The sequence below is a fragment of the Streptomyces sp. NPDC020983 genome (genome assembly GCF_044333485.1).
Classification (GTDB): Bacteria; Actinomycetota; Actinomycetes; order Streptomycetales; family Streptomycetaceae; genus Actinacidiphila.
In genome coordinates this window covers 106013-156385 of the sequence record NZ_JBIRRA010000015.1, presented here as the reverse complement: position 1 = coordinate 156385, position 50373 = coordinate 106013, and the positions used below count along the sequence as shown (strand labels likewise).

At 69.5% G+C, this 50373-nt stretch carries 79 protein-coding genes (1 of these 79 running past the window's edge); 54 read left to right on the top strand and 25 right to left on the bottom strand.

Features of this window, described 5'->3' with window-relative positions; all coding sequences use genetic code 11:
• Window positions 1–187: 187 nt before the first annotated feature.
• Window positions 188–499 (bottom strand): hypothetical protein, encoded by a 312-nt coding sequence (locus ACH4SE_RS29605; protein ID WP_398546578.1) that lies wholly within the window; start codon window positions 497–499, stop codon window positions 188–190.
• A 126-nt stretch (window positions 500–625) separates the two neighbouring features.
• On the opposite strand from ACH4SE_RS29605, the gene ACH4SE_RS29600 reads away from it, so the two are divergent.
• The 35 genes from ACH4SE_RS29600 (at window position 626) to ACH4SE_RS29430 (ending at window position 23198) form a co-directional block, all read left to right on the top strand.
• Window positions 626–1552 (top strand): hypothetical protein, encoded by a 927-nt coding sequence (locus ACH4SE_RS29600; protein WP_398546577.1) that lies wholly within the window; start codon window positions 626–628, stop codon window positions 1550–1552.
• Window positions 1549–2142, top strand: a complete 594-nt coding sequence (locus ACH4SE_RS29595) for an ATP-binding protein (protein WP_398546576.1) — start codon at window positions 1549–1551, stop codon at window positions 2140–2142. Before ACH4SE_RS29600 ends, ACH4SE_RS29595 begins: the two co-directional genes overlap by 4 nt.
• Window positions 2139–3491, top strand: coding sequence for a replicative DNA helicase (gene dnaB / locus ACH4SE_RS29590; RefSeq protein ID WP_398546575.1), 1353 nt, complete (start codon window positions 2139–2141; stop codon window positions 3489–3491). Before ACH4SE_RS29595 ends, dnaB begins: the two co-directional genes overlap by 4 nt.
• Window positions 3491–3757 (top strand): hypothetical protein, encoded by a 267-nt coding sequence (locus ACH4SE_RS29585; RefSeq protein WP_398546574.1) that lies wholly within the window; start codon window positions 3491–3493, stop codon window positions 3755–3757. The genes dnaB and ACH4SE_RS29585 overlap by 1 nt, the downstream gene beginning before the upstream one ends.
• Complete coding sequence (locus ACH4SE_RS29580) at window positions 3754–3933, top strand: hypothetical protein (RefSeq protein WP_398546573.1); 180 nt, start codon at window positions 3754–3756, stop codon at window positions 3931–3933. The genes ACH4SE_RS29585 and ACH4SE_RS29580 overlap by 4 nt, the downstream gene beginning before the upstream one ends.
• A gap of 13 nt (window positions 3934–3946) precedes the next feature.
• On the top strand, window positions 3947–4471 hold the full coding sequence (locus ACH4SE_RS29575) for a hypothetical protein (protein ID WP_398546572.1): 525 nt from the start codon (window positions 3947–3949) through the stop codon (window positions 4469–4471).
• A 77-nt stretch (window positions 4472–4548) separates the two neighbouring features.
• The gene (locus tag ACH4SE_RS29570) at window positions 4549–5541 is read left to right on the top strand and encodes a DNA cytosine methyltransferase (RefSeq protein WP_398546571.1); all 993 of its coding nucleotides are present in this window, start codon (window positions 4549–4551) and stop codon (window positions 5539–5541) included.
• An 82-nt stretch (window positions 5542–5623) separates the two neighbouring features.
• Entirely contained in the window at window positions 5624–5848 is a 225-nt protein-coding gene (locus ACH4SE_RS29565) for a hypothetical protein (RefSeq protein ID WP_398546570.1), read from the top strand.
• Window positions 5849–6004: 156 nt separating this feature from the next.
• On the top strand, window positions 6005–6172 hold the full coding sequence (locus tag ACH4SE_RS29560; protein ID WP_398546569.1) for a hypothetical protein: 168 nt from the start codon (window positions 6005–6007) through the stop codon (window positions 6170–6172).
• Entirely contained in the window at window positions 6172–6543 is a 372-nt protein-coding gene (locus tag ACH4SE_RS29555) for a DUF4326 domain-containing protein (RefSeq protein WP_398546568.1), read from the top strand. Before ACH4SE_RS29560 ends, ACH4SE_RS29555 begins: the two co-directional genes overlap by 1 nt.
• A gap of 53 nt (window positions 6544–6596) precedes the next feature.
• A complete protein-coding gene (locus ACH4SE_RS29550; RefSeq protein ID WP_398546567.1) occupies window positions 6597–6962 on the top strand; it encodes an HIT family protein in 366 nt (121 codons plus the stop codon).
• 1 nt (window position 6963) lies between these two features.
• Window positions 6964–7374 (top strand): hypothetical protein, encoded by a 411-nt coding sequence (locus ACH4SE_RS29545; protein ID WP_398546566.1) that lies wholly within the window; start codon window positions 6964–6966, stop codon window positions 7372–7374.
• 798 nt (window positions 7375–8172) lie between these two features.
• Window positions 8173–9228: a hypothetical protein gene (locus tag ACH4SE_RS29540; RefSeq protein WP_398546565.1), complete on the top strand. Its 1056-nt coding sequence runs from the start codon at window positions 8173–8175 to the stop codon at window positions 9226–9228.
• Between the two features lie 107 nt (window positions 9229–9335).
• Window positions 9336–9797: an endonuclease domain-containing protein gene (locus tag ACH4SE_RS29535; protein ID WP_398546564.1), complete on the top strand. Its 462-nt coding sequence runs from the start codon at window positions 9336–9338 to the stop codon at window positions 9795–9797.
• On the top strand, window positions 9794–10018 hold the full coding sequence (locus tag ACH4SE_RS29530; protein WP_398546563.1) for a DUF6011 domain-containing protein: 225 nt from the start codon (window positions 9794–9796) through the stop codon (window positions 10016–10018). The genes ACH4SE_RS29535 and ACH4SE_RS29530 overlap by 4 nt, the downstream gene beginning before the upstream one ends.
• Before the next feature lie 220 nt (window positions 10019–10238).
• Window positions 10239–10370, top strand: coding sequence for a hypothetical protein (locus tag ACH4SE_RS29525; protein ID WP_398546562.1), 132 nt, complete (start codon window positions 10239–10241; stop codon window positions 10368–10370).
• A 348-nt stretch (window positions 10371–10718) separates the two neighbouring features.
• Window positions 10719–11021 (top strand): hypothetical protein, encoded by a 303-nt coding sequence (locus ACH4SE_RS29520; protein ID WP_398546561.1) that lies wholly within the window; start codon window positions 10719–10721, stop codon window positions 11019–11021.
• Window positions 11022–11168: 147 nt separating this feature from the next.
• The gene (locus tag ACH4SE_RS29515) at window positions 11169–11822 is read left to right on the top strand and encodes a hypothetical protein (protein ID WP_398546560.1); all 654 of its coding nucleotides are present in this window, start codon (window positions 11169–11171) and stop codon (window positions 11820–11822) included.
• A 244-nt stretch (window positions 11823–12066) separates the two neighbouring features.
• Window positions 12067–12462, top strand: coding sequence for a DUF6221 family protein (locus tag ACH4SE_RS29510; RefSeq protein WP_398546559.1), 396 nt, complete (start codon window positions 12067–12069; stop codon window positions 12460–12462).
• Window positions 12459–12806, top strand: a complete 348-nt coding sequence (locus tag ACH4SE_RS29505) for a hypothetical protein (RefSeq protein WP_398546558.1) — start codon at window positions 12459–12461, stop codon at window positions 12804–12806. Before ACH4SE_RS29510 ends, ACH4SE_RS29505 begins: the two co-directional genes overlap by 4 nt.
• Before the next feature lie 155 nt (window positions 12807–12961).
• Window positions 12962–13090 carry a hypothetical protein gene (locus tag ACH4SE_RS29500; RefSeq protein ID WP_398546557.1) on the top strand — a complete coding sequence of 43 codons (129 nt, stop codon included), beginning with the start codon at window positions 12962–12964 and terminating at the stop codon, window positions 13088–13090.
• A 367-nt stretch (window positions 13091–13457) separates the two neighbouring features.
• Entirely contained in the window at window positions 13458–13607 is a 150-nt protein-coding gene (locus ACH4SE_RS29495) for a hypothetical protein (RefSeq protein WP_398546556.1), read from the top strand.
• 75 nt (window positions 13608–13682) lie between these two features.
• Window positions 13683–14249, top strand: a complete 567-nt coding sequence (locus ACH4SE_RS29490) for a hypothetical protein (RefSeq protein WP_398546555.1) — start codon at window positions 13683–13685, stop codon at window positions 14247–14249.
• Window positions 14246–14440, top strand: coding sequence for a hypothetical protein (locus tag ACH4SE_RS29485; RefSeq protein ID WP_398546554.1), 195 nt, complete (start codon window positions 14246–14248; stop codon window positions 14438–14440). Before ACH4SE_RS29490 ends, ACH4SE_RS29485 begins: the two co-directional genes overlap by 4 nt.
• Window positions 14441–14456: 16 nt before the next feature.
• Window positions 14457–14747, top strand: a complete 291-nt coding sequence (locus tag ACH4SE_RS29480; RefSeq protein WP_398546553.1) for an HNH endonuclease — start codon at window positions 14457–14459, stop codon at window positions 14745–14747.
• A 29-nt stretch (window positions 14748–14776) separates the two neighbouring features.
• Window positions 14777–15712, top strand: coding sequence for an HNH endonuclease (locus ACH4SE_RS29475; protein WP_398546552.1), 936 nt, complete (start codon window positions 14777–14779; stop codon window positions 15710–15712).
• Window positions 15713–16002: 290 nt separating this feature from the next.
• The gene (locus ACH4SE_RS29470; protein ID WP_398546551.1) at window positions 16003–16347 is read left to right on the top strand and encodes a hypothetical protein; all 345 of its coding nucleotides are present in this window, start codon (window positions 16003–16005) and stop codon (window positions 16345–16347) included.
• Window positions 16292–17818 (top strand): hypothetical protein, encoded by a 1527-nt coding sequence (locus ACH4SE_RS29465; protein WP_398546550.1) that lies wholly within the window; start codon window positions 16292–16294, stop codon window positions 17816–17818. The genes ACH4SE_RS29470 and ACH4SE_RS29465 overlap by 56 nt, the downstream gene beginning before the upstream one ends.
• A 56-nt stretch (window positions 17819–17874) precedes the next feature.
• Window positions 17875–19218, top strand: a complete 1344-nt coding sequence (locus ACH4SE_RS29460) for a phage portal protein (RefSeq protein ID WP_398546549.1) — start codon at window positions 17875–17877, stop codon at window positions 19216–19218.
• Window positions 19219–19286: 68 nt separating this feature from the next.
• Window positions 19287–19964 (top strand): HK97 family phage prohead protease, encoded by a 678-nt coding sequence (locus ACH4SE_RS29455; protein WP_398546548.1) that lies wholly within the window; start codon window positions 19287–19289, stop codon window positions 19962–19964.
• Window positions 19965–20255: 291 nt separating this feature from the next.
• Window positions 20256–21536, top strand: coding sequence for a phage major capsid protein (locus ACH4SE_RS29450; RefSeq protein WP_398546547.1), 1281 nt, complete (start codon window positions 20256–20258; stop codon window positions 21534–21536).
• 61 nt (window positions 21537–21597) lie between these two features.
• Window positions 21598–21816 carry a hypothetical protein gene (locus ACH4SE_RS29445; protein WP_398546546.1) on the top strand — a complete coding sequence of 73 codons (219 nt, stop codon included), beginning with the start codon at window positions 21598–21600 and terminating at the stop codon, window positions 21814–21816.
• 24 nt (window positions 21817–21840) lie between these two features.
• Window positions 21841–22197, top strand: coding sequence for a hypothetical protein (locus tag ACH4SE_RS29440; protein WP_398546545.1), 357 nt, complete (start codon window positions 21841–21843; stop codon window positions 22195–22197).
• A 9-nt stretch (window positions 22198–22206) separates the two neighbouring features.
• The gene (locus ACH4SE_RS29435; RefSeq protein WP_398546544.1) at window positions 22207–22737 is read left to right on the top strand and encodes a hypothetical protein; all 531 of its coding nucleotides are present in this window, start codon (window positions 22207–22209) and stop codon (window positions 22735–22737) included.
• A gap of 41 nt (window positions 22738–22778) precedes the next feature.
• On the top strand, window positions 22779–23198 hold the full coding sequence (locus ACH4SE_RS29430) for a hypothetical protein (RefSeq protein ID WP_398546543.1): 420 nt from the start codon (window positions 22779–22781) through the stop codon (window positions 23196–23198).
• Here the strand turns inward: ACH4SE_RS29430 and ACH4SE_RS29425 are convergent.
• The gene (locus ACH4SE_RS29425) at window positions 23185–23535 is read right to left on the bottom strand and encodes a hypothetical protein (RefSeq protein WP_398546542.1); all 351 of its coding nucleotides are present in this window, start codon (window positions 23533–23535) and stop codon (window positions 23185–23187) included. The genes ACH4SE_RS29430 and ACH4SE_RS29425 overlap by 14 nt on opposite strands.
• Before the next feature lie 24 nt (window positions 23536–23559).
• On the opposite strand from ACH4SE_RS29425, the gene ACH4SE_RS29420 reads away from it, so the two are divergent.
• The 17 genes from ACH4SE_RS29420 to ACH4SE_RS29340 all read left to right on the top strand — a co-directional run bounded on the left by ACH4SE_RS29420 (window position 23560) and on the right by ACH4SE_RS29340 (window position 37505).
• Complete coding sequence (locus ACH4SE_RS29420; protein ID WP_398546541.1) at window positions 23560–23970, top strand: hypothetical protein; 411 nt, start codon at window positions 23560–23562, stop codon at window positions 23968–23970.
• Window positions 23967–24218, top strand: a complete 252-nt coding sequence (locus tag ACH4SE_RS29415; protein WP_398546540.1) for a hypothetical protein — start codon at window positions 23967–23969, stop codon at window positions 24216–24218. Before ACH4SE_RS29420 ends, ACH4SE_RS29415 begins: the two co-directional genes overlap by 4 nt.
• A 1-nt stretch (window position 24219) precedes the next feature.
• The gene (locus ACH4SE_RS29410; protein ID WP_398546539.1) at window positions 24220–24702 is read left to right on the top strand and encodes a hypothetical protein; all 483 of its coding nucleotides are present in this window, start codon (window positions 24220–24222) and stop codon (window positions 24700–24702) included.
• Between the two features lie 69 nt (window positions 24703–24771).
• Window positions 24772–25188, top strand: coding sequence for a hypothetical protein (locus ACH4SE_RS29405; protein ID WP_398546538.1), 417 nt, complete (start codon window positions 24772–24774; stop codon window positions 25186–25188).
• A 13-nt stretch (window positions 25189–25201) separates the two neighbouring features.
• Complete coding sequence (locus tag ACH4SE_RS29400; protein WP_398546537.1) at window positions 25202–25612, top strand: hypothetical protein; 411 nt, start codon at window positions 25202–25204, stop codon at window positions 25610–25612.
• A gap of 316 nt (window positions 25613–25928) precedes the next feature.
• Entirely contained in the window at window positions 25929–29591 is a 3663-nt protein-coding gene (locus ACH4SE_RS29395; RefSeq protein ID WP_398546536.1) for a phage tail tape measure protein, read from the top strand.
• Complete coding sequence (locus ACH4SE_RS29390) at window positions 29588–31066, top strand: hypothetical protein (protein WP_398546535.1); 1479 nt, start codon at window positions 29588–29590, stop codon at window positions 31064–31066. The genes ACH4SE_RS29395 and ACH4SE_RS29390 overlap by 4 nt, the downstream gene beginning before the upstream one ends.
• A gap of 18 nt (window positions 31067–31084) precedes the next feature.
• A complete protein-coding gene (locus tag ACH4SE_RS29385; RefSeq protein ID WP_398546534.1) occupies window positions 31085–32170 on the top strand; it encodes a DUF5047 domain-containing protein in 1086 nt (361 codons plus the stop codon).
• A gap of 1 nt (window position 32171) precedes the next feature.
• Entirely contained in the window at window positions 32172–32990 is an 819-nt protein-coding gene (locus ACH4SE_RS29380) for a hypothetical protein (protein WP_398546533.1), read from the top strand.
• Window positions 32991–32999: 9 nt separating this feature from the next.
• On the top strand, window positions 33000–33725 hold the full coding sequence (locus ACH4SE_RS29375) for a hypothetical protein (protein ID WP_398546532.1): 726 nt from the start codon (window positions 33000–33002) through the stop codon (window positions 33723–33725).
• Window positions 33725–34102 (top strand): hypothetical protein, encoded by a 378-nt coding sequence (locus ACH4SE_RS29370; protein WP_398546531.1) that lies wholly within the window; start codon window positions 33725–33727, stop codon window positions 34100–34102. Before ACH4SE_RS29375 ends, ACH4SE_RS29370 begins: the two co-directional genes overlap by 1 nt.
• A gap of 53 nt (window positions 34103–34155) precedes the next feature.
• Window positions 34156–35055, top strand: a complete 900-nt coding sequence (locus ACH4SE_RS29365; protein WP_398546530.1) for a hypothetical protein — start codon at window positions 34156–34158, stop codon at window positions 35053–35055.
• 9 nt (window positions 35056–35064) lie between these two features.
• Window positions 35065–35349 carry a hypothetical protein gene (locus ACH4SE_RS29360; RefSeq protein WP_398546529.1) on the top strand — a complete coding sequence of 95 codons (285 nt, stop codon included), beginning with the start codon at window positions 35065–35067 and terminating at the stop codon, window positions 35347–35349.
• Window positions 35346–36254, top strand: coding sequence for a glycoside hydrolase domain-containing protein (locus ACH4SE_RS29355; protein WP_398546528.1), 909 nt, complete (start codon window positions 35346–35348; stop codon window positions 36252–36254). Before ACH4SE_RS29360 ends, ACH4SE_RS29355 begins: the two co-directional genes overlap by 4 nt.
• Before the next feature lie 27 nt (window positions 36255–36281).
• The gene (locus ACH4SE_RS29350; protein ID WP_398546527.1) at window positions 36282–36662 is read left to right on the top strand and encodes a hypothetical protein; all 381 of its coding nucleotides are present in this window, start codon (window positions 36282–36284) and stop codon (window positions 36660–36662) included.
• Window positions 36663–36719: 57 nt separating this feature from the next.
• Entirely contained in the window at window positions 36720–37022 is a 303-nt protein-coding gene (locus tag ACH4SE_RS29345; RefSeq protein ID WP_398546526.1) for a hypothetical protein, read from the top strand.
• A gap of 183 nt (window positions 37023–37205) precedes the next feature.
• On the top strand, window positions 37206–37505 hold the full coding sequence (locus ACH4SE_RS29340) for a hypothetical protein (RefSeq protein ID WP_398546525.1): 300 nt from the start codon (window positions 37206–37208) through the stop codon (window positions 37503–37505).
• 54 nt (window positions 37506–37559) lie between these two features.
• Here ACH4SE_RS29340 and ACH4SE_RS29335 read toward each other — a convergent pair whose 3' ends face one another.
• From ACH4SE_RS29335 to ACH4SE_RS29225, 23 genes are all read right to left on the bottom strand, one after another.
• Complete coding sequence (locus ACH4SE_RS29335; RefSeq protein WP_398546524.1) at window positions 37560–37748, bottom strand: hypothetical protein; 189 nt, start codon at window positions 37746–37748, stop codon at window positions 37560–37562.
• 369 nt (window positions 37749–38117) lie between these two features.
• A complete protein-coding gene (locus ACH4SE_RS29330; protein WP_398546523.1) occupies window positions 38118–38531 on the bottom strand; it encodes a hypothetical protein in 414 nt (137 codons plus the stop codon).
• Complete coding sequence (locus tag ACH4SE_RS29325) at window positions 38528–39061, bottom strand: hypothetical protein (RefSeq protein WP_398546522.1); 534 nt, start codon at window positions 39059–39061, stop codon at window positions 38528–38530. The genes ACH4SE_RS29330 and ACH4SE_RS29325 overlap by 4 nt, the downstream gene beginning before the upstream one ends.
• A 10-nt stretch (window positions 39062–39071) precedes the next feature.
• Window positions 39072–39365, bottom strand: a complete 294-nt coding sequence (locus ACH4SE_RS29320; protein ID WP_398546521.1) for a hypothetical protein — start codon at window positions 39363–39365, stop codon at window positions 39072–39074.
• 438 nt (window positions 39366–39803) lie between these two features.
• On the bottom strand, window positions 39804–40496 hold the full coding sequence (locus tag ACH4SE_RS29315; protein WP_398546520.1) for a hypothetical protein: 693 nt from the start codon (window positions 40494–40496) through the stop codon (window positions 39804–39806).
• Window positions 40493–40945, bottom strand: a complete 453-nt coding sequence (locus tag ACH4SE_RS29310) for a hypothetical protein (protein WP_398546519.1) — start codon at window positions 40943–40945, stop codon at window positions 40493–40495. Before ACH4SE_RS29310 ends, ACH4SE_RS29315 begins: the two co-directional genes overlap by 4 nt.
• A 146-nt stretch (window positions 40946–41091) precedes the next feature.
• The gene (locus tag ACH4SE_RS29305; protein ID WP_398546518.1) at window positions 41092–41289 is read right to left on the bottom strand and encodes a hypothetical protein; all 198 of its coding nucleotides are present in this window, start codon (window positions 41287–41289) and stop codon (window positions 41092–41094) included.
• Window positions 41286–41501, bottom strand: coding sequence for a hypothetical protein (locus ACH4SE_RS29300; protein WP_398546517.1), 216 nt, complete (start codon window positions 41499–41501; stop codon window positions 41286–41288). The genes ACH4SE_RS29305 and ACH4SE_RS29300 overlap by 4 nt, the downstream gene beginning before the upstream one ends.
• Window positions 41502–41535: 34 nt before the next feature.
• Complete coding sequence (locus ACH4SE_RS29295) at window positions 41536–41685, bottom strand: pRL2-8 (RefSeq protein ID WP_398546516.1); 150 nt, start codon at window positions 41683–41685, stop codon at window positions 41536–41538.
• Window positions 41685–41864, bottom strand: coding sequence for a hypothetical protein (locus ACH4SE_RS29290; protein ID WP_398546515.1), 180 nt, complete (start codon window positions 41862–41864; stop codon window positions 41685–41687). Before ACH4SE_RS29290 ends, ACH4SE_RS29295 begins: the two co-directional genes overlap by 1 nt.
• 2 nt (window positions 41865–41866) lie before the next feature.
• Window positions 41867–42061, bottom strand: a complete 195-nt coding sequence (locus tag ACH4SE_RS29285; protein WP_398546514.1) for a hypothetical protein — start codon at window positions 42059–42061, stop codon at window positions 41867–41869.
• Between the two features lie 237 nt (window positions 42062–42298).
• Window positions 42299–44365, bottom strand: coding sequence for an FtsK/SpoIIIE domain-containing protein (locus ACH4SE_RS29280; RefSeq protein ID WP_398546513.1), 2067 nt, complete (start codon window positions 44363–44365; stop codon window positions 42299–42301).
• Window positions 44366–44435: 70 nt separating this feature from the next.
• Window positions 44436–45713: a hypothetical protein gene (locus ACH4SE_RS29275; protein WP_398546512.1), complete on the bottom strand. Its 1278-nt coding sequence runs from the start codon at window positions 45711–45713 to the stop codon at window positions 44436–44438.
• Window positions 45714–45757: 44 nt separating this feature from the next.
• Window positions 45758–45958, bottom strand: coding sequence for a hypothetical protein (locus tag ACH4SE_RS29270; protein ID WP_398546511.1), 201 nt, complete (start codon window positions 45956–45958; stop codon window positions 45758–45760).
• A 15-nt stretch (window positions 45959–45973) separates the two neighbouring features.
• A complete protein-coding gene (locus tag ACH4SE_RS29265; RefSeq protein ID WP_398546510.1) occupies window positions 45974–46243 on the bottom strand; it encodes a hypothetical protein in 270 nt (89 codons plus the stop codon).
• Window positions 46243–46824 (bottom strand): hypothetical protein, encoded by a 582-nt coding sequence (locus tag ACH4SE_RS29260; protein ID WP_398546509.1) that lies wholly within the window; start codon window positions 46822–46824, stop codon window positions 46243–46245. Before ACH4SE_RS29260 ends, ACH4SE_RS29265 begins: the two co-directional genes overlap by 1 nt.
• Window positions 46815–47114, bottom strand: a complete 300-nt coding sequence (locus tag ACH4SE_RS29255) for a hypothetical protein (protein ID WP_398546508.1) — start codon at window positions 47112–47114, stop codon at window positions 46815–46817. The genes ACH4SE_RS29260 and ACH4SE_RS29255 overlap by 10 nt, the downstream gene beginning before the upstream one ends.
• Before the next feature lies 1 nt (window position 47115).
• Window positions 47116–47481: a hypothetical protein gene (locus tag ACH4SE_RS29250; RefSeq protein WP_398546507.1), complete on the bottom strand. Its 366-nt coding sequence runs from the start codon at window positions 47479–47481 to the stop codon at window positions 47116–47118.
• Window positions 47482–47616: 135 nt separating this feature from the next.
• Window positions 47617–47793: a hypothetical protein gene (locus ACH4SE_RS29245; protein WP_398546506.1), complete on the bottom strand. Its 177-nt coding sequence runs from the start codon at window positions 47791–47793 to the stop codon at window positions 47617–47619.
• Window positions 47794–47969: 176 nt separating this feature from the next.
• Window positions 47970–48116 (bottom strand): hypothetical protein, encoded by a 147-nt coding sequence (locus ACH4SE_RS29240; protein WP_398546505.1) that lies wholly within the window; start codon window positions 48114–48116, stop codon window positions 47970–47972.
• A 232-nt stretch (window positions 48117–48348) separates the two neighbouring features.
• Window positions 48349–48651, bottom strand: a complete 303-nt coding sequence (locus ACH4SE_RS29235; RefSeq protein ID WP_398546504.1) for a hypothetical protein — start codon at window positions 48649–48651, stop codon at window positions 48349–48351.
• Entirely contained in the window at window positions 48648–48905 is a 258-nt protein-coding gene (locus ACH4SE_RS29230; RefSeq protein WP_398546503.1) for a hypothetical protein, read from the bottom strand. Before ACH4SE_RS29230 ends, ACH4SE_RS29235 begins: the two co-directional genes overlap by 4 nt.
• Window positions 48902–49255 carry a hypothetical protein gene (locus tag ACH4SE_RS29225; RefSeq protein ID WP_398546502.1) on the bottom strand — a complete coding sequence of 118 codons (354 nt, stop codon included), beginning with the start codon at window positions 49253–49255 and terminating at the stop codon, window positions 48902–48904. The genes ACH4SE_RS29230 and ACH4SE_RS29225 overlap by 4 nt, the downstream gene beginning before the upstream one ends.
• A 229-nt stretch (window positions 49256–49484) precedes the next feature.
• Here ACH4SE_RS29225 and ACH4SE_RS29220 point away from each other — a divergent pair, with 229 nt between their 5' ends.
• Both ACH4SE_RS29220 and ACH4SE_RS29215 read left to right on the top strand, forming a co-directional pair.
• Window positions 49485–49721: a hypothetical protein gene (locus tag ACH4SE_RS29220; RefSeq protein ID WP_398546501.1), complete on the top strand. Its 237-nt coding sequence runs from the start codon at window positions 49485–49487 to the stop codon at window positions 49719–49721.
• Between the two features lie 146 nt (window positions 49722–49867).
• Window positions 49868–50373: the 5' portion of an NUDIX hydrolase gene (locus ACH4SE_RS29215; RefSeq protein WP_398546500.1), read on the top strand. It continues 127 nt past the right edge of the window; 506 of the gene's 633 nt are visible here — the first part of the coding sequence; it begins with the start codon at window positions 49868–49870; its stop codon lies beyond the right edge, outside the window.

Genomic DNA, 50373 nt, shown 5'->3' with positions numbered 1-50373 from the left:
CCGGCGTCAAGCCCCAGCCGACCCCACTCCACCCCACTTCCAGCACCGCGCAAGCCCACCACCAGCACAAACCAAGTGGGGCGGAGTGGGGGACAGCACAGGGTTCCGGGCCGCAACAACAGACCGAAAGATCACCGCACAGCACAAAGCCCCGCCGAAACGGGGCCAGGGGAGGGGAGGGGACGTGTCAGGGCGAAGTCTCGATGTGCTCGCGGAACTCCGCGTACCAGTCGGTGAAGACCTCGTTGCCCGGCTCCAGCGGGTCTTTGTGGCGAATCCGCTGAACGAGTGCATCCAGTGCGGCCCGGTCCTTCTGCGCCTGCTCGAAGGCTGCCGGTGTCACGACGTAGGCACGACGCTCGCCGCGCTCCTTGAAGGCGGCTACGCCGCGGCCGTAGCGGACGCCACGGATCAGTTCCGTCAGGTGAGCACGTGCGGACGTCATGGACACCTCGGCGACGCCGTCCTTGGCGGTCTCGATCCCCTGGTCAGCAGCCATGGCAAGAGTGTAAGTCATTTCCAATCCTTCCTATCTGGCCAATCTTTAAAGTAGTATGGCAGTGCGACCGCATCACTGCCAAGACGCCGTTCGGTCCCATCCCTGCACGCCCGAAAGAAGATCCCGATGACGTGGGCAAAGCTCGACGACCGCTTCCCCTCGCACCGCAAGGTCGCGCTCCTGTCCGACCGCGCCTTCCGGCTGCACGTCTCCGCGATCTGCTGGAGTGCGGAGAACCTCACCGATGGCCACATCGGCGACCGCGAGCTCCCGCTCATCACCCGCATCCGCGGCGTGAAGACCACCGCCCAGGAACTCGAAACCGCCGGCCTCTGGGACCGGGGCGACGACGGCTGGGTCATCCATGACTACCTCGACTACAACCCGTCCCGCGAGCAGGTGCTCCTGGAGCGGAAGAAGAACGCCGAACGACAGGAGCGCTTCCGGCGGCGCAAGAACGGCAAGCCCACCCCGCCCGGTAACGGCAGCAGTAACGGCGTTACTCGTCTCGGCGAAAAGCACGACGGCGACACGAACGCTGCACGACGGCGACACGACGGCGACACGACGGCGCCTCGTAACCGTCACGAAGAACCAGAAGACCCGCAGGTCAGCAGATCCCGTGACGGCGTTACTAACGGTGCCCCGACCCGACCCGACCCGACCCCAACTACATCTATGGCTGAGGTAGGAGGGGAAAGCGCAGGAAGTAAGGGCTCCGGGGGGCAGCGGCCTGACGGCCTCCACCTCATCCCCGACGACTTTCACCTGAACGACACCATGCGCCGCTGGGTTCTCGCGACGTACCCCAGTCTCGACCCGGACTTCGAGACGGAGCAGTTCATCCGCTACTGGCGCTCCGAAGGCCGGCGCAAGCGCAACTGGCACGACGCCTGGCAGAAGTGGATCGCCGACTCCTACCAGCGCGCCCGCGAGCGTCAGCAGCGCAGCAACGTCGTGCCCTTCCAGCCCGGCCAGCGCCCGTCCGCCATCCGCGGCCCGCTCCCCACCGCCGACGAAATCAACAACCTGACCATCGAGGACGTCCTGTGACCGACACCTACGACCCCTACGACGACAACGCCCACCGGGAGGAAGCCCGCACCCTCGCCCGCAAGGAAGCCATCTACCGCCGGCTTCAGATCCTCGCCGTCCGCCGCCCGCCCGCGTTCGACACCCCCGGCGAGCTCCACCCCTCCGTGAACGCCTGGGTCGACCAGTACCTCGCCGGCGCCCGCGGCTCCCTCGCCCTCATCGGGGAGATCGGCACAGGGAAAACCTGGACCCTGTGGAAGATCGCGGAAACCCTGGTGCGGGCGAACTGGCGGGGCCGCCTGGAGATCGCCGCGGCCTACGAGGTGAAAGCCGCCACCGACCGGCCCGGCAACCGGGAGCTGGTCGACCTGTGGAAGCGCGCCGACCTGTTCGCGATCGATGACCTGGGTGTGCAGCGCGTCAACGACTGGGACGCCGAACACCTCCACGCCCTCATCGACACCCGGTGGCAGCACCGCCGCCCCACCATCCTCGCGTCGAACGTCAAGGACCTCGCGGCCGTGGTCGGGCCCCGTGCCGCATCCCGGCTCGCCGACGGCGCCACCCTCATCAAGTTCACCGGCTCGGACCGCCGGAGGGCCGCGTGAGCGACTACCACGCCGACCCGGAGCCGGAGCGCACCCCACCATCCGACATGTCCGCCGAACAGGCCGTCCTCGGATCGATGATGTCCGCCCGGTACGTCATCCCCGACGTCATCGAAGTGCTCCGCGACGAGACGGACTTCCTCCGCGAACCCCACCAGGTGATCTACCAGTCGATCCTCGACCTGTACGGGGCCGGCCAGCCCGTCGACCCCATCACCGTCACCGACCACCTCCGCGAACGGGGAGAGCTCGGTCGTATCGGCGGGCCCGTCTACCTCAGCGTGTGCGTGCAGGCCGTTCCCGTCCCCGCCAGCGCCGGCCACTACGCCACGATCGTCCGCGGCACCGCCGACCTGAGGCGAGTCCTCGACGCCACCGGCCGCATCGAGCAGATCGCGTACAGCGGCAAAGCCGACGCCGCCGCCATCATCGACGACGCCCAAGGCGTCCTCGCCGCGATCATCAGCCACGGCGGCACCCACACCGACACCCACGTCTCCGCCGACGACGAGGAGTACCTCGACCGCCTGGAGCACTTCCAGCGCGACGGGAAATCCATCGGCGTCCCCACCGGGTTCATCGACCTCGACGCCCTCACCGGCGGGCTCCTCCCCGGGCAGGTCGTCATCGTCGCCGCCCGCCCCGCCATGGGAAAGTCCACGTTCGCCCTCGACATCCTCCGGTCCTGCGCCATCCAGCACGGGCTGCCCGCGGTGCTGTTCTCCCTCGAAATGAGCCGCGACGAGATCAAGAACCGCCTGTACTCCGCGCAGGCCCGCATCCCCCTGCACCACCTGCGGCAGCAAGGCGGCATGACCGACGACGACTGGGCCCGCTTCGCCAAGACCATGCCCCGCGTGTCCGACGCGCCCCTGCACATCGACACCGACCCCAACAAGACCGTCGCCCGCATCCAGGCCCGCTGCCGGGCCCTCCAGCAGACCACCGGGCTCCGCCTCGTCGTCATCGACTACCTGCAGCTCATGACGTCCGGCACCACCCGCCGCGACGGGAACCGGCAGCAGGAAGTCTCCGACATGACCCGTGCCCTCAAGGTGCTGGCCATGGAGCTCGGGGTGCCTGTGGTGGTCCTGTCGCAGCTCAACCGCGGCCCGGAGCAGCGCGCTGACAAGAAGCCCGTCATGTCCGACCTCCGGGAGTCCGGGGCGATCGAGCAGGACGCCGACATCGTGATCCTGCTCCACCGTGAGGACGCCTACGACAAGGAGTCCCCGCGGGCCGGCGAAGCCGACCTGATCGTGGAGAAGAACCGCAACGGGCCCACCGCGGTCGTGACAGTCGCCGCGCAGCTGTACCTGAGTCGTTTCGTGGACATGGCACAGACCTGATGGCCGCCGACCTCACCCCCGACGACCTGGCCGCCGCCAAAGAGCAGGGCGACCTCGTCGACATGCTCCTCGCCACCACCGGCCGCACCCGCAAGAAGACCCGGGCCGCCGAAGCGGAGGCCCCCCAGTCGGGTCCGCCCGACTACGGGCCCCTCCACCGCCCCGGCACCTGGCCCTTCGGGCTCGGCAACCCCGGCCCCAACACCTGCCACCCCGACTGCGGATGCGCCATCACACCCAAGCCGCCCGACGGGAGCACGCCGTGACCGACAACTGCCCCGAGTGCTGCACCGGCCCCAACGACCCGGTCGCCAGCCGCACCTACGGCCAGCAGCGCACCGACACCTACCGGTGCCCCCATTGCGGACACGGCTGGACCACCCGCCGCGACAAGGCCGCCTACACCCCCACCGCCGCCCCCGCCCACCAGACCGCCGCCTGAAAGGACCACCACCATGACCCGCAAGCAGCCCCAGACACACACCGCCCCGCACTTCAACGCCACCCACAACGGGCCATTCGAGTCCTGCACCCAATACCCGTGCGCACCCAGCCGCCAGGCCACCGCATTCCTGCGCGAGAACGACCCCCTCACCCCCATCGAAAAGATCGCATGGGCGGCCATCCAGGAGCGCCGCTGGATCCTCTGGCACGCCAACGACATCGCCCGCGGCGTCCTCACCGTCCTGTCCCGCGCCGGGCTCCTCCGCGACACCCAGCACGAGCAGCAGCAGGCCCAAGCCGACACCTACTGGGCCGGCATCGCCCAGCAGAACCGCCGCGCCGACGCCCGCGCCATCACCAACCTCAACCAGCTCGCCAACCAGGCCGCGGACCGGCTCAACGCCGGCGACAACCCCCAGGTGGTCGCCGCATGGCTCCGCACCACCCAGGAAGCCATCAGCAAACAGCGCGACACCGAACGCGCCGCCACCGCCCTGGATGCGGCGTCGCACGAGACGACCGCTGCCGCCGCGTAGCCCTGTCACCTGCACCAACACCCCGCGCACCGGCCGAACGCGGCCCAGCAGAACCACCCCGACCACCAAGGAGACCCGTGATCATCGACCTGTTCGCCGGACCCGGCGGACTCGACCTGGCCGCCCGGCAACTCGGCGTACCCAGCATCGGTATCGAGTACGACCCGGACGCCTGCGACACCCGACGGGCGGCGGGGCTGGCCACAGTGGAGGGCGACGTCCGCGCCTACGGGCCCGCGGACTTCCCCGACGCCGACGTGCTCGCCGGCGGGCCGCCCTGCCAGACGTTCACCGTCGCCGGCAGCGGGGCCGGGCGCCGGGCCCTCGACACCGTGCTCGGCCTGGCGAAGCGGCGCGCCGCCCGCGAGGACGTCGCAGCCGAGCTGGCCGGTATCGGCGACGAGCGCACCGGCCTCGTGTTGGAGCCTCTGCGCTGGGCGCTGGAGGCCGCAGACGCCGAACGCCCGTACCGAGCGATCATCCTGGAGCAGGTGCCGCAGGTGCCGCAGGTGCTGCCGGTGTGGGAGCTGTACGTCGACCTGCTGCGCGCCGAGGGCTACAAGGCTGCGTGCGGGGTCGTGCGGGCCGAGGAGTACGGCGCGCCGCAGACCCGGCGCCGCGCAGTCCTGCTGGCCCGGCGGGACGGCCTGGTCGGGATGCCCGCCCGGACGCACCGGCCGTGGGGGCGGACCCTGTCCGACGCCGAGTACGGCTTGCGGCCGACCGTCGTCATGGGCGACGCCCTGCCGGGGCGCGGGGGGTTCACCGTGATCAGCAACTACGGCACCGGCGGTGACCCGAAGAAGCGCGGGCGCCGGCACAACAGCGAGCCGGCCGCCACAGTGACCGGTCGGATCAACCGAAACCGGCTGGTGGCCGACGACGGACGCGAGCTGCCCCGGTTGACTCCCGCGGAGGCTGGCGCGCTCCAGGGCTTCCCCGCCGACTACCCGTGGTCCGGACGCGACCCCTGGCAGCAGATCGGCAACGCCGTTCCCGTACCGCTCGGCGTCGCCTGCCTCACCGCGGCCCTCGGCGTGACCGCCGCGCGCATCGCCCCCGCCGCGTGACCTCGCTTGGACCGGCCCTGCCTGCGGCTAACAGGCAGGGCCGGCACCCCCGATCCCACCACACCCACACCCGGAGGACCACATGACCACACCCACCCGCCACCCGCTGCGTGTGCGCCTGTACGGCGGTCGTGCCACCCACGCTGCTCGCGAGCTGCTCGGCGGAGCCCACGAGACGGCCTGCGAGTACTACCTCGCCGACGGAGCGGAGAACCACTGGCTGCCGCCAACGGCCGACGTGTCCTGCGGTCGGTGCCTGCGGGCGCTACGGCGTGCGGGCGCAGAGATCGCCCACGCGCCCGCCTGAGGCCATGGCTTGCCGGACGGTGTCTGCCAAACAGGCCCGAGACGGCCCTGGTGGCCCCTCTCGCGGCCTCGCAGCCGTCCGGCGTCCCCGGCGCCCTACGACCCGCACAGCGCCAGCGAGGCGCACAACCACCCGCACAACACCAAGGAGACCGCAATGCCCGAACACCGCCGTGGTAAGTGCCGCGTCTGCGGACGTACCTACCAGCTCACCGCCAACGGCCTCATCCGCCGCCACTGGGCCCGCTCCGATGACGGCACCGCCTCCCCCGGCCTCGCCGACTGCTCCGGATCCCAGCGCGAGCCCGCGGACGGGGCTGCCTGATGCCCGAGCGGATCCAGCGCAAGCGCCAGGCCGGCTGGCGGAAGCCCGAAGGCGCGGTGTACGTCGGCCGCGGCAGCAAGTGGGGCAACCCGTGGGCCATCGCTGAGACCGACACCCTCAGCGGTTGGACCGTGAAGTGGACTGGACCCGGCAGAACCCCGGTAGGCCTCCGGCGTGAGATCCCCGCCCACAACCAGCGGGACGCTCATGCACTCGCCGTCGAATGCTTCGAGGTGTGGGTATATGCGCAGCCTGAGCTGCTGGAAGCCGCCCGCTGTGACCTCGCGGGTCGGGACCTCATGTGCTGGTGCGCCGACTCCATGCCGTGCCACGCCGACGTCCTGCTCGCCATCGCCAACCCCACCCCCTGACGCCCCGCCGGGCCGCCGGGCCGCCACCCGCGGCCGGGCACGGAAGGACCAACATGACCACCGACCCCTGCCCGTTCTGCGAGATCGTCGCCGGTCGGGCGCCCGCCACCGTCGTCGCGGAGTGGCCCGAAGCCCTCGCGATCGAACCGCTCAACCCCGTCACGCGCGGCCATCTCCTCGTGATCCCCCGCCAGCACGTGCGGGACTTCGTGGAGAACCCCCAAGTGTCCGCCGCCACGATGCTCTGCGCTGCCGAGTTCCTCACGGGAATGGGCTCCTACAACCTGATCACCAGCAAGGGCCGCCCCGCCACCCAGTCCGTCTTCCACCTGCACCTCCACCTGATCCCGCGCGCCGAGGACGACGGGCTGGCACTGCCCTGGTACAGCGGCAAGTCCAGCAAGCCGAGAGAGCGCTGACATGACCACACCCGCCGACGAACTCCTCGCGACCATCGCCAAGGCGATCCACCGCTACGACCACGAGCACGACCTGTCCCGAAACGACATCCCCAGCGACCACCACCGCGGGGAAGCTGCCGCTGTTCTGGCCGCCATCCAGGGCCTGTACGTGCCGCCCCCGCCCGGCTCCGACCGCGACGCGCTCCCCGAACACCTGAGGCGGCTCATCGCCCCGCAAATGCGCTCGTACACGTCTACTGCGTGCGAAACCGCCCGAGCCTGCTTCCTGGCGAGCCAGGTCTTCACCGATCACGCTGCCGAACTGGGGGAGTGGGAGCGCCGGGAGCACGCAAGCTGCCGACTCACCCGCAAGCAGGACATGGCCGAGTGCACCTGCGACTGTCACGGCGGGGCCGCCACCGAGACGTGAGCAAACCGCTGTCGTAACAGATCTACTACCTGCGAGAGCCGCCGACCGGCTGACCTGCGGCGGAACAAGTCGTTGTCACATCCGGGGCAGATTTCCAACATAACGACGATAGAGGCACCCGCCGGTTCGCCTCGCCCCGCAAGCACTCCACTCGCTAGACCCACCATGAAAGCCGCAGCGCCCCGGCCGCACCCGCGCGCCGGCCAGTGCGGCGCCACCCGCCAGGCCGCCGACCAGCGGCGATGAAGTCGCTGTCACTTCCGGGCCGAAATCCCCCATTACGAAGGCAGAGCCCAGCCGTCCCCGCGTGGGCAATCCGCCCGCTCAGCGCCCCGGCACCACCGCCGGGGCGCTTCCGTATGCCCGGCCGAAGGAGCCTTGTGGATCACTGCCCCGTCTGCACGCCGTAACCATCCCGCTCTAGGCAGAGCAGGGAAGACGGCGGCCGCCCGAAGTGCGTTCGACTCCCTAGGCCCATTTGGCGGGCCCCGTAAGCGCCCGCACCCACCCCAAGCGCCACGGCAGGACACAAGCCGCGGCGCTTGCTTGTGTACGCCCCGACACGACCACCCAGCACCAACGAAAGGAACCCACATGGACCGCGACGACTACCTGTACCTGCTCCACGTCCTCGCCGCCATCACGGCGATCGGTCGGAACCTCATCATGCGCCCGAACCGCAGGCGGTGAGCACCGGGCCCTGTCGCCGGTCGAAGACAGGCCGGCGGCAGGGCGGCGCGGTTCCTCGAGTTGGCTCTAACCCCGGATAACTTGTCTTATCGGCGGTAAGATTGGGGGATGAGCGACCACAACGAGCCGCCCCTCGAGCGCCACCTTCCGGTGCCGCGCGACGAAGCTGCACCCCTCATCCACACCGAGCGAGACCACGAAGTCTCCGACGAAGCGCGCCGCGCCCTCGAGGAGTCCATCCCCGATAACACCAAGCGCGCATACGGTCGCCAGTGGGACGCATTCCTCAAGTGGTGCGCTGAGCAAGGCCGTGTCCCCCTCCCGGCAACCGACCGAACCCTGTGGGAGTACGTCACCCACCTGACCCTCACCCCCTCGAGCACAGGGCGACCCCTGGCGCCCTCGAGCATCGAACAGGCCATCGCCGTCATCCGAACCGCCCACAAGACAGCCGGCCATCCCCGTCAGCCCGAGACGGACCAAGCCCGCCGCGTCCTCAAGGGCTACCGGAAGAAGCGCGCAGAAGGGGGCGCCCGCAAACGCAAGGCTCCCGCCATCGGCCTGGCCAAGCTGCGCCTGCTACTCGAGGACTGCGACCTCGAGACACTGGCCGGGCTCCGAGACCGCGTCATCTTCATCCTCGGATTCGCCATGATGGCCCGCCGCTCCGAACTCGCGGGACTCCATCTCGAGGACATCACCGAAGACGACGAAGGCGACCTCACCATCCTCATCCGGTCCTCCAAGACCGACCAGGAAGGGGAAGGCGCCGAAGTCGTCGTCCCTCGAGGAGTCCACAACGACACCGATCCCGTCCGCGTCGTCCGCGCCTACCGCCAAGCACTTCTCGAACGCGGCATCGCTACCGGGCGCCTGCTCCGCACCATCAACCGATGGGACGTCATCACAGGCGACACCATGTCCGGGGACGCGATCAACGAGATGGTCCAGCGCCGCGCTGCTCGAGTCCTACCGGATGACGAACTCATCTACACCGCCCACGGCTTTCGGGCCGGCGGTGCCGTCGAGGCGTACAAGAAGCGCGCGCCGATCTCAGCGATCCGCGCGCAAGGCCGCTGGGCCGAAGGATCACCGCAGGTGCTCGAGTACATCCGCGCCGTGGACGCCCATGAGGAGAACCCGATGAGGGGGATCGGACTGTGAGCACGTGCGTCGCAACCACCACGTCCGGCGCGCGCTGTAGGCAACAGGCCAGCAAGTGGCCCCGAGACGTCGAAGGCAACCCACAGCTCTGCGGGACACACCTACCTGTGGCCCTCCGCGAGATCCGAGATGCTGGCTTTGCAGCGCAAGATGAGCAGCGCCTCCAGCGCTTCAATGCTCGAGTTCCCGAATGCTGGTCATGGAAGCCAGCAGCCGTCAGCCCCAGTGATGATCCGGCGGCTCTTCGAAGGGCGCTTCACGACTGGCAGGCGGGTCGATGTGCGGTCTGCGGCTTCCGGGCCATCCGCATGGTGCTCGACCACGACCATGAAACGGGCCTCGTTAGAGGCTTGCTGTGTCGAAGCTGCAACCTCATTGAGCCTCACGACGATGGGCTGTTCGAGCGCTATCGAGAACGCCCGCCTGCGAAGATCCTTCACCTCGAGCTTCGGTACTTCGACTCGCGAAATGGGTGGGCTCAGCCAACCTCGAGCCGCCAGCTCGACAACCACCCCGCCTACGCCCTCGCCGCCAAGCTCGGCGAGCGACTGGCAAAGGACGACGCGTGACGGACCTCCCCGACCCCGCCCCGCTGTCCGGTCTCACCGCGGACGAGGAACCGGCGGGGCGTGCGGTGGTCCGGTGCGGGATGTGCGGCCGGCCCCTCACGTCGCGGGAGGCGCGACGGTACGGGGCGGGGGAGGGATGCCGGCGCAAGCTCGGCGGGGATCCCGCCGTCCGCCGGCCCGGACGGTTCGAGGTGGAGCAGGAGACCCTGCCCGGGGCGTGACGCAAACGGCGCCGAACGGGTGATACCCCGGCGGGCCTTCCGCCGGGGTGCACAGATCACTCACAGGCTGGGCGCCATGTCGATTCACCACGTACCCGCACCACAGCCCCGAGGTTGGATTCGCCTGCCGGACCGGGCAGGCACGGTCCGCGGAACGATCACGCGGATCGAAGGGCGTCCCGATGGCAGCGTGTGGGTGGGCATCTCCACGCCACAGTGGGTGCGCACAGAGGAAAACCTGATCGCCGGGCACGTAGTCATGTGGGCACCTCTCGACTCGGTGCAGGTCCAGGAGGGCGACAACCTGGAGAAGACACTGCTGCTCGTTCGGAGCGTCACCCAGTCGGCCTAATCCGACAGATGGAAGGCGGCAAGACCCCCGCCAAGAAGACGACGGCCAAGCGGGGCGGGAAGCGCGCCGGCTGACTATGACACCGCGGGCAGTGCTGCCGCAGCTTGCGGGTCCGGTGTTGTCGCGCGGCCCACCCACTTGGGCTGCCCCGGCATCTGCTGCGGCAGGGTCGCCCACTCAAGCCCCAGGATGTCTACGAGCTGCTGCAGGGCTGTGCGTACCTCAGCCTCCGACCCGCCAACCACCGCATACGTCACCACCATGAGCCCATGGTGCCCGTGAGGCGGGTGCGGGCGCAGGGGAACGCGCGGACGGCCCCGTGTCGGACGCCGGGCGCACACTGGCGGCATGAGCGAGTTGTGGGACCGAATCGTCACCGAGTTGGCGTTCCTGGACGTGGTACGTGAGGAGTCGAGGCGGACGATCCTCTGCGAGCCGCACCGCGAGCAGCAGATCCGGGCGGCCGTCGACCAGGCTGGTGCCGCCGACATCTTCGCCGTAAAGCCCAGCCCGACCTGCCCGCCAGGGAAACTGCTGGTGCTCGACGAGAGAGCGCTGGCCGCAGCTCACGCGGAGCTTGTGCAAAAACTGACGCGGAAGCCCTGGATGCTCGGTTGGATGTTCGATGGGTCACCTGACGACGAGAACTGACCCGCGGATTGACACCCCGGGCGGTGTCAGGCGACCCCCGCACAATGGGTGGAAAGAAGAGGGGCGCCCTGGTCTGGCCGGACGAAAGGGCGCCCCTCTGGAAACGGTGCGATCAGCGTACTGCCCCAGCGCACCACGGAGCCTGCGATGACCAGCACCACAACCCACGCCGCCGCTTGTGGCCACACCAGCGACATCCCCGCCCAGCTTTGCGCCCCCTGCACCAACCGGCTGCGGGACCGCCTGCAGCGCCTGCCCCAGTTGCACACCGCCCTCGCCGCCTGGCTGCCGCCCGGGTCCCGCCGCCCAGAGTTCGGGCGCGCATCATCCGCCGAAGCCCCCCTGCCGCTGCGGGAAACCGTCCTCGACCTCCGCGGGCCCGGCGGCATCGTCGGCGTCCTGGAGGACTGGCAGGCTGCCGTGCACGCCGACCGCGGCTTCACCGGCCCGATCCGGGCCGGTGGCATACCCGCCCGCATCCGCCGCGCAGCCCACGGCCTCCAAGCGCACCTCACCTGGGTCAGCATCCAGTGGGAGCTGGCCACCGACCTCGCCAGGGAACTCGCCGCCCTCGAAGGCCGCTGCCTCACGGTCATCAACCCCGCCGACCGGTCCACACCCATCGGGCAGTGCCCCACCCAGGACACGGACGGCAGCATCTGCGGCGCCACCATCCGCGTGCCCGCCGGGACCACCGACGTGTACTGCCACCGGTGCGGCACCCGCTTCCCGCCCGACGCGTGGCTCAACCTCCGGCGCTGGATGGACCACGACCAGGCAGAGAGGACACTGGTCGCATGACCGAGTACCGGGGAACCACCGCCGCTCACATCGCAGAGGCCGCCGTATCGCCTGAGTTCCGGCGAGTCGTGGCTGGCGCTGGGGTGACTGCGGCCGAAGCTGGTGAACGTCTGATCTCCGCGTGGCAGGCCGTCGACTGGTCCAAGTCGATGACGTGGAAGCCGACGCCAGGCATCCAGGTAGGGCCCATGCACGCACCCCCGCTACGGCTGAGGGACATCGCGGCGCGGTTGGGATGGCGTCGATGACCGAGGACCTCATCGCGTTTCTTAACGCCCGGCTCAACGAAGACCAGCAGGCTGCCCAACACGTCGCCGCGGAGTACGGGGAAACGTGGAGGGATGACGACGACTGGGTGCGAGGCAGCAACGGCGCCGACGTAGTCGACGAGCCCGGCGCGCCAGTCGCCCACATCGCCCGCCACGACCCGGCGTTCGTGCTCGCCGACATCGACGCGAAGCGGCGGATCATGGAATGCCACGAACCCTGGGTCGCGGAGAACGGCGACACCATCTGCGGGCGGTGCGGGCGAGAACACATCGACGGCCGACCCGGCGGGCACTTCCCGTGTCAGACACTCCGCCTGCTCGCCCTGCCCTACGCCGACCACCCCGACTACCGACCGGAGTGGGCGCCATGAGCGAGCCGGTCATCACGCTGTTCAGCAGCAGCCTGCTGTCGAAGTGGGGCTTCAACGACGGCAACGACCCCGACGAGTGGTGGGACTACTGCGAGACCAACGGCCTCGACCTCGACTTCCCGCTCGAAGAAGTCGTGCGCCGCTACCTCGTGCCACGGCTGGAGCAGGACATCACCGTCGTCCACATCGAGACCATCCACAACCCCATCCGGGCCGAAACCGTCAACGGGGTGGACGTCACCGAGGCCTGGCTCGGGCGCGCCACCGGCCCGACACTCGCGCCGGAGTATGTCGACGTGCCGCTGAGCGAAGTACTCAAGATCGCACGGGAGGTGGCGGCATGAGATTCGGCCGCAACCGTCGTAAGGAACGGCCCGCACCCGTCCCGGTTGCGAACCCAACCCGGATCGCCGTCCTCGAACACGACCTCCTCGGGGTCGCACCTGAGCCGGGGACCGCAGCCGCAGCCGTCATCGCCCTGCGCAGTATTGGTACCTGCATGGCGCACAGCCCTGTCGACGTCAGCACAATCGGGCAGATCCCGGGGACGTCCGTCATCTGCACCCTCTGCGGCAACCACCTCGTGGACGACGGCGAGCGCGGCTGGCGAATCGCCGGAGAGGAGTAACCGTGGTACTCGCAGACTCCTACGCCGCGTCCGTCGCCACGGACGTCAAGCCCGCCACAATGCGTAAGTGGATCCAGCGCGGGAAGCTCACCCGCCACGGCTACGACGCAGATGGGCGCGTCCTCGTCGACCTCCACGAAGTGGAAAGTCTCAAGTCCTCCTTGACAGTTCGGTGACCGGGTGTCACAGTGACCCCGTGCTCGGCATGCCCGAACACCAGACGAACAGGCCCCGCGCACACCGTGCCGGGGCCTTCGTCATGCCGCCGCACCACGTGCGGCCCGCGGGGGTGCCAGAAGGCCGAACCGCCGCCGCGCGCCCCGCTGCGGGGCAGGGCGCGCGGCCACTCCACCACCCAGGAGGCGCCGTGCTTGAGCTGATCTGTTACCTGATCGCCGTGGTACTCCTCGGCCTCGCAGCCCTCCTGCCCGCGCTGCCGTACCGCGACCGCATCGCCTATGCCGGGCTCTGCGCCTTCGCCATCCCCGCGTTCGTGCACGCCGTACAACACCACTGACGCCCGCCGCTGATCCCGGCGGGAAGGACGCCCCGGAACCTCCAGGCCCGGGGCGTCCGCACACCTGGAGGAACCATGGCCGAACTCTCCGGCGACCGCCGTGAGGAACTCTGCACCTGGCTGCGAGCCAACGGCATCGACCCCAACAACGTGCCGCTCGACGCCGACATGACCATCGAGAGCGACGCCACCGCGCAGCGCTGGATACGCACCGAGATCTACGCCATCAACGCCAACGGCGACCGGTTCATGAACGCCTACGGCACCAACGCGGCACGAGACCGCATCATGACCCCGCTCAAGGCCGAACCGCCCCACTGGTGGGAGCCCCGCGAGAAGCCCACGCGAGACCAGCTTCAGCAGCAACTCACGGCCGTGTACCGCGAACGAGCCCACCTCGTCGCGCATCTCGCCAGCCTGTACCCGTCCACCATGGTTGAAGATCCACAGGACATCGACTGGCGCATCGTCTACCTCGACACCCCGGTAGGCCAGTGGTCCTGGCACATCAGCGTTGACGACATCGACCTGTTCGCCCACGTACCCGCAGGCGCGGCAGAGTGGGACGGACACACCACCGCCGAGAAGTACCAGCGGATGCGGGAGCTGACTGAGCTGCGGAGCGGGGAGACCCCTTCATGAGCGGCCGCTACGAAGGCGACGAGTACGAGGACGACGACCAGGTGCAGTGCTGGCACATCGAACCCGGCACACCCTGCGACTGGAACATCTGCCGCCAACCCGAACGCCTCGCCCGCGGCGACTACGGCACCGACCCCGCCCTCGGACTCGCAACACCCAACATCGACCGGATCCGGCAACAGCCGGCCTGACCAGGTGGAGGCGGTCATGGCCTACAGCCCCGGCCGCTCCGGCACGGCATGGACCAAGCTCAGGGCGCAGGTCTTCGCCGAAGAGACGCACTGCTGGTGGTGCCGCAAGTGGGTCGACCAGTCCCTCGACAGGCGGCACCCAATGTCCCGCACCGTGGATCACATCGTTGAACTGTGGCAAGGCGGCGACCCGCTCGACCGGGCGAACTGTCGGCTAGCCCACCGCAAGTGCAACAGTAGAAAGTCGCAGAAGCAGCGGCACCGCGAGCGCCCACCCGGCCTGACCGTCGATGCCTCGAACCTCTGACGTGTCAGCGAGCCCCGATAAAATCGGGTATGGCCAAGAAGCCCGACACCCCGTGCGCCGGATGCGGCAAGTTGCTGTGGAGCGGCGGTAGTTCACTGCCCCCCGGTGAACGACGATGCCGTGAGTGCCGACGGATTGCAGCACACTGTGCACTCGGGCACCAACCGTGCAGCCGATGCCAGGTTGTATTGCCAATCAGCTGCTTCAGCCCGTCAGCACACGGCGTGCTAGGGAGCCACTGCCGCGACTGCCAGGCTGCGTACAGTCGGGATCACCGGCAGCCCATCGAGGCGGCGCCATGCGATGACTGCGAGACTCCTACGAAGCGCCCTCGCACCAAGTACGGCCGGTTCTGCGACCAGTGCGTGCTCGCACGGAAGCGATCTCGGAACCTGCGGAAGAACCATGCGCGACGCGCGCCGCAGCGCGTCTCTGACGTCACCCCCGAATATGAGCGAAACCTACGGCGCGACGCGCATCGCTGCTCGCTCTGCCAGGTCGCGATGACCGGCGAGGCCGGCCACCCCAACAGCAAGCAACTTGACCACATCGTGCCCATCGGCATAGGTGGCACCCACACCATTGGCAATGTCCGGATCATCTGCCGGACGTGCAATCTCTCTCGCCCCAAGGACGGCTCCGACCTCCAGGACCACCAGCCCACGCTGTGGGCGCAAGATCCAGCGCTTGCCATGGCAGTGGCGATCAGTCGCCACCGACGTCAGTGCCGGGACTGCGGTGACACGCTACGAGGTGGGCGCTGTTGGACGTGCAGTCCGTCGCGTGCCCGTGTTGCCATCTCAGTAGAGGTGGGGCACGAAGCCGCGCGCATGCGTGCCGGAGGGCGGAAATGGCAGGACATCAGCGATGACCTGGGCTTGAGCGGGGCGGGTGCGGCCTACAACATCGCACTCAAGCATGGTGATTCCGACGACGTGGAGCAATGGCCGCGTCCATGGCGCTAGTCTGCATATTTAGCAAAACGGACATTTTTGACATGAGGGATCAATTGACCCCGCCCACAGTGATTTCTCTATCCCCCCGCGCAAAAAATCAAAGGGACCCCATGATCTTCATGGGGTCCCGGTGGAGAGCTTTGGGGCTTCGGTCGGGTCTGTCAGCGGGGACCTCGCTTGGCGGGTCTACCTCAGTCCTGACTACCTCTGACCTGGTGTTTTGATTCTAGCGGAGGCTGGCTGCGGTGGCTACGGATTCAGCTGACCCGCCTCATGGTCTTTCTGCGCGGGGCCGTCGCATGTGGGCCGACTCGGTGGAGGCGTGGTCGCTGACGCCGGCGCACCTGGTGCTGCTGGAGGAAGCCTGCAGGACTGCGGACCGGTGCGGGCTGCTCGACGACATGATTCGCCGCCTCGTGGACGGCTCTGGCGACGAGGAGGACGGATCCGCAGGAATCACGCAGCTTCTTGCCGAGGCTCGGGCGCAGCAGGTGGCCCTCAAGGGGATCATCTCCGAGCTGCGGCAGGGGCAGCGTCAGGCGGCCGGCAAGACGGGGGCGCAGCCCGAGATGAGTGCGGGAGGTTCGGGTGTCGCTGACCTCACCGCCCGCATTGCTGGTCGGCGCGCGCAGGCCAAGAGTTGAGCTTGCTCCGCCGTCGGCGTACACGCTGGGGCCGGAGGCGTGCGAACTTGCGGAGCGGGCGGGCCTTATCGCGGATCCATGGCAGTCCGATGCGATCGACCTGATGCTGGCGTGCCGGAACGATGGCAAGTGGGCGTGCTACGAGTACGGCGAGATCGTTGCCCGGCAGAACGGCAAGGGCAGCATCCTGGAGATCCGGGTGCTCGCCGGCTTCCTGTTGTTGGGCGAGCAGCTCATCATGTGGTCGGCGCACGAGTACAAGACGTCGATGGAGGCGTTCCGCCGGATGCGGACGCTGTTCCGCCGCCTGGGCAAGCAGGTGTCGCCGACGAACGAGAACCTGTGGGACGTCGGTGGGGTCCTGATCAAGTTCGTCAACACGAACGGCGAAGAGGGCTTCGAGCGGCTCGACACTGAGGCGCGTATTAAGTTCGTCGCGCGGTCGAAGGGCTCGGGCCGCGGCTTCTCCGGTGACCTGGTCATTATCGACGAGTCGTTTGCGTACACGATGGAGCAGCAGGATGCGCTGATGCCTGCGATGGCGGCCCGGCCGAACGCGCAGATCATCTACACGTCATCGCCGCCCCTATCGGGAGAGACCGGCGAGGTCATGTTCGCGCTGAAAGCCCGCGCTGACGCCGGCGGCGATGACAGTCTCGGGTGGCGGGACTGGGGTATTGCCGGGGATCTCGATCACCTGGACGACATCGACCTCGACGACCGCAGACTGTGGGCGGCGTCGAATCCGGCGCTGGGCCGGCGGCTGACGGAGGAGACGATCCTCCGTGAGCGCCGGTCGATGGGCGCGGCGGGTTTCGCTCGGGAGCGGTTGTGTGTGTGGCCGCAGATCGCCCGCGGGAACCTGGTCATTGACCCGGCGGCGTGGGCGCGGATGGCAGACAGCGAGTCGCGGCGTGACGGCCAGGTCGCTGTCGCTGTGGACTTGTCGCCGCTTCGGGACTACGCGGCGGTCGCCGTGTACGGCACCCGCGCGGACGACCTGGGGCACGTGCAGTTGGCGGACTACCGGCCGGGCACGAAGTGGGTCGTGGACCGGCTGGTGGAGCTTCGGGGCGCGCTCGGGCCAGTGAGTGTGGCGATGGGCCGGGGCACGTTCGCGTTCCTCGAAGTGGAACTGTCGAAGGCCGGTTTCCAGCGGCCGGATGACGCGGAGAATCCCGACTCGGGGGATCTCGCGGTGACCGGCCCGGTGGAGATGGCTGCGGCGACCGGTCAGATGCTGGAGGCGGTGCGGGAGGAGTCCTTCCGGTACGTGCCGGCCCGACCCTTGGATTTGGCGGTGGCTGGGGCGAAGACGAGGCAGACCGGGGACACGATCGCGTGGACCCCGAAGGGTGCGGAGGTCGACACGAGTCCGCTGGTGGCGATGTCACTGGCCCGCTGGTCCTACGTCACCCGGCAGCACCTCCTTGAAGGCGCCGACTACGACCTGCTGGGGAGTGTCTTCTGATGAAATGGCGACGGGCTTCACGTGGGCATCCCCCGGACGCAGCCGACGGTGCCCCGGTGCTGGTGGGCGATACGTGGATGGACGCTCGCATGGTGCCCGCGCAGCGGTCGTGGCGGGCTTCGGCGGCGGCTGTGTGGCGGCGGCGCCTCGGGCGCATCGGTGGCGGTGCCCGCCGGGTCGGCGGCTGGGTTCTCGGTGTGGAGTCCCGGGGCGGGACGGAAAAGCGGTCGATCTCGTCGTTGCCGTGGGTGGCCGGTGGCGAGGGGCCCGCGACTGCGGTGTCGCCTGAGCGGGCGATGCGGTTGGCGGCCATGTGGGGCAGTGCGCGGATCCTCAGTACGAACCTGGCGTCGGTGCCGGTCCGGCAGTACCGGTCCGTGGGCGACGCCCAGCGGGGCATGCCGCTGGCATCGTTGTTCACGAAGCCGAGCGTGCAGGGGACGTTGCACGACTGGATCCAGCGGGCCGTGATGAGCATGGTCCTGCACGGCAACGCAGTCGGCTACATCACCAACCGCGACTACTTGGGCTATCCGACACAGATCGAGTGGCTGCCCCGATCGTGGGTGCAGGTGCTGGACACGAATCCGTCTGGGCCGGGCAGCTACGTCAACCCGATCTGGATGATCCTAGGCCGGCAGGTACCGTCCGAGGACATCGTTCATATCCCGTGGATCGCGGTGGCGGGCCGCGTGTGGGGCTTGTCGCCGATGGCCGCGTTCGCGACGAGCGTGTCCACGGGGCTGTCAGCCCAGGAGTACACCGACACCTGGTTCAACTCGGGCGGTGCGCCGCCGGGGGCGTTCAAGAACGTGAACCAGGTCGTGGACCAGAAGGATGCGCAGGTCATCAAGGACCGCCTGGTTGCGGCCATTCGGACGCGGCAGCCGATCGTGTACGGCAAGGACTGGGAGTTCGACACCATCCAGCTCCCGGCATCCGAGGTGTCGTTCGTAGAGACGATGCGGATGACCGCCTCACAGATCGCGGCGATCTACGGCGTGCCGCCGGAACTGGTCGGCGGTGAGACCGGCGGGTCGATGTCGTACTCAAGCCCGCAGGGCAGGGAGATCGAGCTGATCCAGCTCACCCTCCTGCCGTGGATCTCGAAGCTGGAGGAGCACCTGTCGGCCCTGCTTCCCCGAGGGCAGTACGTGTGCTTCGACGCGGACAGCCTGGTCCGGTTGGACCCGGTGGCCCGGTGGACGATGTACGAGAAGCAGCGTCTCATCGGCGCCACGAACATCGACGAGATCCGAGACAAGGAGCACATGGCCCCGCTCCCGGACGGCAAGGGGCAGGACTACACGCCGCTGCCCATTGCGGCCGGCGCGTCGATCAGCCCGCCTGCGATCCGAAACGAAGGCGAAGGCCGCCTGAGGGTTGTCGGCGACCAGTGACCTACGAGCACCGCCGGCATTCCGGCGGATCCTATCCACCTGATCCCCGACGCCTTGGAGGCAGCACCGTGGAGATCGAGCGCCGGTTCACCTCCGGCGATACTGGCAAGGCCGAACTGCGCGCGCTGGAGGGCGACAGGGCGACCATCGGCGGGTACGCGGCGGTGTTCAACCGCAACAGCAAGAACCTCGGCGGGTTCATCGAGGTCGTCGACCCGATCGCGTTCAATCAGTCCCGGGGAGACGGCTGGCCCGACGTGATCGCCCGTTACAACCACGACGACAACCAGCTCCTCGGAACGACCGCAGCTGGCACCCTGCGCATGGGCCTTGACGCCTACGGCCTGTCCTACGACGTGGACCCCCCGAGGGCCATGGAGTACGTCACCGAACTGGTGCAGCGCGGCGATGTCCGCAAGTCGAGCTTCGCGTTCCGCACGATCGACGACGACTGGTCGATGACGGAGCAGGGCTACCCGCTGCGCCGCCTGACGGCCGTACAGCTCGTGGACGTGGCTCCGGTGAACGTCCCGGCGTACAACGACACCAGCGCCGGCCTGCGCTCCCTCGCCACGAAGTTCGACGCCCCTCTCGACGAGGTGCGGTCCATGGCGGAGCACGACGAGCTGAGGAAGTTCTTCGTTGCGACCAGCACCGGCGGCTCCAAGCCGAAGCCGGTCAAGCGCACCTTCGGGCCCGCCGCGGCGGCGGCGCTCCTGGCCCGCAAGGAAGACCCCTACATCTGACCTGCCACGCTCACGCAGGCACGTCGCACCTAAAGCCCCCCGCGCACTGCGGGGGCGGCACGCCAGTCCTGGACCGCGTAGCCGCATCGTCACGGCGCCGACTTGGGTTACCCCCGGTCGACGACCGCCCTGGATGCGGTGAAGCACACAACGGGCTGTCATGTGGCACGTGGAAGCGATCAGCGGACCGCCGGTAGCGCATAGGCGCCGGCCACCGACACCTGACGGGTGTGGGACCGCGAGGGCTCCCGTTCGAAATCACTTCTTCTTCGAACGGACGGGAGTCCACCCATGTCTGAGATGGTCAAGACCCTGCGTGAGCGTCGTGCGAACGTGTGGGAGCAGGCGAAGGCGATCGCCGACGCCGCGTCGGACGCGAACCGCAACTTCAGCGCAGAAGAGCAGGGCAAGTGGGACGTCCTCAACGAGGAGATCAACCAGCTCGACCAGCGCATCAAGTCGGCGCTCGACACCGAGGCGCGCGCGAAGGAGGCCGACGACGCCTTCAACCGCCTCCACACCAGCCAGGGCAAAAACAAGGGCGCCCAGGGGGGCGCCGCGAACCGCCACGTCACCGCGGAGCGTGACGCCGGGGACGGCGGCGACGAGCTGCGCGCGTGGATGCGCGGCGAGACCCGCAGCCGCTTCTTCGAAGTACTGCCGGAAGGCCCGGTCGACTGGCGGAAGGTGCAGTCCCGTGCGCTGACCGTCGGCACCACCACGGCGGGCGGCGACACGGTCCCGACGAACTTCTACGACCGCCTCGTCGAGCACCTGATCCAGAACTCGGCCATCATGCAGTCGGGCGCGACGATCCTCAACACCGCCGGCGGCGAGACCATCCAGATCCCCAAGACCACGGCGCACAGCACCGCCGCCCTGGTCACCGAGGGCAGCACCATCGGCACGAGCGAGCCGACGTTCGGGCAGGTCGAACTGGGCGCCTACAAGTACGGCGCGCTCATCCAGATCAGCCGCGAGCTCCTCGACGACACCGGCGTCGACCTGGAGGGCTACCTCGCCATGCAGGCCGGCCGCGCCCTCGGCAACGCCTTCGGTGCCCACGCCATCACCGGTGACGGCAGCGGCAAGCCCGACGGTGTCGTCCACGGAGCGAGCCTCGGCAAGACCGGTGGGACCGGCGTCGGCGGCGCGTTCAGCTCCGACGACCTGATCGACCTGTTCTTCTCGGTCATCGCCCCGTACCGAAAGTCCTCGGCGGCGACGTGGATGATGGCCGACTCGTCGATCGCGAACGCCCGCAAGCTCAAGGACACCACCGGCCAGTACATCTGGCAGCCGGGTCTGCAGGCGGGCGTCCCGGACACCATCCTCGGCAAGCCGGTCCTGACCGAGCCGAACATGGCTGCGGTTGCCACCAGCGCGAAGTCGGTGCTGTTCGGCGACATGAGCCAGTACTTCGTGCGGCTCGCCGGCGGCATCCGCTTCGAGCGGTCCGACGACTTCGCGTTCGACACGGACCTGGTGACGTTCCGGGCGCTGATGCGCGCGGACGGCGCCCTGGTCGACCTGACCGGAGCCGTGAAGTACTACGCCGGTGGCGCCAGCTGATGTCCGCCCGGGCCGGGGCGGCAGCAGGGTCGTCCCGGCCCACACACCCCCAGGAGGGATCATGGCCAAGGGCAAGCAGGTACTGAATAAGGATCTTTCGCTGGCGAATTCCGCCGCGCTCACCGACCTGACGAGTGCAACCGGGACCGCTGGGGCGGGCACGGCGGATGTCACCGCGACCCCGACGCAGACCACCATCAACAACAACTTCGCGACGCTCGTGACACGGCTGAACGCGCTCACCCAGGCGCTCCGTGACGCGAACATCATCGCGAGCTGACCCGCACTCTGAGGAGGCCACACCGTGAAGGTCCGCATGAAGGTCGAAGTCTCCGGCAACCGGGACGGCCAGTCGTGGCCGTCCCGCGGAGGCACCATCGACCTGCCGAAGAGTGAGGCCATGCAGCTCTGCAGCAACGGCATGGCAGTGCCGGTCGACAGCAGCGACGACGACGTTGAGACCGCGGTGCAGCCCGCGGCCGAGGAGAAGCGTGGAACGCTGACGACCGAGTCCGCGTCGGCCGTGACGCCTGGCGCGTCACCTGAGAAGGCGGAGGCTCCGGCCGTAAAGCACGACGCAGCACCGGAGAAGCCTGCTGCGCGCCGTGGCCCGGGCCGGCCGCGGAAGTCCACGGAGGCGGCTCCCACCGAGAAGAAGTAGGGGGTTGATATGGCGCTGATCGACACGACGATGGCGCGGCGCCATCTCGACGGGCTCTCTTCGTCCACGTCGGATGAGGAGTTGCAGCTGTGGGTGGATGCGGCGACATCAGCGGTGGAGAAGGCTCGGGGTGAGGCGGTCGACGAGCGTGAGTTCGTCGATGAGGTAGCGGTAGTTGGCCGTACCGTGACGCTCGCGCACATTCCCGTGGTGTCGCTGTTGTCGGTGGTGGCTGTGGACACGGACGCGACGTGGGATGTGGGGGTCTTGCGGGTCTCACCGTCCGGCGTGGTGACCGCGATTTCGGGCCCGGCACTGCAGGGCACGGTGCTGGTGACATATACGGCGGGACAGGCGGATCCGCCCGCGCCATACAAGGTCGCCGGGCTGATCATCTTGCAGCATCTGTGGGAGACCCGGCGGGGCACGATGGGTCCGCGGCATGGCGGTGACGACGAGATGTACGTGCCGCAGCTCGGCTATGCGGTTCCGCGCCGGGCTGTGGAGTTGCTGGGGCTGAGCCTGCCCGGGGTGGCGTGATGGGCTGGTCGTCGCGGGTCCCGGACATCTTGTCCCGGCTGGTGGAGATCGCCCAGTCGGCGCCGGAGCTGGTCGGTGTTGTCGTGCGTGACGGGCCGATGATGGAGCAGGGCACGGACCTGCGGGTGCTGTACATCGGGTGGGGCGGCGGCACCGAGGACACCGACGTGGAGACGCAGGTGTCGGAGAACGACCTCAACGGGTCGCCGTCTCAGGAGACAACGACGATCCGGTGCACGGCGTGGGCGGCATCGGGGGACACGGATGTGCCCTCGGTGCGGGCCCAGGCGTATGCGATGGTGTCGGGCCTGGGTGCGGCGATCGACCGTGACCGGCGGCTGGGCGGCGCGGTGATGCGGGCGATGATCGGTGGTCACGCCTTGACGCAGCAGCAGACCTCGCGGGGTGCGCAGGCGGCGCTCACGTTCGAGGTGACGACGAGCGGCTTCACCGGCCGGTAGCGCGCCTTTTGTACGCGCCTACGACAGCGCAAACACCGAGGACCAGTGCGCCTCCGTGGAGGCTGTTGTACCAGTCGGGTTGGCCGTTGCCCCAGGTGGCGAGGCCGATGATCTCCATTCCGCCGACGGTTATGACGAGGAAGGCCCAGGCTCCTCGGACGGATATTCCTGCGCTGGGGTTCGCGGGTGGCGTGTCGGCGTTGGCCGTGTTGGTTCGCGCCGTGGCTCGTGCGGCTTTTTCGGTTTTGCGGAGCCGGTCGATCTCTTCCAGTCGCTGGCGTGGGGTCCAGTCGGGGTGCTCCCGGTCGACCCGGTCCTTGATTTCTCTGAGGCTCATCGTCTCCCCCTGTGGGTGCGTGGCGTGGGCCGCACCTTCTCATGCCTGCTGCGGCTTCGTGGCGGCTTCTTACCGATTCGTGAGGTGGTGGGGCCGGTGGCGGCTCTGGTGGCGAGTGTGGTCCCGCTGACGGGGCTGCAACTGGATGGTGCGCTGTCCGCGGCGACATCGGGTGGCGACGACGCCCCGACGGGCGCGGGCGTGCTGCTGGTGGTGAAGAACGCCGACAGCGGGTCGCACACGGTGACGCTGGCGACGCCGGGCACCGTGAACGGCTTGGCGATCGCGGATCGCGCGGTCAGTGTGGCGGCGGGCAAGACGGAGCTGATCCCTCTGGGGGCGGACTACCGGAACCCGACGACAGGCCGGGCGAGCATCACCTACGACGGTGTGACCTCAGTCAGCGTGGGCGTGGTCCGGGTGAGCACCTCATGAGGGTGTGGATCGAGCACCCGGAGCTGCCGGGGCGGCGGGTGCAGGTGGCGGACCAGGCGGTGCCGCACTACCGGGCCAGTGGCTGGGTGGTGACGGACGCACCTCCGAAGCCGAAGAAGCTGCCGGACGACGAGAAGTCGCCCGCGGCGAAGCGCACCCCGGCAGCGGGCGAAGCGCCGTCGGAGAACAAGACCGAAAACGAGCCCGAGTCGCCGAAGCCGCGGCGCCGGACAACGAAGGAGGACTGACATGGCCGCGACTCCCATCACGACGTCGGACCGGTACTACGTCCAGGGCGTCAGCAAGGTGATCTGGGTGCCGACGCTGGCGAATCCCGCGTCGCCGACCCGTAGCGAGATCAACGCCGGCACGGACCTGTCCGACGAGATCGCCGCGGTGAACGGGTGGGAGGTCACCGGCAACACGGAGGACACCCCGGCGCTCGGCAGCGTCTTCATCGGTAAGGTCCCGTCGACGACCACCGCTGACGACTCCAGTCTGTCCTTCTACGCGGACAGCACCTCCACGGATGTGCGGACCCTGCTGTCGCGCGGGTCGTCCGGTTACGTCATCTGGATGGACGAGGGTGATGTAGCGGACTATCTGATGGACGTGTTCCCGGTGCGGGTGACGTCGGCGACTCCGCAGCGCGACATCAGCTCCGTCGCTCAGATCATGGTCAACTTCGCGATCATGCGGGAGCCCAGCCAGAACGTCGCCATCCCGGCCTGAGTCATGGCGCGCGGGGCTGAGCTGCGGCACGGCCGAGACCTGACCCGGATTGTCCGCGAGCTGCGGCGGATGGACGACAAGGAGCTCCTCAAGCGCTTCCGGAAAGAGCTGCGTGCTGCCGGGAAGCCGCTTGTGCCACTGGTGCGGGCGTCGATTCGGCGGATCCCGTCGTCGCGCCCGTACTCGGCGCAGGGCCTGCGTGGGCAGCTCTCCAGGGCGACTGGCCTGGAGGTGAAGACCGTGGGCCGGCAGGCGTCTGCGGCGATCCGGGTGGACGGCCGGAAGATGCCGAACAAGGCCAGGTCGGTGCAGGCGTATATGGAGGGCACCAAGCCGAGGTGGAGGCATCCCGTGTTCGGCAACACCGTGTGGGTGCAGCAGCCCGCCCACCCCTATTTCTTCAAGGTTGTGGCCCCGGCAGCCGGGCCGCGTGCGCGTGCCGCGGTGAACCGGGTCATGGACTCCGTCAGCAAAGACATCACCTGAGAGAGAGATCAGCATGGCCCTGTCCCGCGACGAGATCCTCGCCATGGACGACATCAAGACCGTGCCCGTGACCGTCCCGGAGTGGGGCGGGAAGGTCGTGCTCGTGCGCGGCCTGTCCGGCGCACAGCGGGACGAGTTCGAGGCAACGAACCGGCGCAACGGCGAGCAGAACCTCACGAACATCAGGGCCCGGTTCCTGGTGCGGTGCATCGTCAACGAGGAGGGCACCAGGATCTTCGCCGACCAGGATGCCGCGGCCCTCGGTAAGAAGTCCAGCGCGGCGATCGATCGGATATGGGGTGTCGCCACCGACCTCAGCGGCAGCTCCGACGAGGCGCAGGAGGAGATGGAGGGAAATTCCGGGGCGCCGACGGAGGGTGGCGCCGACTCGTCTTCACCATCGCCCGCGATCTCGGCGGAATGACCGTCGCCGAGCTGCTTGCCCGGATGAGCAGCTACGAGATCGAGGAGTGGGGGGCCCTGTACCGGGTCGAAGCAGAAGAACGGAAGACCGCCGAGGCGGAACAGCAGTAGAGGGCACCTGAGCTGTTGCTCAGCCGTCGTGGATGCGGGGTGGCGGCGTGGCGCTCAGGACGACTGGTGTGCGGTACGACCTCATCGCCCGGGACAGCGCGTCGAGGACGTTCAATGGGGTGGGGAAGTCGGCGTCCCGACTGGAGAGGGGTCTCGGGAGGCTCGGGAAGGCAGCTCTGGTTGCGGGTGCTGCTCTGACGGCTGGTGTGGCTGTCGGGCTGGCGGAGTCGGCGAAGAAGGCCGTCGAGTTCCAGTCGTCGATGTTGAAGATCCAGACGCAGGCGGGTGCGTCCGCGAAGGACGTCAAGGTGCTGTCCTCGCAGGTGCTGGAGCTCGGCAAAACCGCCCAGCAGGGCCCGCAGAAGCTGTCCGAGGCCTTGTACCACCTGAAGTCCGTGGGCATGGACAACGTCCAGGCCATGTCCGCCCTGAAGACCGCATCTGACCTTGCAGCTGTTGGCGGCGCCGATCTGGAAGACACTGCGAACGCCTTGGCCGGCGCGTGGCGGACCGGCATCAAGGGCGCCACGTCCTTCGCTGATTCGGCGAAGACTGTGAACGCGGTCATCGGTGCGGGCAACATGACGATGCAGGACATGGTCGCCGCGTTGGGCACTGGCATCCTCCCCACTGCGAAGACCTTCGGCTTGACGTTTTCGCAGGTGGGTGCCGCTTTGGCGCTGTTCACCGATGAGGGTGTGGATTCCGCGAGTGCGGCGACCCGGCTGCGCATGTCGATCTCGCTGCTGGCGGCCCCAAGCCGGGCCGCAGAGAAGCAGCTCAAGGGGATCGGCTTGACTGGCACCATGCTGGGCCAGGCGATGCGGTCCAAGGACGGCCTCATCGGTGCGATCAAGCTGCTGTCCGTTCACCTGGACCAGTCGGGGCTGGACGCCACCCATCAGGCCGCCCTCCTCAGCCGCGCGTTCGGTGGCGGCAAGTCGTCCTCGGCAATTCTGTCCATGGTCAACAACCTGGATGTGCTTGAGCAGAAGCAGAAGCAGGTCAACTCCAGCATGGGCAAGTACGGGCCTGCGGTGGAGGCCCAGCGGAAGACCGCGGCAGCACAGCTCAAAATCATCCGGTCGAACCTCGAAGTGTTCGCGATCAAGACCGGCAACGTATTGCTGCCGCCGCTGACCGGCTTCGTCACGTACATCACGAAGACGGCGCTACCTGCGGTCGACCGGTTCGGGCACGAGCTGGTGACCAAGTTCGTGCCGGTCGACCAGATCAAGAGCAGCTTCACGACGGCGAGTGGCCTGGTGTCGGACTTCTTCGACGGGCTCACCCCGAAGAAGGCACCTAGGATGCCGTCTCCGCAGATCAAGGCAACGACGATCCCGAGCATGATTGCGCGTCCGAAGTCGGATGCGAAGCAGTTCGGCGAGCAACTGCGCACCCTGATCTCCGGCGGCATCGGTGACGCCGTGAAGGGCGTCGACTGGGGCAAGCTCGGGCAACAGATCGGCGCCGGCCTCGGGACCGCCATCGGCTGGGTCGGCGAGCACCTGTCGGATCTCACCACGCGAGTCATCAAGGCTCTCAGCAAGCTGGACTACGTCAAGATCGGCAAGTCTTTCGGGAAGATGGCGATCCCGCTGTCCATCGGCGTCATCGAGTCCCTCTTCGACCCACTGTTCAGTCTCGACTTCTGGCAGAAGCACTGGCTTGACACGATCGAGGCAGTGCTGACCCTGATCCCCGTGGGCAAGATCGCTGGCCCGCTGGCGAAGGTCTTCGAGAAGATCCCCGTGCTCAAGTTGGCCGCGCCTCTGCTCAAGGCTGTCTCGAAGCTCGGTGACCTGGTAGGCAAGGGCGCTGGTGGCGTCGCGAAGTTCTTCGGTAAGAGCCTGTGGAAGGGGCTCGCGGAGGTCTTCCCGACGGCTGCGGGAGTCCTGGAGCGTGAGAGTGGGCTGCTTACGACACGCCTGGGTGTCTGGGCGCTGGAGCTTCAGCGGCTTGGGCTGAAGGCTGTGCGCGGTCTCGGTGACGGCATCAAGGGCGGGTTCGGTTGGGCATTCGCTCAAGTCGGTAAGGGCATCGGGTACCTGCTCAAGCCGTTCACGAAGTCGGGCACGTGGCTGGTGGCTGCGGGTGCCGCGCTCGTCAACGGGTTGCTGTCCGGGGTGGGTGCGAGCCTGCTCGGTATCGGTCAGTGGCTGAAGGGCCACGTCATCGACCCCATCGTCAACGCGGTGAAGTCCCTGTTCGGGATCCACAGCCCCTCCACGGTGTTCGCTTCGATTGGTCGGGACCTGGTGGCGGGCCTGCTCTCGGGGATCGGGGCGGCGGCCGCGGGCATCGGCAGGTGGCTGTACGGGCACCTCGTCTCCCCGATCCTCAATGCTTTCAGTGGGGCCGGGAGCTGGCTGTATGGGCGTGGTCAGGCGGTCGTGTCCGGGCTGCTGGGCGGCTTGTCGTCGTCGGTGAAGGGCATCGGCGGATGGGTCGGCGACCATCTGGCCTCCCCGATCAAGGGCGCCTTCAAGGGCGCCGGGGACTGGTTGTACGGGCGAGGCAAGGACGTCATGTCCGGCCTTCTGAGCGGCCTGAAAGCCGGCTTCAAGGGCGTCAAGGATTTCCTCGGCACCGTGAAGCGGGCGACCGGCAGCGCTGGCAGCAGTGGTGGTGCTCTCGGTGGGAAGGTCGCCGGCTTCGCGTCCGGCGGTGTGGCCCGCCCTGGAACCTTGGCATGGGTGGGTGAGAAGGGCCCGGAGCTGATGCGGGTCGGCTCGACCGGCACCCGCATCTACAACCACGCCGACTCCATGGCACTGGCCAGCACCACGGGCACGAAGCTGCCCGGGTACGCGAGCGGCACCTCGAAGTCCAGCACGATCGCGCGGGACCTGGCAGCAGCGGTGCGCGGCGCCTTGTCGAATGGGTTCTTGAAGTCGCTGGAGACCGGCACCGCGTCGGGCGTCGCGTCGGCGATCAAGTCGATGAACACCAAGCTCCAGCGGGCCGGCGGCGGGGGCCTCGTCGCGGGCAACCTTCGGACGTCCACGCGGCTGCAGGGCCTGGCCAACCGGCGGGCGTCGATCGCGTCGCAGATCACGGCGGCGAAGCAGGCTGTGACGGATCAGGCGCAGAGCCTGGCTGACCTGCTGAGTGTCACGGATACGTCGGCGACCAGCATCAGCGGTCTCATCGCCCAGATGCGGCAGGGGCAGGCCGGGGCGTCCGCGTTCGCGAAGGAAGCCTCGACCCTGTCGAAGCGCGGGCTGAACAAGAACCTCCTCGCGCAGCTCGGGGAAGCGGGGCCGGGCAGTCAGCTCGCGAAGATCCTCGCGGGTGCCTCGTCCAGCGACATCAAGGCCCTGAACAAGCTGGCGGCCTCGCAGAACACACTCACGACCAGCTTCGGCAAGACGATGGCCGACGCGATGTACGACTCAGGCGCCCAGGCCGGGAAGGGCTTCCTCACCGGGCTCCAGGCGCAGGAGAAGGCGCTCCAGGCAGAGATGAACCGCCTCGCGTCCGGCATGGTGTCGACCATCAAGAAGCGGCTGGGGATCCACAGCCCGTCCCGGGTGTTCCGGGACGAGGTGGGTGCGCAGATTGTCCACGGTGTTGCTGCGGGTGTGGACCTGCACGGCCCGCGGGCGGCTGCGGCCGTGCAGCGGATGGCGGACACCGCCGCCGCGGTGCGGGCCCGGAACGTCGCCGCGGCGGGCAGTGGGGTACCCGTGGCGGACTCCGGCCACGTCGCTGCCCTGAAGGCGCTCGCGGCGGCACTGGCGGAGGCCGGGGCGCCGGAGGTGCACATCCACGTCAACGACCCGGCGCTGAAGGACCTGATCGACGTGCGGGTGAAGCACGCCGACCGGCGGTCGGCGTTCCGGGCGAAGGTGGGGACGTCGTGACGATCTCGTACAGCGCGGCGGGCGCGCTGAGCTCGGCGGCGTCCACCATCACGCCTGCGTACCCGGCCACCCCGACCGTGGGACAGCTGCTTGTACTGGTCGTCACGTCGGGGCACACGGACGATCCGACGCCGTCCACCCCGTCCGGGTGGACGCTCGTGGACTCCACCTCCGGCGGCGGCGGAACCTTCGGGGCCGGTACGGGCCCGCGGCGCCTGACGTGGTTCGTGCGCGTCGCGGTCGGCGGGGACGCTGCGCCGACGACGGCGATCCCGTCCGGGTCGTCTGGGTCGGTCGTCTCAGGCCGCATCCACGTCCTGGCCCGCAGTGCGGGCACGGGGTGGCGGTGGGCGGTCAGTGTCGGCGCGGACACGTCCAGTGGCACCGGATTCTCCGCTGTGGGGGGTAGTGCGCTTACTTGGGCGGCGGGGGACATGGCCCTGCTCGGGTATGCCCTCAACGCGTCCACGGCGTCCCTCACAGCGGAGGCTGTGGCGGCGACGGGCATCACCTACGGCACTGTCACCGAGCGGGCTGACGACGCGGTAGCGACGGGTGACGCGGCCCGGCGTGCCCTCGCCACCTGCGCAGTGTCGTCTGGTGCGGGCACGCAGACGCCGACGATCACGGCAACCCTCGCGGCCGCGGCCACCGGTGTTGCCGGGGTGCTGCGGGTCCGGGAGGCGTCCGCGACAATCTCGGCGGCCGCGCAGACGACGTTCCCGCCCCGCAACCTCGTCACCGTGTCGGGTCTTTCGGCGGACGACATCGTCACCGCGAGCATCTACCAAGTCGTCGGCGACACCCGCACCGCGGTGCGGGCCGGGACCAGCGTGGACGTCGGCGGGCACGATGTGGTCCTCCGCGTCGACGCCGAACAGCCCCTCGGAGTGCCGATCGCCTACGCCGCGGACCTGGTCGACGTCAACGGCGACGTGTGGACCGTCACCACCACCAGCTCGATCACCTCGACGGTCGGCGGTGACGTCATCTCCGACGCCGTGCAGGGCATCGGGGCGCTGTGCGTCATCGAGGCCGGATGGGAGAAGACCAGATCCCGGGACGCCTCCACGTCGAACATCGCCGGGCGGCTGATCACGGTCAGCCGCCGCCGAGGCGGCGCCACCGCCACCATCACCGTGCGGACCGAATCCGACGCCGAATCCGACGCCATGCACCAGGTGCTGCAGGGCGCGACCGAGGGCGTGCTGCAGATCCGCAAGCAGGTCACCATGTCGCGGGTCGACGGCTACTACGCCATCACCGACGACACCGAGCGGCCCCACTGGTACGACGAGTACACCTGGTGGGACCTGACCACGGCCGAGTCGACGTCGTGGCCGGCGGGGCTGGAGGCCACCGGGTTCACCCTCGCCGATCTGGCGGCAGTGTTCCCCGGCACGCTCGGGGACCTGGCGGCCGCGTTCTCCGGCCAGACGCTGCTCGACCTCGCCCAGTACGACTTCGGCGCGTAAGGGGGCACCGTGCTGGACATGTCCACCGAGGCCCTGGAGGTCGTCACCGGGTCGTACACGATGGAGATGCGGGTGTCGTCGTGGCTGGGTGACGAGCTCCTCGCGGATGACATCCCTATCGCGGACGGCACCGAGACCCGCGACCGGTCCCTGGCCGTCCCAGAGCAGCTCACCCTGTCCGTGCCCCGCCGCGACACCGGGGTGTCGTGGGAACCGGTGCAGCCCACCGACCCGCTCGCCGCCTACGGGCAGCAGCTGCATGTGGACTACGGGGTGGACGTCGGCGGCCACTTCGAGTGGATCCGCCGCGGAGTCTTTCTGATCACCGACTCGTCCGCAGACGACATGACCGTCTCGGTGACGTGCGAAGGGCTGCTGTCGCTGATCAACGAGGCCCGCTTGGCGGCCCCGTTCCAGCCGTCCGGGACCCTGGTCAGCACCGTCCGCGCCCTCGTCGAGCCCGCCCTGACCGTGCAGGTAGACGGGGCTCTCACCGACCGCACCGTGCCACTGGGCCTGGAATGGGACGACGACCGCATGGCCGCGCTGCAGGAGGTCCTGACGGCGTGGCCGGCCGCCGCCCGGGTCACCGAGGACGGGCTGCTGCTTGTCGAGCCGGTCACGGACGGCACGCCCGGCTCCCCGGTCCTGGCGCTGACGGACGGCGTGGGCGGCACCGTGATCCGCTGGTCCGGCGCCACCACCCGTGACGGCGCATTCAACGCGGTCGTCGCCCAGGGCGAGGACGCGACTGGTGCCCAGATCACCGGGGTCGCCTACGACACGGACGGCAACAGCCCGTACCGGATCGGCGGCCCTTACAGCCCTCTGATGGTGCCGTACTTCTACAGCTCCAGCCTGCTGACTACCGTGGCCCAGTGCCGGGCGGCCGCAGCCACCCGGCTGACGACGCTGCGGCGCACCGCGTCACGCACCCTGGACGTGACCTGCCACCCGCACCCGGGGCTGGTACCCGGCGACATCGTCTCCGTCACCAGCGCCGACAACGGCCTCACGGGGGCGCTCGCGAGCATCGAGACGCTGGAGCTGCCCTACAGCCCCGGCCAGATGAGCATGACGGTCCGCATGCTGGCGGGGGGCTGAAATGGCCGACTGGCGCGACCGCAAAGTGCGCCTGGCCGGGCGTGGGGCCCTGATGGGCATGGCCGGTGGCCCGGTCGCCTCCGGGGCAGTCCCGGTGTACGTGTCCGGAGTCCTCATCACGGCCCGCGCGGTCGCGGGGCTGTCGGGTGTGGCGGTGGGGACACCGCTGATGCTGCAGCGTGTTGGGTCGTCGTGGTGGGCGGTCGCCGCCGCGGCGGCCGCCCCGAGCGTGCCTCCGGCGACGGCCACCCCGCCGGACGGCGATTCCGGGGACGCGGCGCCGCCGCCGAAACCGGTCACCACCACAGGCTCCCTGGTGGTCGCGCCGGTCGCTACCAGTTCCTACCGCGACGGGCACTGGCGCACCGACATCGGCCCGTCCACATCCGCGGACACCATCCAGGGGCGCTACTCCGGCAGCAGCTACGGGTCCTCCAGCGGGTACGCGTTCTACGGCAGCAAGCCCCACACCTTGAGCGGCGCGACCTGCACGAAAGCCACAGTGAAGCTCCGGCGCCTAAGCTCTGGCGACTACGGGCTGCGGGCCCCCACCCTCCGCCTCGTCACCCAGACCACCAGACCGTCCGGCGCCCCGACCCTGAACGAGAGCACGTCCGGACCAAGCCTCGGCGTCCAAGGCCAGGTGTCCCCGTCGGAGACGACGTTCACGCTGCCCACGTCATGGGGCCAGGCCCTGATCGACGGCACACGCGGCGGCATCGGCATGGTCATCAGCGGCGACACCCCGTACATCCGCCTCGCCGGGCGCGGCTCCTGGTCCGCTGCCTGGACCCTCACCCTCTACTGGCGCCGCTCCTGAGGAGAGCCCGTGACACAGACCACCCCCAACGGGATCCCGTACCCGGAGGAGACCGACAGCACGAGGCTCTGGGAGCACTTCGAGTCCCTCGCCAACGCCATCGACCCCCAGCTCGGCGCACCCAGCAGGCAGATCTTCACCAGCTCGGGCAGTTGGTCGATGCCCGCGAACGCCAAGTGGCTGCGCGTGCAGGTGCAGGCCGGAGGCGGCGCCGGACACGTGGCGGCGGCGACCAGCACCAGCCAGACCTCGTGCGGCGGCGGCGGGCAAGGCGGCGGATACGGCGAGTCCCTGCTGCTCGCATCCTCCGTCAGCAGCACCGTGTCCGTCACCGTCGGCGCCGGGGGCGTGGCGGGCGGCGGCGCCGGCGGCGACAGCAGCTTCGGCAGCTACGTGACAGCGGGCGGGGGCGCTGGTGGCGCCACGAGCGGCGCGGACGGTACCGCCACCGCGGTCGCCGGGGGTGGGGCCACGCAGACGATCGTCGGCGACATCGCCCACCAGGGCCAAGGCGGCGGCGCCGGGGTGAAGTTCGGCGCGGCCGGCGCGGCGGGTGGCCACGGCGGCGCCAGCCACATGGGCGGCGGTGCCCGCGGTGTCGCCACCAACGGCGTCGGCGTCGCCGGCGGCACCTACGGCGGCGGCGGATCCGGCGCCGCCAACACCGCCAGCCAGGCCCAGCGGTCCGGTGGCAACGGCGCCGCGGGCATCGTCATCGTCACCACCTATTTCTGATGACGACCCCACCGGACAACAGCGCCGACAACGTCGTCGAGCTGCGAGACGCGACCATGACCCAGCAGTGGGACATCACCACCCGCACCTACCGCTGCTACGAGAACGGCACCCTGCTCGAAGAGCGGCCCTTCACCGACGCTGAGAACGCTGACGTGACCGCCGCCATCACCCAGCAGACACGGGACACCAACGAAGCGACCCTGCTCACCCAGGCCCGCAATGCCTACGCCACCAACACCACGTACCTCGCCGCCGTCAACGCCGGCACGGCGACAACCGCCACGCACATCGCCCAGGTGCCAGCCCTGACGAGGCAGATGCAGGGGATCATCCGGCTCATCGTCGGCTCCGATTTCCTCGACGGCACCAACTGATCTTTATCCGCCCCGCGCCGCAGGCCCGGGGCTTTCCCACGCCCAGGAGCGCCATGTACCGCAAGCTCGGGAAGCTACCCGCGCAGCCGGCCCGCCCACACCTCAAGCTCAGCCCGCTGTTGCGGGAGCGGTTGGCCGCGCCGCCCGCTTCGGTGGACTGGCAGGACGACCGGATCGTGTGGCCGATGTACGCCAACGACACCATCGGGGACTGCACGTGCGCCGGCGTCGGCCACATGGTCAACCAGCTCACCTATTACGGCCGTGGGGCCGAGGTGGAGCCGACAACGGAGCATGTCGTCGGGATGTACTCGGCGATCACCGGCTACAACCCGAAGCGCCCGTCCTCGGACACGGGGGCGTACTGCCAGGACGTGCTGGGGTACTGGCGGAAGACGGGCCTGGAGGGTCACAAGATCGTGGCCTATGCGGCTCTGGACCCGTCGAACCTGACGGAGATCAAGCAGGCCATCGCCACGTTCGGGACTGTGTACGTGGGCCTGAACTTCCCTGACACGGCGATGGACCAGTTCGATGCGGGCGAGCCGTGGGATGTGGTGCGTGGCGCCCGGGTGGAGGGCGGTCACTGCGTCATCGTCGGCGCTTACGGCGGCGGCAAGTTCGGGCTGGTCACGTGGGGTGCCGAGACGGAGATGACCGAGGCGTTCTGGAAGAAGTACGTGGACGAGGCGTGGGTGGTCATCGACCAGGATGGCCTGTCGATGGCGGGCTCGTACTTCGCCGGGGCCCCGAGCTTCTACGCCCTCGGCGAGCAGTTCGCGGCGCTGACAGGTGAGGCGAACCCGATACCCCAGCCGACGCCGCCCACCCCGGTTCCGGTGCCGTCCCCTCCTCCGTCGCCCGCTCCTTCTCCGACTCCTGTCCCTGATCCTCGGCTGGTTCAGGCGCGGGCGCTGATGGACGAGTGGGCGCACGACAACGGTGTGAACTGAGGAGCTGACATGGCCCGATACCGCAAGAAGCCCGTCGAGGTCGAGGCGGTCCAGTTCACCGACATGGACTCCTACCTCGCCATCGTCGCCTGGTGGAAGACCTGGAAGACCGAGACGCTCGACGCCGACGAGAAGTTCGAGTTCCGCGGCGGCCCGAAACCGCTGATGCTCGTCAACACCCTCGAAGGGTGGATGACCGCATCACCCGGCGACTGGATCATCCGCGGGGTGCAGGCCGAGACGTACTCCTGCCGCGACGACATCTTCCGCGCCACCTACGAGGAGGTGTCATGAGTGTCGAGGGTGTGGATTACGCCTGGTCGCACCCGGGGGGTGCTGCGTTGCAGAGGGCTGGCATGAAGTTCGCGTGCCGGTACGCCAGCAACGACCCGGCGAAGGACATCTCGCGCACGGAGGCCGACGACCTGGCGGCGCACAGCGTGTGGTCGGTGGTGGTGTTCGAGTCGACCGCCACTCGGGCCCGGGCCGGGCGCGCGGCTGGTGTCACGGACGCGAAGAAGGCGCAGGCGCGCGCATCGGCGGCGGGCATGCCGTCGGGCCGCCCGCTGTACTTCGCGATCGACTACGACGCCCCCGAGGCGGACCAGCCTGCGATCAACGCGTACTTCGAGGGCGTGGCAAGCGTGATCGGCCTGGCCCGGACTGGGGCCTACGGCGGGTACTGGCCGCTGTCCCGGCTCAAGGCCGCGGGCGTGGCCAAGTGGTTCTGGCAGACGGACGCCTGGTCCGGCTCGAACGTGCTGGGCGGGAGGCACATTCACCAGCACGCCGCGACGGTCACGATCAACAAGGTGTCGTGCGACAAGAACACGGCGCTCACCCCGGACTTCGGGCAGTGGATGCCCGGCAAGACCCCGACCCCCGCACCCGCACCGACCCCGGACGTCCAGGAGGACGACATGGCCATCTCGGACGCTGACGCAGCGAAGGTCGCGCACGCGGTCGCGGCGTACTCCCACGGCGACAAGCCGGACGTGCATCAGACGTGGCTGACGGCCGCGGAGCAGGCAACCGCAGCGGCGGCTACCGCGAAGGCGCTGATGGCGAAGGCCAGCACGCCGACGCTGGACGCGGGCCAGGTGCAGGCGCTCGCGGCGGCTCTCGGCGGCAACCCGGCGTTCGTGCAGGCGCTCGCCACGGCGATCGGCAAAGACCTCGCCGCGCGGATGCAGGCGTAATCCCTACCAGCAGAAACGGTACCTCTCATGAAGATCTTCGGCCGCGAACCGGTCTACTACCTGACCACCGTCGCGATCATCCTGAAGCTCGTCGCGGCCTACGGCATCGACGTGTCCGACAACCAGCAGGCCGTCATCAACGCCGCCCTGGCGGCCGCGGTGGGCGTGGCCTCGGCGGTCGTCCTGAAGACGGGGGCGGTCGCGGCGGCGATCCTGAACTTCGCGCAGGCTGGCCTGGCGCTGTTCGTCGCGTTCGGCCTGAACATGGACGCGCACCAGCAGGGTCTGATCATGTCCGGCGTGGCGGCGGTCCTGGCGCTGGTGCTGCACGAGCAGGTGACGGCGCCGGTGGCGGTGGTGCGCCTCGAACAGGCGAGCCCGGTGAAGCCGCCGGTGCGCGCGGCGTGACACCCGGGGCGGCGCGGCAGCTGTAGCTGGATCGGTTCGTGACGCCGGGAGGTGCGTGTGGGCGGCGAGGTTCTCGGCGTGGATGTGACACAGGGCGGGGCCGTTGCCCTGCTGGCGCTGGTCGTACTGATGGTGCTGACCGGGCGGTTGATTCCGCGCCGCACCTACGACGACTTGCGGGAGGAGCGAAACCTGTGGCGGTCGGCGGCGCACGACGCGGAGGCGTTGGCCCGCCGCCAGCAGGAGCAGATCGACGAGATGTTGGAACTGTCCCGCACGGCGGGGCACGTGCTGACGTCTCTCCCTGGACGGGGGGTGGGCGGTGATCCGATGGATCATGCGCGTGCTCCGCAGGGGTAACGGGGGTGGGCGGACGCCGGGGCAGCGGGCTGCTGTCGCGGCGTCCGCAAGGATCGGGCGGGCACAGGAGGAGGCGGAGCGCAGGCAGCCGGAGGTGACGCGGACCGCCGGGGTGTTGCGGCGGGCACAGCAACAGAACCACTTCCGTGAAATGTTCGAGAACGCGTTGCGGGGTGGGCACGGATGATGTGGGCGCAGACCACGAATGCTGCGGCGTCGGCGGTGGTTGCGTTGGCTGCCGGGGGCTTTGTGGTGACGTATTGGGTGCGGGCCCGGTGGTGGGAGTCCGCGGCTGGCCGGCACGTGATGACGTTTTCCGCCGCGGTGGGCGCGCTGGGGTTGTACACGGTGGCGGTGACGTTGTGGCCGGACGGTTTGGTGGCGACGGTTCTGCGGGTGGTGCGGGTGGTGCTTTTGCTGGGTTTGGCGGGGCTGCTGGTGCAGCGGACGTGGATGGTGATCAAAGCTCAGCGGACAAAGTGAGAGCACGACGATGGGCCCCCGTCCTCCCGAAGGAGGACGGGGGCCCATCGTTTGTTACGGCATGTGCTTGAAGACGGCCATGACCAGCGCTCCGACGCCGCCCCTGACCAAGCCGAGCTTTGCCTCCTTCGCCACCTCAGCGGCCGTGATGGCGCCCGCGGGGGGCGTGGCCGCCGGCGCGGGCGCGGGCACGCGCGGCGGGTCCGGGTTGTCGTGCTCCGTGCCGTCATGGTTCGATGACACTGGTCCTCCTGTATCTCGCGGTTCGGGTACGACCACGCAGGGGGCCCACCCGTTGAAGCCGGCTAAGCGGTGACGGGGACGGGTCCCGCTGCGTGTTTCACGAGATTAATGGCCGAGGCGGGCCGATTTGACCGCCGGAGCGGGGCGATTGGCCTCTCTTTGGCGCGCATAGGAGACACTCGCAGGCGCTCGACCAGGGGCTTTCGCTGACGGCCTACCAACAATTCCTGGAGTAGGCGTGTGCTCCGGTTGGGAATTCCTTCTTTAAGAAACCGTGACCTTTCTGGCCTCCAGGTAGCGCTGAGCCCCGCACCTATTGGTGCGGGGCCCTCGTCGTGATCAGCGCGATGCAGGCGGGGCGGAAGCGGGCTACGTCGACACGGGGCCGCGGTATACCCACAGCAGGGGATCCCCGCCCTCGTCCGGTTCGTAGTCGGCCCGGTCCTCCCAACCGTCCACGATCTCGTACACGCCCGTGCGGACGGACTCGTCTGACCAGTCCGTGACGTCCAAGGTCTTGCCGTCGAGCGGGCCACCCACGTAGCGGACGGTGCGCTTCTCGGCGGACTTTCGTATGTCGGTGCGCGCGCCGCGGCCGGGCCTGTTGGCGGCCGCCTCGCGGACCTGCGCGGCGTCGTAGCGGGCCTCGGCGCGACCGGTGGGCCCGCGTTCGTATCCGGCGGCCTGGACGCCCCAGCGCGAGAGGGTGCCGCGGGCGCTGCCCGGCTGGATCCCGAGGTGCTCCGCTACCTGAGCAACGGACCACAGTTCGGGCGCGCTCACAGGTCCAGCGCCCGCTGTACGTCCGCGCGGTCGGCGGCCCGGCGGCGCTCGGCCTGCTCCTCACGAACCCCGGGGTGGGCGGCGTCGAACTCCGCCAGGGCCTCTGCGGCAGCGTGCTCCCGTGCGGCGTCCTCGACGGCCTGCCCGCTGGACAGGTAGCTGGCGAGGCCTTCGCCGTCGCTGGCCGTCGACCGGGCCGCGCTGATCTCGTTGCGGGCGTCGGACAGGGTGTTGACGAGCAGAGTGCGCTGCGTGTCGAGAGGGGCAGTCTCAGCGGAGGCGGACGCTACGGCGGCGGTGATCTGCGCGACGTGGTCGGGGGTGAGGAGGAGAGTGCCGATGTGGTGGGTGCGGTCGGCGCCGTGGTCGCCGAGCTGCTCGCGGAGGTAGGCGTTGATGGGGCGGGGGGCGTCGATGGCCGTGCCGAGCTGGGTGTCGCCGCGGTGTGCGGTGATGCGGACGGGGCCGGCGGCGGTCCGGTGGATGTGGATGTCCACGGGGCCGCCGTCCATGCTGAGCGTGATGATCATCGTGATCCCCTCAGGCGGCGTAGGTGGCGGCGAACGCCTCGCGGATGCTGTCGGCGGCGGCGTCGGTGATCTCCACCCAGTAGTAGACGTCCAGGTCGCGGGGGTTGTGCTTCAGGAGGCCGGGCTCAATGGGCGTCCGGCTGACTTCCACGTCGTCGCCGAGCCCGTCGAGGTCGTCGAGGAACTGGTGGATCGCGTCGTGGGTCTCGCGGCGGGTGAGCCCGTAGCGGTCCTGGAGTTCGTCCAGGAGGTCGTAGTTGTGGATGGCGCGGCCGTGGTTCTGGCTGGCGATGGTGGTGGTCATCGGGGGTTCCCTCCCTGGTGTCGTCCTGACACCCACAACTATGCATCACGTGATGCAAGGTGTCAACTCTCCGGACCCGGTTGCACACCGACCGTGCCACATGCCACCATCGACACCTGCTCGGGAGACCAGGCATAGTCCCCGCACAAGCGGGGCTGACCCTTAGGTACAGTCCGGCCAGGGCTCACCTTTGGTAGTGCTCCCCGCCCTCGCGGGGCTGGCCCTTGGATGTGAAGCGGGCCCATCCACGGATTTGCCGCGCTCCCCGCACATGCGGGGATGAACCAGTGGACTCCTCCGCCCGCCCCACCGGTTGTTCCCCGCCCCTGCGGGGGTGAGCCTGATTACAAGGCTCCGACAACCTGCTCCCCGCACATGCGGGGAAACATAGAGCCCCCGCCACCGGAAGGTGGCGGGGGCTCCGTGTCGTACCCGGGGTCAGTCGTGGTGCTGGACCACAACCACCGTCACATCGTCCCGGTACCCGGTCTCATCCTCACCGGGCGCGGCCACCAGAACATCGGCGAGGGCCTGCGGGTCAGACCCGTGGTTCGCGACCATCGAGGCCAACTCCTCGGGGTAGACGTCGTCGAGACCATCCGTGGCGAGGATGACGAGCGGGGCCCGCGTGTCGATGTGCAAGACGGTGGCGGGGGTGGCGTTCGAGAGGGAGGTCGTGAGGATGTGGTCGGCGAGCTTGGACGTCTCCACGTCCACATCGAACCGGGTACGGAGCTGCTCACCCCACGTGTGCGGGGTCGTGAGCCGGGTCAGGGCCGCCCCGTCCCAGGCGTAGGCGTGCGAGTCGCCGATCCAGGCGATGCGCGTGAGCCCGTCCAAGCGCGCCCACGCGGCAACCCCCACCCCGTCCGGCTCGGGCTCGTCCTGGGCCCCGGCATCGGCGACGAGCAAGCCGGCCGTCAGGAGTGCAGCCAGGGTGCCGCGCTGGGGCGCGATCCGGGCAGCAGTCTCGGCGAGGAGACGAGCGGTGAACGGTGCGCGCGGGTCGTGACCGGCGATGTCGACGAGGCCAGCGCCGACGTCCCCGCGCTCGGAGGCGAAGACGACTGCGGCGTCCGCAAGGTTGGCGCCAGTGCCCTGGCGAGTGGCGATGGCGGTGGTGATGGTCATGCGGTTCCTCCTGCTGTTGCGACGGCCGCGGCGATGGCGAGCCATGCCTTGTGCCAGGCCTGGTCCATCAGGTACCCGGCGCCCGGGTCTCGTTGGAGCCACCCGCGGTGCCCCGTGACTGCGGCCCACCGGACGACGCCGCGCGGCGGATCGTCCTGCCAGTGGCCGCCCTGCCGGTCCGCCAGGTAGTGGGTGACCGCGGAGATCGCGAGGGCAGCAGCGGCGCGGCCCGGCTTGAGCCGGAGCCCGAGGGTGCGCTGCCCGGCGTACAGAGCGAGCGCCTGGGTGGCGGTGTATGTGGCGACGTGCTTGGCGCAGGCGACGGCGCCTTCGCGGCCCGGCTGGCCCTTGGCGACAGCCTGGGAGTCGACCTGCACCCAGTGGTCGGCGAACTCGTGGGAGGCGGTGAGCGGAAACCCGACGGCGGCGAATCGTGCAGCGGTGCTCATGGGGTGATCCTTCCGGGTTGGGTGTGGTTTGTCAGGTGAAAGCCCGCGGCGGTTGATCCGCCGCGGGCCTGGTACTAGAGATCAGCTGGTGTGCGTGTGGTAGCGGGTGGCGTGGTCGCACAGGCACGCGGGGACGAAGGCCACGGTCAGCCCCCCTGCTGCTGGCCGTAGAAACCGGAGCGGGGGTCGGTGGTGTGCGACCTGTGGATTCGGTGCCCGTCGAGGTTCTTGACGAGCGGGTCCCGGGCGGTGCCGCCGTGACCGCAGGCCGTGCAGATGTTCCGCAGGCCGCTGTGATCGCGGGTCTGCTGGAGGCGGTCGATGTAGCCGGCCATGGCGGTCACACGTCTTTCGCGAGGTGCCGGAATCGCTTGGGCAGCTTCTTCCCGACAGCGATGACGGCGTCGTTGAGGCGGTGGTACTCGGGGGTTTCTCCGGTGATCCCGGAGCGGGCTTCGCGGGCGGTGTGGGCGTAGAGGTCGGCCTGTGCGCGGCGGAAGGCGGCGAGTGCTTCGTTCTCGGCGGCGTACTCGGCGAACTGGTCGGGTGTGGGCATGACGGTCCTTTCGCTCTGGGCTGGGGTTGGTGGTTCAGCGGCTGGGCTTGCGGTTGATGCCGGGGCATCCGTTGCGGGCGTGGTCCTCGCAGGGCGGGCACGGGTCGTTGACCCGTCCGATGCCGAGCCAGTTGCCGGAGTGCAGGCGTGCGTGCTCCACGCACTGGGTACAGTCGCGGGCCATCAGCGCACGCTCCACGTTCCGCCGCTGCACCGGATGTCGACGCCGGGGATGATCAGGTTGCCCATGGCGGGGTGGCCGCCGAGGTCCCGGATCTGGTTGAGGAGCGTGGCGACCTGCTGGGCGATCTGCCGGGCGCGCTGCTCGCGTTCGCGGAGTTCGGCGGGGGTTCCGGTGTGCACGGTCAGGCTCCCGTCAGTTCGTCGGCGGTGCAGGCGATGACGCCGAGGATGGCTTCGCGGAGGCGCCCGTCGACACCCCGGAGTTCGTACATGCCGTCGAGGCCGATCCGGCTGATGGTGCCGGTCTTGCCGCGGTACTTGGTGTTCTCGGGGTGGGGGTTGGTGATGGTGACGCGGTCACCGATCTTGTAGGGCATGGTCGGTCCTTTCGATCTTGGTTGGGGTGGTCCGGGGTCGATCCGACCCCGAAGTCGTTATGTGAGGTTCATTACGATTTATGAGGCGGGCAGCTGCCGGATATGCCTGTTATGCCCGGCGGTCTGGGGTCGGACGAGGGGTGGACGCGTCCAACCTCCCCCGCTAGCCGTCCGCCCCCCTGTCCGGGTCGCTGACCTGCGGGTTTGTCGAGCCGTCCACCCCTGATCCAGGCCGATTCAGGCGACTGCGGCCCGGTCGAGGAGGCGGATGAGGTCGGCCTTCCGGTAGCCGTTGACACGGCCCCGCTCCGGGTGGTTGATCTTCACCGTGGAGCCGGCGCCCGCCCTCCGCAGCAGCTCACCGAGACGCTCCGTGGGCATCTCCAACTCCGAAGCCATCTCCTCGACCTGCGCGTCCCGTCCGAGGCGCTTCATCACCTCAACCGCATCCGCCAGTGCCTCGTAAGCGGCGACGGCCTGCGGGTCCAGCAGGTGCAGCATCCGTCCCGGCACCCCGTCGCGGTTGGGGCCGCCGGCCGCAGACGACAGGCCCGTGCGCTCCGCCAGGGCCCGCTCGACCGGGTCGTCCCACTGCCCGACCAGCCGACCCGCAGCCTCCCGCCACCCGGCGGCCCGCTCCATCAGCGTGGTGATCTCACCGCGCACGTCCTGGTCCAAGTCGAAGCTGCGGGCCAGATCGGTGATGCCGACGAACGGGTTGACGAGCCAGCCCAGGCCCGGGCGAGGCGGGTCGAACCGGGAGGCGTCCGGGCCACCAGCCCCAGCGGACCCCCCACCGAGGATGGTGTTGGACTGCTGTGCGGTGTCGACACGCATCGCCCATTTCGTCAGGCAGTTCATGGCGAGACGGCTCGGCACCACATCGACCTGCGGCAACTGGGTGGCCAGGACGAGGAGGATGCCCGCACCCGTGGCGACCGCGGCGAGCTTCATGAGGTTCTCGGCGAGCTGCTCGCGGTCCGGGTGGGAGCCCTGTGCGGTGTAGGTGGCGAGCTCGTCGATGACGACGAGCTCTATGCCGCCGAGCTCCATGATGGTCTCGGGGGTCATCTTCGACTTCCCGAGCCGGCCGAGGATGGCGTTCCGCCGGTCCATCTCCTCCAGCAGCACCTCGGTCAGCGCCAACAGCCGGGCCGGGTTCGGCTTGAAGTACGTCGCGGCGACACCGGCCTTGGCGTAGGCGTCAAACTCGCCGTTGACCTTGCCGGGGACGATCCGCAGGTTGACCCGGGGGTCCATGGCGGCGGCGGTGATGAAGTTGGCCATGCCGACGCCCTTCCCGGAGCGGGTGGTGCCGCCGATCAGGACGTGACTGTCACGGATGGGCAGGCGGACCACGTTGCCACGCTTCCCCCAGGCGACGGGCGCCCCATTGGCCCAGGTGTCCAGCGGGGTGCGCTGCTCCATGAGCGGCGACGGGCGGGTCGCCTCGAACGGGTCGGCCGCTGACACCCAGACCGCGGCCTGGTTGGCGTGCCGGGCCTTCTGGATGTCGACCATGGTGACGTCGCGACCGAGCGCCCCGGCCAGCTCCTCGACCTTGTTGCGGATCGAGGTGACGGTGAAGTTCGGCGGGAGGTCGACGATGGTCACGGACGTGCCGTCGGGGCCGGGCTGGTGGGCGACGACGCGGGATCCGTCGGGGACCTTGATGGCGGCCAGCGCGTCGAGCAGCGACTGCCCACCGGTGACGACCTCCCCCTCCAGTGGGCCGCCGATCGCCGGATGCCCGGGTGCGGCCTCGATGGCGGCTAGTCCGCGCTGCCCGTGCCACGCCGCGGCGCCGACACCGAACCCGGCGAGGAGCAGGTCGAGCCAGCCACCGACAGCCGCCCCGCCAATGGCGAGGGTGCCGCCGGTGGCGAGGGCGCCGACGCTGGTGTAGCCCAGGTGCTGGATGCGGTGCTTGCGGTGCTCGCGGCGGTACTCCTTCACCTTGGCCTTGGCGGCGTCGGCCTCCGCGGTGCCCTCGGCCGCTTTCCGCTCGTTCTTTGCGAGGCGGATCTCGTGGGGGTAGTTGTCGTGGTAGAGCTCGACCCACTGGCGTCCGCTGCGGGCGACGCCGGTGACGACCCAGCGGGTGCTGGTGCCGAGGCTCCGCCCGGCCGCTTTGGCGACGACCATGGCGGCGGACGGGCGTGCCGGCTGGGGTTTGACGGGGGTGTAGCCGGGGTCGGTGTACGGGCTCTGCGCGGGCACCGGCGGAGTGTCGGTGTTGCGCTCCGTCACCGCGACCGCCGGGGTGCGCTTCGCCAGTTCGGTCGTTTCCCATGTGGTGCTCACTTCGCGTCTCCCTGCTGTCGGCGGTTCCGCAGGGCGGCCCGCAGCGTTTCCTGGGTCAAGATCTGGGGGTTCACTTCGCTGTCCCGCCCTCCGCCTGGACGGCCTTCCGGAGTCGCACGAGGTAGTCGTTGGCGCCTCCGCCGACGGCCTTCTTCACGTTGCTGTGGGTCAAGTTGTGCGCACCGCCAAGGGCGGAGGCGAGGGCGCGAACCTTCTCCAGGTCGGCGGGAATCAGGGGCCTCTCGGGGGTCTTCGGGGCGCTCCGCCCAGAACCGCGCTTCCCTTTCCGCCCTAGGGAAAATCGGCCCCGTGAGCCCTCCGTGGGACCCTCCGGGCTTTCGACGCCAACCGGTCCCTGCGGGCCCCCCTGCGGGCTGTCCGGAAGGGTTGTCACGGGTGTTCCGCCGTCACCGTCGCCCGGCCCGAACGCCTCCGCGAGGAACAGTTCGACGGCCACCGCTTCCGGCGCCAGCTCCTTCGTCTCCGGAACGCTGGGGGTCGCCTGGGCGAGTGACGCGGCCAACGCCTGCCGGGCTCGGACCGCCTGGAGGTACAGCGTCGGGGTCATGCCCGGCTGCCGGATTCCGGTGCTGATCTCCCACGCAGTACGGAAAGCCTCTTCGTTACCGAGCGTGCCGAACGGTGCGGCGCTGATGAGCCGATCGGCTGTGCGAACGATGTTCTTGTGGTCGCGACGCCGCTTCTTCTCGTGCCGCTTCCGCGCCTTTTCCTCCGCCCGCTGCTTCCGCGCTCGGGGGTCGGCGGAGAGGGTGAGCACCCACTGGCGGATCTCGAAGAGCACCGGCCCGCCGAGGGTGACCGCGGCCAGCCCGAGACCGGCGGTGTGCTGCTGGGAGTCCGTCAACCCGCCCAGGGTGGTGCCGTACCCGTAGTTGATCGAGGCCGCGTACCCGGCGGCGGCCAGCGTGAGACCGCGCAGCAGCCACCGCACCCACGCGGACAGGCCCTTGGAGTCGGCATAGGCGACGCCGGCGGCCATCACCCATGCGGCCCCTTCGAGGGCGAACGGAACAGGCAGCAGCATCGAGGAGATCTCGACGAAGTGCACGACCTGCGCGGGCAGGGACGCCATCGCGGATGCGGTGACCAGCAGCAGCGTGCCCTTGCCGTAGATGTTGCCCGGGGTGAGGCTCTTCTCCCGGCGGCTGGCGCGTGCTTGGCGGCGGCGCTGCCGGTCGAGGCGCTTGCGGGCCCGCTCGGTGCGCGCTTCCTCACGGTCGAGTTTGCGCTGTTCACGGCGCCGCTTGTCCTCGAACTCTTCGTTCTTGCGGCGCCGGTCGTCGGCGGCAGCCTGGTCGCGCCGGCGCTCCTCGCTCCAGGTGCTCATGGGGTGGGCATCCTTTCGTGCGATCGGGGGGTGGTGGCGTGCGGTCAGTACACGCGGCTTAGGGCCGCGGCGGAGGTGCGGGCGGCCTGCGCAACATCCATGGCGTCGCAAGCCATCTGCCGAAGGCGGCAGGCCAGGTCGACCTGCCCCCTCCTTTCCGCGTCGCGAACTTGCGGCCACAAGCTCGCGGCTACCTGATCGTGTTCGGCGGCGATCTCGCCGCGCTCGTCGTCGGTGAAGTCCATGACGGTCCTTCCTGGTCAGCGGGTCTGGTGGTACGCGGCGAGGAATTCGTCGGTGAACGCCGCAGCCAGGGCGGCGATGCCGGTCTGAGACAGGGGCCGGCGCCCGGTGCGAACGGCGAGCTGCTGCTCAACCGCCCCCGTCGTGGCGACGGCGAGGGTCAGGACAGCCCGGCTGGTGCGGAGGGCCAGGACCAGCAGGCCGAGGGCGGTCTGTGCAACCAGCAGCAGCACGGTCACCGGAACCTGCCGCCACCGCGGAGCCGTGCGGGTGAGCAGCACGCGCATCACGTCACCCCCGCGGCTTCCCGGACCACGGCGATGACCTGGCCCGGGGTGGTGGTGGCCCAGTCGTTCCACTGCCAGTACGGGGCGGTAATCCCGCGTCGGGCGAGAGTGCCCTGAATCCGGCGCGCCCCTTCGTAGAGGGTGTGCTCGGTGCCGTACCCGAGGCGGTACAGGGCGTACTGGGCGCCGCGGGGGCACCGTGCCCCGCTGATCGTGCGGTTGTGCCGCCCGGGCTGGGCCCAGCCCCACTCCTCCAGCACGCGGGCGGTCAGCTCCAGGTGGGCGGGGACGGTGACCCGGAGCCGGTCCGCGCGCTCCGCCCGTCGCCCGGGGTGCAGGGCCAGCAGACGGTCCGGGACGACCCGCCACAGCCCGCCCGGCAGCACCGAGCCCGTCGCCGGGGCGGCCGACTGGGTACCGAGGGCCTCCGCCACCAGGGCCGCGGTCGGCACGGACACCAGGCGGTGCGCGGTACGGGCCGGGTCGTGCAACCAGCCCTCGACCTCGTCCGCGAGGCCCGCACCCAGCTCGGCGCCGACCAGCTCCTCGAACACGGCCATGTCGACGGTCATCACGACCACCGCCACGGCGTACCGGCGCCGGCTGCCGCGTCCGCCGCGGCGGCCACGTCGCGGGCGAACCGGCCCCAGTCCGCGGGCATCTTCGGGTGGGTGGCGGCCGCCAGAAGCGCGACACCGATCCGGTGCGCATCCCAGGGTGCGATCTCGAACGGGCCGTCCGCACGCTTCACCCGGTCGAACAGCACCCGGGCCGTGCGCCACAACCCTGACGGCAGCACGTGCGCCACCTGCCGGGCCAGGTTCTCGAACTGCAACGCGGACCGGGTCGGGCCGCCATAGGACCAGCCCATGTCACACCCCCGCCGGGACGAGGTCGAGCATGAGCTGAAACTCGGGGGCGCCCACACCGGCACGCCGACCTGCCTCCGCGAACGTCAGCAGACCCGCGGGCCGGTCCTCGTGCAGCGGACCGTAGCCCAGCCACGCCCCCGCGGCGGTCAGGTGCCCGCACCGGGCCTCCTGCCCGATCCACCGGCCCGGCCGGCTGAACCGCCACTCCATGAGGAGCCGCGCGGGGGCGCCGGGGTGCCGGGCGTGGTTTTCGACGATGCTGTAGTAGGTGTGGCCGGGCTTCACCTTCAGGGCGAACTGGGCGGCTTCCTTGTGGGCGTTGCGGCGGGCCCGGGCAGCGGGGGAAACGAAGTCGAGCGGGTTCACGGGTACTCCAAAGGCAGACGTGGTGGTGGGGTGGGGTGCTGAGTGATTTCCACACCGCCCGGGCGCAAGGACCAGGCGGTGTGGGCTACCTCCAGCGGGTCAGACCTCGTCGAGCGGCACGCGCACGGTGCCGGGCTAGCCGTAGATGTTGAGCCGGTCGATGGTGTGGCCGCGGGCCTCGTGGTCGGCCCGGACGGCCGCCTCGGCGGCTTCGCGCGTCGGGGCGGTGACGGTTCCGGAGCCGACCAGCTCCTCCCTCTTGCCGCCGTTGGACGGGCCGTGACCGGTGATGGTGAACGTGTACTTCGGCATGAGACTCCTCAGATGAATGCGGACGATGTGTGGGTTGGGTGCCGGGCCTGCCGGTAGGGGGTGTCGCCGTACAGGCCCGGCGGTCTAGTCGCTCTCTTCGCGGACCGGCGTCGGGGTGGGGTAGGTCGGGGGTTCGGGGGTCGGGGGAGGGTTCGTCGCCCCGTCGTGCGTGCCGGTCACGACCCGTTCCGGATCTGCTCGGCCAGCTCGTGCGCGGCCTCGGCCTTCTCGCCCGCGTCGGTCGCGGACGCCAGGTGCTGCTGCGTCTGCTCCTGCAGCACCTCGTGCGCCGCATCCGACAGCCACCCGTCGTCGGCGCTCACCGGACCGGCCCCGGCACGACCCGGCACGTCCTGGCGTGCCGCTGGGCGTGGTAGCGGGCGGTGTGGGTGGCACCCCGCCGGTCCACGACACCCCGACCGGACACGTCGTCCAAGGACGACCGCGACCACGGGCACGCCCGGCAGACCGCGGTGACACGATCCGTGCCCGGGACAACATCCACGGTGGCCCCGCTGGCCGTCACGTACTGGGCGATCACACCCACCGGGGTACTCACCGCACACCCCCCGGCACCGGGTCCGTCTCGCAGGTCGCCGCGTGGTCCTGGGCCCAGTCACGGACCTCCGCCAACACCACCGCCGGCTCACGGGACTCGGTGCCACACGGGGCGCCCTCCACGACCAGCGACCGGTAGTAGTGGCCCACACACCGCGCCGCACAGCCCGTACAGGCCGCGATCACCCCGATCGGGTCGTCCGACAGCTCCACGACCAGGTACATCGACAGGTCGACGGTGGCGCCGCCCGCGGTCGGGTACCGGGCGACCACACCCGCCGGCCACATCGCGGCGGTCACCGCGCACCACCCGGCTTGGGCACAGCCCGGCAGGTGGCGGCGTGGTCCTGTGCCCACTCACCGGCCCGCTCGGTTGACCGTTCGCGGTTGGGGAGGTCGACGAGTGTCGGGTCGTCGTAGGAGGTCCACTCCGAGCGGGGGCAGGCGAAGCATTTGGCCAGGACGCTCCTGTCCTGCTCGATCAGGTCGACGAACCCTCCGCCGACCGTCACGTACCGGCCGATGACACCCTCGGGCCACGTCGCGGCGCTCACGCGGCACTGCCCAGGTAGTCGCGGACCTCGGTGCGGTACTCGTCGGCCCGCTCGATGTACGCCAGCTCGACCTGGTCCTCGATGGCCCGCCGCTTGTCGTACTCGACGGCCGCGACCGCGCTCGTCGAACGGCGGAGGGCCCGGCGGTACGCCTCGTCCATGTCCGGGTCGGAGTCGCCCGGGTTGGAGGCGGCGGGGAACCAGCCCCCGGTGCGGGCGGTCAGCCGCCGCACACCGCCCCTCGCGGCGACCTGCGCGGCCTCGTCGGCCGAGGACAGGGGGTACGACGGGCCGATACGGCCCGGGCGGTCGGCGCGCGAGCGCACGCCGGTAGAGTTGGCGGAAGCCATCAGGGTCTCCTCGTTAGAACCTGGTTGGTGAGGGCCGGCCCGCGAGGTGAGAGTCGCGGTGTCCGGCCCGTTTTTTGTTGTGCTGCTCGCGGACTGGGTCCGGTGAGAGTGAGCAGCCGCGGGCTTCAAGCAGCGCTTGAAGCGAGTGCTGAGACTGACAGTAGAGGCCGTCTGACTCTTCGTCAAGCGTGCGCTTGTAGAGTCCTGGAAAGGCCCCTACTCTCATTCCATGACCGCCCTCGACGACGCCGTAGACGCCCTGATCACTGCGCTGAGACGCATCGCAGATCCCGTCAAGCGGTACGAGGCGGCCAAGGATCTCGAAAGCCGCGTCGTGGCCGACGTCAAGCAGGTCAAGGCGGAAGTCGCCCAAGAGCTCCACCCGCAGCACACCTGGAAAGAAGTCGGCGAACTGCTCGGGGTCACCGGCTCCCGAGCCGAGCAGATCTCCCGGGCATCCCGATGAGTTCGACATGCCATCGAGTCAACGCCGACCGCGCCCACCGCACGATGAGCGTCAACTGCACCCGCAGTGCGGCGCCAGTGCACCACGCGCGGTCGTAGTGCAGTAGCAGTGCAACACCCCGCCTAGCGGCACCGAGGGGGCCCAAGATGGACGTCGTAAGCACGTGGACTGGACGGTCGGCGTGCGCGTTGCAAGAGGCCCTGCGGGACACGAACGAGGCGTTCGCGGCAAGACTCGGGGTGGCCACACGCACAGTCGCCGGCTGGCACGCAGACGAGGGAATCGTCCCTCGCGCGGAGATGCAGGCGGCACTGGACACGGCATACGAGAGGGCGGGTGACGCGGTGCAGCGACGATTCACGCTCCTGTCCCGTCCCACCGTGGCCCCGGAAGTCCAGGCGCTACGGGTGGCCATCGCCATCGTGGTGCGGGGCGCTGAGGTGCTGCTGGTGTGCCGCCGCGGGGAGGACTCGCTGCGCTGGCAGTTCCCGGCCGGCGTCGTCAAGCCCGGCGCCTCGTCGGAGGCGGTGGCGGTCTCGGAGACCTTGGGGGAGACCGGGGTGCATGCCGCGGTACTCCGCCAGCTCGGGAGCCGCTTGCACCCGACCACGGGCGTGATGGCCGACTACTACCTCTGCGACTACCTGGCCGG

Bases quoted from the DNA above. Each gene is read 5' to 3' on its own strand.
- ACH4SE_RS29605 (WP_398546578.1), bottom strand. From the start codon at position 499: ATGGCTGCTGACCAGGGGATCGAGACCGCCAAGGACGGCGTCGCCGAG.
- ACH4SE_RS29600 (WP_398546577.1), top strand. From the start codon at position 626: ATGACGTGGGCAAAGCTCGACGACCGCTTCCCCTCGCACCGCAAGGTC.
- ACH4SE_RS29585 (WP_398546574.1), top strand. From the start codon at position 3,491: ATGGCCGCCGACCTCACCCCCGACGACCTGGCCGCCGCCAAAGAGCAG.
- ACH4SE_RS29575 (WP_398546572.1), top strand. From the start codon at position 3,947: ATGACCCGCAAGCAGCCCCAGACACACACCGCCCCGCACTTCAACGCC.
- ACH4SE_RS29565 (WP_398546570.1), top strand. From the start codon at position 5,624: ATGACCACACCCACCCGCCACCCGCTGCGTGTGCGCCTGTACGGCGGT.
- ACH4SE_RS29560 (WP_398546569.1), top strand. From the start codon at position 6,005: ATGCCCGAACACCGCCGTGGTAAGTGCCGCGTCTGCGGACGTACCTAC.
- ACH4SE_RS29555 (WP_398546568.1), top strand. From the start codon at position 6,172: ATGCCCGAGCGGATCCAGCGCAAGCGCCAGGCCGGCTGGCGGAAGCCC.
- ACH4SE_RS29550 (WP_398546567.1), top strand. From the start codon at position 6,597: ATGACCACCGACCCCTGCCCGTTCTGCGAGATCGTCGCCGGTCGGGCG.
- ACH4SE_RS29545 (WP_398546566.1), top strand. From the start codon at position 6,964: ATGACCACACCCGCCGACGAACTCCTCGCGACCATCGCCAAGGCGATC.
- ACH4SE_RS29540 (WP_398546565.1), top strand. From the start codon at position 8,173: ATGAGCGACCACAACGAGCCGCCCCTCGAGCGCCACCTTCCGGTGCCG.
- ACH4SE_RS29520 (WP_398546561.1), top strand. From the start codon at position 10,719: ATGAGCGAGTTGTGGGACCGAATCGTCACCGAGTTGGCGTTCCTGGAC.
- ACH4SE_RS29515 (WP_398546560.1), top strand. From the start codon at position 11,169: ATGACCAGCACCACAACCCACGCCGCCGCTTGTGGCCACACCAGCGAC.
- ACH4SE_RS29510 (WP_398546559.1), top strand. From the start codon at position 12,067: ATGACCGAGGACCTCATCGCGTTTCTTAACGCCCGGCTCAACGAAGAC.
- ACH4SE_RS29505 (WP_398546558.1), top strand. From the start codon at position 12,459: ATGAGCGAGCCGGTCATCACGCTGTTCAGCAGCAGCCTGCTGTCGAAG.
- ACH4SE_RS29500 (WP_398546557.1), top strand. From the start codon at position 12,962: ATGGCGCACAGCCCTGTCGACGTCAGCACAATCGGGCAGATCCCGGGG.
- ACH4SE_RS29490 (WP_398546555.1), top strand. From the start codon at position 13,683: ATGGCCGAACTCTCCGGCGACCGCCGTGAGGAACTCTGCACCTGGCTG.
- ACH4SE_RS29485 (WP_398546554.1), top strand. From the start codon at position 14,246: ATGAGCGGCCGCTACGAAGGCGACGAGTACGAGGACGACGACCAGGTG.
- ACH4SE_RS29480 (WP_398546553.1), top strand. From the start codon at position 14,457: ATGGCCTACAGCCCCGGCCGCTCCGGCACGGCATGGACCAAGCTCAGG.
- ACH4SE_RS29475 (WP_398546552.1), top strand. From the start codon at position 14,777: ATGGCCAAGAAGCCCGACACCCCGTGCGCCGGATGCGGCAAGTTGCTG.
- ACH4SE_RS29470 (WP_398546551.1), top strand. From the start codon at position 16,003: ATGTGGGCCGACTCGGTGGAGGCGTGGTCGCTGACGCCGGCGCACCTG.
- ACH4SE_RS29450 (WP_398546547.1), top strand. From the start codon at position 20,256: ATGTCTGAGATGGTCAAGACCCTGCGTGAGCGTCGTGCGAACGTGTGG.
- ACH4SE_RS29445 (WP_398546546.1), top strand. From the start codon at position 21,598: ATGGCCAAGGGCAAGCAGGTACTGAATAAGGATCTTTCGCTGGCGAAT.
- ACH4SE_RS29435 (WP_398546544.1), top strand. From the start codon at position 22,207: ATGGCGCTGATCGACACGACGATGGCGCGGCGCCATCTCGACGGGCTC.
- ACH4SE_RS29425 (WP_398546542.1), bottom strand. From the start codon at position 23,535: ATGAGCCTCAGAGAAATCAAGGACCGGGTCGACCGGGAGCACCCCGAC.
- ACH4SE_RS29415 (WP_398546540.1), top strand. From the start codon at position 23,967: ATGAGGGTGTGGATCGAGCACCCGGAGCTGCCGGGGCGGCGGGTGCAG.
- ACH4SE_RS29410 (WP_398546539.1), top strand. From the start codon at position 24,220: ATGGCCGCGACTCCCATCACGACGTCGGACCGGTACTACGTCCAGGGC.
- ACH4SE_RS29405 (WP_398546538.1), top strand. From the start codon at position 24,772: ATGGACGACAAGGAGCTCCTCAAGCGCTTCCGGAAAGAGCTGCGTGCT.
- ACH4SE_RS29400 (WP_398546537.1), top strand. From the start codon at position 25,202: ATGGCCCTGTCCCGCGACGAGATCCTCGCCATGGACGACATCAAGACC.
- ACH4SE_RS29385 (WP_398546534.1), top strand. From the start codon at position 31,085: ATGTCCACCGAGGCCCTGGAGGTCGTCACCGGGTCGTACACGATGGAG.
- ACH4SE_RS29380 (WP_398546533.1), top strand. From the start codon at position 32,172: ATGGCCGACTGGCGCGACCGCAAAGTGCGCCTGGCCGGGCGTGGGGCC.
- ACH4SE_RS29370 (WP_398546531.1), top strand. From the start codon at position 33,725: ATGACGACCCCACCGGACAACAGCGCCGACAACGTCGTCGAGCTGCGA.
- ACH4SE_RS29365 (WP_398546530.1), top strand. From the start codon at position 34,156: ATGTACCGCAAGCTCGGGAAGCTACCCGCGCAGCCGGCCCGCCCACAC.
- ACH4SE_RS29360 (WP_398546529.1), top strand. From the start codon at position 35,065: ATGGCCCGATACCGCAAGAAGCCCGTCGAGGTCGAGGCGGTCCAGTTC.
- ACH4SE_RS29355 (WP_398546528.1), top strand. From the start codon at position 35,346: ATGAGTGTCGAGGGTGTGGATTACGCCTGGTCGCACCCGGGGGGTGCT.
- ACH4SE_RS29350 (WP_398546527.1), top strand. From the start codon at position 36,282: ATGAAGATCTTCGGCCGCGAACCGGTCTACTACCTGACCACCGTCGCG.
- ACH4SE_RS29340 (WP_398546525.1), top strand. From the start codon at position 37,206: ATGATGTGGGCGCAGACCACGAATGCTGCGGCGTCGGCGGTGGTTGCG.
- ACH4SE_RS29325 (WP_398546522.1), bottom strand. From the start codon at position 39,061: ATGATCATCACGCTCAGCATGGACGGCGGCCCCGTGGACATCCACATC.
- ACH4SE_RS29320 (WP_398546521.1), bottom strand. From the start codon at position 39,365: ATGACCACCACCATCGCCAGCCAGAACCACGGCCGCGCCATCCACAAC.
- ACH4SE_RS29315 (WP_398546520.1), bottom strand. From the start codon at position 40,496: ATGACCATCACCACCGCCATCGCCACTCGCCAGGGCACTGGCGCCAAC.
- ACH4SE_RS29310 (WP_398546519.1), bottom strand. From the start codon at position 40,945: ATGAGCACCGCTGCACGATTCGCCGCCGTCGGGTTTCCGCTCACCGCC.
- ACH4SE_RS29300 (WP_398546517.1), bottom strand. From the start codon at position 41,501: ATGCCCACACCCGACCAGTTCGCCGAGTACGCCGCCGAGAACGAAGCA.
- ACH4SE_RS29295 (WP_398546516.1), bottom strand. From the start codon at position 41,685: ATGGCCCGCGACTGTACCCAGTGCGTGGAGCACGCACGCCTGCACTCC.
- ACH4SE_RS29285 (WP_398546514.1), bottom strand. From the start codon at position 42,061: ATGCCCTACAAGATCGGTGACCGCGTCACCATCACCAACCCCCACCCC.
- ACH4SE_RS29275 (WP_398546512.1), bottom strand. From the start codon at position 45,713: ATGAGCACCTGGAGCGAGGAGCGCCGGCGCGACCAGGCTGCCGCCGAC.
- ACH4SE_RS29270 (WP_398546511.1), bottom strand. From the start codon at position 45,958: ATGGACTTCACCGACGACGAGCGCGGCGAGATCGCCGCCGAACACGAT.
- ACH4SE_RS29265 (WP_398546510.1), bottom strand. From the start codon at position 46,243: ATGCGCGTGCTGCTCACCCGCACGGCTCCGCGGTGGCGGCAGGTTCCG.
- ACH4SE_RS29255 (WP_398546508.1), bottom strand. From the start codon at position 47,114: ATGGGCTGGTCCTATGGCGGCCCGACCCGGTCCGCGTTGCAGTTCGAG.
- ACH4SE_RS29245 (WP_398546506.1), bottom strand. From the start codon at position 47,793: ATGCCGAAGTACACGTTCACCATCACCGGTCACGGCCCGTCCAACGGC.
- ACH4SE_RS29225 (WP_398546502.1), bottom strand. From the start codon at position 49,255: ATGGCTTCCGCCAACTCTACCGGCGTGCGCTCGCGCGCCGACCGCCCG.
- ACH4SE_RS29220 (WP_398546501.1), top strand. From the start codon at position 49,485: ATGACCGCCCTCGACGACGCCGTAGACGCCCTGATCACTGCGCTGAGA.